General features: G+C 69.7%; 50 protein-coding genes and 4 pseudogenes. 38 read left to right on the top strand and 16 right to left on the bottom strand.

The features are described from left to right. Positions 1-97: 97 nt before the first annotated feature. From ACH4FX_RS40630 to ACH4FX_RS40600, 7 genes and pseudogenes are all read left to right on the top strand, one after another. Positions 98-382: pseudogene (locus ACH4FX_RS40630) on the top strand (toxin Doc); the annotation flags it as partial. Positions 383-597: 215 nt separating this feature from the next. Beyond that, positions 598-981 (top strand): hypothetical protein, encoded by a 384-nt coding sequence (locus ACH4FX_RS40625; RefSeq protein WP_398486648.1) that lies wholly within the window; start codon positions 598-600, stop codon positions 979-981. 867 nt (positions 982-1,848) lie between these two features. Continuing rightward, positions 1,849-2,151 (top strand): hypothetical protein, encoded by a 303-nt coding sequence (locus ACH4FX_RS40620; protein WP_398486646.1) that lies wholly within the window; start codon positions 1,849-1,851, stop codon positions 2,149-2,151. Then, entirely contained in the window at positions 2,144-3,472 is a 1,329-nt protein-coding gene (locus tag ACH4FX_RS40615; RefSeq protein WP_398486644.1) for a putative T7SS-secreted protein, read from the top strand. Before ACH4FX_RS40620 ends, ACH4FX_RS40615 begins: the two co-directional genes overlap by 8 nt. Continuing rightward, positions 3,469-4,629, top strand: a complete 1,161-nt coding sequence (locus tag ACH4FX_RS40610) for an SMI1/KNR4 family protein (protein WP_398486642.1) — start codon at positions 3,469-3,471, stop codon at positions 4,627-4,629. Before ACH4FX_RS40615 ends, ACH4FX_RS40610 begins: the two co-directional genes overlap by 4 nt. Before the next feature lie 815 nt (positions 4,630-5,444). Next, positions 5,445-6,152, top strand: a complete 708-nt coding sequence (locus ACH4FX_RS40605; RefSeq protein ID WP_398486641.1) for a DciA family protein — start codon at positions 5,445-5,447, stop codon at positions 6,150-6,152. A gap of 497 nt (positions 6,153-6,649) precedes the next feature. After that, a complete protein-coding gene (locus ACH4FX_RS40600) occupies positions 6,650-6,919 on the top strand; it encodes a hypothetical protein (RefSeq protein WP_398486640.1) in 270 nt (89 codons plus the stop codon). Positions 6,920-7,058: 139 nt separating this feature from the next. Here ACH4FX_RS40600 and ACH4FX_RS40595 read toward each other — a convergent pair. After that, positions 7,059-7,238 (bottom strand): annotated as a pseudogene (locus ACH4FX_RS40595) (IS5/IS1182 family transposase); the annotation flags it as partial. An 868-nt stretch (positions 7,239-8,106) separates the two neighbouring features. On the opposite strand from ACH4FX_RS40595, the gene ACH4FX_RS40590 reads away from it, so the two are divergent. Then, positions 8,107-8,331 carry a hypothetical protein gene (locus ACH4FX_RS40590; protein ID WP_398486639.1) on the top strand — a complete coding sequence of 75 codons (225 nt, stop codon included), beginning with the start codon at positions 8,107-8,109 and terminating at the stop codon, positions 8,329-8,331. 162 nt (positions 8,332-8,493) lie between these two features. Here the strand turns inward: ACH4FX_RS40590 and ACH4FX_RS40585 are convergent, their stop codons facing one another. Continuing rightward, positions 8,494-8,784, bottom strand: coding sequence for a putative quinol monooxygenase (locus ACH4FX_RS40585; protein ID WP_398486638.1), 291 nt, complete (start codon positions 8,782-8,784; stop codon positions 8,494-8,496). Positions 8,785-9,396: 612 nt separating this feature from the next. On the opposite strand from ACH4FX_RS40585, the gene ACH4FX_RS40580 reads away from it, so the two are divergent. The 3 genes from ACH4FX_RS40580 (at position 9,397) to ACH4FX_RS40570 (ending at position 17,021) form a co-directional block, all read left to right on the top strand. Continuing rightward, positions 9,397-9,828 carry a hypothetical protein gene (locus ACH4FX_RS40580; protein WP_398486637.1) on the top strand — a complete coding sequence of 144 codons (432 nt, stop codon included), beginning with the start codon at positions 9,397-9,399 and terminating at the stop codon, positions 9,826-9,828. Between the two features lie 162 nt (positions 9,829-9,990). Next, on the top strand, positions 9,991-16,338 hold the full coding sequence (locus ACH4FX_RS40575; protein WP_398486635.1) for an SDR family NAD(P)-dependent oxidoreductase: 6,348 nt from the start codon (positions 9,991-9,993) through the stop codon (positions 16,336-16,338). Between the two features lie 278 nt (positions 16,339-16,616). Continuing rightward, positions 16,617-17,021 carry an ATP-binding protein gene (locus tag ACH4FX_RS40570; RefSeq protein WP_398486633.1) on the top strand — a complete coding sequence of 135 codons (405 nt, stop codon included), beginning with the start codon at positions 16,617-16,619 and terminating at the stop codon, positions 17,019-17,021. A 43-nt stretch (positions 17,022-17,064) separates the two neighbouring features. Here ACH4FX_RS40570 and ACH4FX_RS40565 read toward each other — a convergent pair whose 3' ends face one another. Then, on the bottom strand, positions 17,065-17,625 hold the full coding sequence (locus tag ACH4FX_RS40565; RefSeq protein ID WP_398486631.1) for a hypothetical protein: 561 nt from the start codon (positions 17,623-17,625) through the stop codon (positions 17,065-17,067). 279 nt (positions 17,626-17,904) lie between these two features. Continuing rightward, positions 17,905-18,177 carry a hypothetical protein gene (locus ACH4FX_RS40560; RefSeq protein ID WP_398486629.1) on the bottom strand — a complete coding sequence of 91 codons (273 nt, stop codon included), beginning with the start codon at positions 18,175-18,177 and terminating at the stop codon, positions 17,905-17,907. A gap of 386 nt (positions 18,178-18,563) precedes the next feature. On the opposite strand from ACH4FX_RS40560, the gene ACH4FX_RS40555 reads away from it, so the two are divergent. Then, complete coding sequence (locus ACH4FX_RS40555) at positions 18,564-19,004, top strand: hypothetical protein (RefSeq protein ID WP_398486627.1); 441 nt, start codon at positions 18,564-18,566, stop codon at positions 19,002-19,004. 189 nt (positions 19,005-19,193) lie between these two features. Next, entirely contained in the window at positions 19,194-19,673 is a 480-nt protein-coding gene (locus ACH4FX_RS40550) for a hypothetical protein (RefSeq protein ID WP_398486625.1), read from the top strand. Between the two features lie 110 nt (positions 19,674-19,783). Here the strand turns inward: ACH4FX_RS40550 and ACH4FX_RS40545 are convergent, their stop codons facing one another. The 3 genes from ACH4FX_RS40545 to ACH4FX_RS40535 form a co-directional block, all read right to left on the bottom strand. Beyond that, positions 19,784-20,305, bottom strand: coding sequence for a 2'-5' RNA ligase family protein (locus ACH4FX_RS40545; protein WP_398486650.1), 522 nt, complete (start codon positions 20,303-20,305; stop codon positions 19,784-19,786). A gap of 5 nt (positions 20,306-20,310) precedes the next feature. After that, positions 20,311-21,012, bottom strand: coding sequence for a VOC family protein (locus tag ACH4FX_RS40540; protein ID WP_398486623.1), 702 nt, complete (start codon positions 21,010-21,012; stop codon positions 20,311-20,313). Between the two features lie 474 nt (positions 21,013-21,486). Then, on the bottom strand, positions 21,487-21,942 hold the full coding sequence (locus ACH4FX_RS40535) for a lamin tail domain-containing protein (RefSeq protein WP_398486621.1): 456 nt from the start codon (positions 21,940-21,942) through the stop codon (positions 21,487-21,489). A 740-nt stretch (positions 21,943-22,682) separates the two neighbouring features. On the opposite strand from ACH4FX_RS40535, the gene ACH4FX_RS40530 reads away from it, so the two are divergent. Beyond that, positions 22,683-22,853, top strand: coding sequence for a hypothetical protein (locus ACH4FX_RS40530; protein ID WP_398486619.1), 171 nt, complete (start codon positions 22,683-22,685; stop codon positions 22,851-22,853). A gap of 104 nt (positions 22,854-22,957) precedes the next feature. Further along, on the top strand, positions 22,958-25,630 hold the full coding sequence (gene lanL, locus ACH4FX_RS40525) for a class IV lanthionine synthetase LanL (protein ID WP_398486617.1): 2,673 nt from the start codon (positions 22,958-22,960) through the stop codon (positions 25,628-25,630). A gap of 265 nt (positions 25,631-25,895) precedes the next feature. Here the strand turns inward: lanL and ACH4FX_RS40520 are convergent, their stop codons facing one another. The 3 genes from ACH4FX_RS40520 to ACH4FX_RS40510 are packed head-to-tail and all read right to left on the bottom strand — an operon-like array spanning position 25,896 to position 27,997. Further along, the gene (locus ACH4FX_RS40520) at positions 25,896-26,825 is read right to left on the bottom strand and encodes a hypothetical protein (RefSeq protein ID WP_398486615.1); all 930 of its coding nucleotides are present in this window, start codon (positions 26,823-26,825) and stop codon (positions 25,896-25,898) included. Positions 26,826-26,870: 45 nt separating this feature from the next. Then, entirely contained in the window at positions 26,871-27,707 is an 837-nt protein-coding gene (locus tag ACH4FX_RS40515) for a DUF721 domain-containing protein (protein WP_398486614.1), read from the bottom strand. Further along, positions 27,704-27,997: a hypothetical protein gene (locus ACH4FX_RS40510; protein WP_398486612.1), complete on the bottom strand. Its 294-nt coding sequence runs from the start codon at positions 27,995-27,997 to the stop codon at positions 27,704-27,706. Before ACH4FX_RS40510 ends, ACH4FX_RS40515 begins: the two co-directional genes overlap by 4 nt. A 109-nt stretch (positions 27,998-28,106) precedes the next feature. Here ACH4FX_RS40510 and ACH4FX_RS40505 point away from each other — a divergent pair, with 109 nt between their 5' ends. Beyond that, positions 28,107-28,577, top strand: a complete 471-nt coding sequence (locus ACH4FX_RS40505) for a hypothetical protein (RefSeq protein ID WP_398486610.1) — start codon at positions 28,107-28,109, stop codon at positions 28,575-28,577. After that, positions 28,574-28,864, top strand: a complete 291-nt coding sequence (locus tag ACH4FX_RS40500; RefSeq protein WP_398486609.1) for a transcriptional regulator — start codon at positions 28,574-28,576, stop codon at positions 28,862-28,864. Before ACH4FX_RS40505 ends, ACH4FX_RS40500 begins: the two co-directional genes overlap by 4 nt. A 60-nt stretch (positions 28,865-28,924) precedes the next feature. Here ACH4FX_RS40500 and ACH4FX_RS40495 read toward each other — a convergent pair whose 3' ends face one another. After that, positions 28,925-29,269, bottom strand: coding sequence for a hypothetical protein (locus ACH4FX_RS40495; protein ID WP_398486607.1), 345 nt, complete (start codon positions 29,267-29,269; stop codon positions 28,925-28,927). Positions 29,270-29,588: 319 nt separating this feature from the next. Between ACH4FX_RS40495 and ACH4FX_RS40490 the strand changes: the two genes are divergently transcribed. Both ACH4FX_RS40490 and ACH4FX_RS40485 read left to right on the top strand, forming a co-directional pair. Then, positions 29,589-30,056 carry a hypothetical protein gene (locus ACH4FX_RS40490; protein ID WP_398486606.1) on the top strand — a complete coding sequence of 156 codons (468 nt, stop codon included), beginning with the start codon at positions 29,589-29,591 and terminating at the stop codon, positions 30,054-30,056. A 630-nt stretch (positions 30,057-30,686) separates the two neighbouring features. Next, positions 30,687-30,977 (top strand): hypothetical protein, encoded by a 291-nt coding sequence (locus ACH4FX_RS40485; RefSeq protein WP_398486605.1) that lies wholly within the window; start codon positions 30,687-30,689, stop codon positions 30,975-30,977. Between the two features lie 67 nt (positions 30,978-31,044). Here the strand turns inward: ACH4FX_RS40485 and ACH4FX_RS40480 are convergent, their stop codons facing one another. Beyond that, positions 31,045-31,254 (bottom strand): hypothetical protein, encoded by a 210-nt coding sequence (locus ACH4FX_RS40480; protein ID WP_398486652.1) that lies wholly within the window; start codon positions 31,252-31,254, stop codon positions 31,045-31,047. Between the two features lie 284 nt (positions 31,255-31,538). On the opposite strand from ACH4FX_RS40480, the gene ACH4FX_RS40475 reads away from it, so the two are divergent. Next, the gene (locus tag ACH4FX_RS40475; protein WP_398486603.1) at positions 31,539-31,967 is read left to right on the top strand and encodes a DUF4240 domain-containing protein; all 429 of its coding nucleotides are present in this window, start codon (positions 31,539-31,541) and stop codon (positions 31,965-31,967) included. 336 nt (positions 31,968-32,303) lie between these two features. Here the strand turns inward: ACH4FX_RS40475 and ACH4FX_RS40470 are convergent, their stop codons facing one another. Beyond that, positions 32,304-32,729 carry a YjdF family protein gene (locus ACH4FX_RS40470; RefSeq protein WP_398486601.1) on the bottom strand — a complete coding sequence of 142 codons (426 nt, stop codon included), beginning with the start codon at positions 32,727-32,729 and terminating at the stop codon, positions 32,304-32,306. A 354-nt stretch (positions 32,730-33,083) separates the two neighbouring features. Between ACH4FX_RS40470 and ACH4FX_RS40465 the strand changes: the two genes are divergently transcribed. Continuing rightward, a complete protein-coding gene (locus ACH4FX_RS40465; protein WP_398486599.1) occupies positions 33,084-33,485 on the top strand; it encodes a DUF4253 domain-containing protein in 402 nt (133 codons plus the stop codon). A gap of 352 nt (positions 33,486-33,837) precedes the next feature. Here ACH4FX_RS40465 and ACH4FX_RS40460 read toward each other — a convergent pair whose 3' ends face one another. After that, the gene (locus ACH4FX_RS40460; protein ID WP_398486597.1) at positions 33,838-34,704 is read right to left on the bottom strand and encodes a hypothetical protein; all 867 of its coding nucleotides are present in this window, start codon (positions 34,702-34,704) and stop codon (positions 33,838-33,840) included. 95 nt (positions 34,705-34,799) lie between these two features. Here ACH4FX_RS40460 and ACH4FX_RS40455 point away from each other — a divergent pair, with 95 nt between their 5' ends. The 4 genes from ACH4FX_RS40455 to ACH4FX_RS40440 all read left to right on the top strand — a co-directional run bounded on the left by ACH4FX_RS40455 (position 34,800) and on the right by ACH4FX_RS40440 (position 37,539). Beyond that, positions 34,800-35,360: a TetR/AcrR family transcriptional regulator gene (locus ACH4FX_RS40455; RefSeq protein WP_398486595.1), complete on the top strand. Its 561-nt coding sequence runs from the start codon at positions 34,800-34,802 to the stop codon at positions 35,358-35,360. Positions 35,361-35,749: 389 nt separating this feature from the next. Further along, positions 35,750-36,175, top strand: coding sequence for a hypothetical protein (locus tag ACH4FX_RS40450; protein ID WP_398486593.1), 426 nt, complete (start codon positions 35,750-35,752; stop codon positions 36,173-36,175). 111 nt (positions 36,176-36,286) lie between these two features. Continuing rightward, a complete protein-coding gene (locus ACH4FX_RS40445; protein WP_398486591.1) occupies positions 36,287-36,700 on the top strand; it encodes a hypothetical protein in 414 nt (137 codons plus the stop codon). 278 nt (positions 36,701-36,978) lie between these two features. Then, positions 36,979-37,539 carry a nitroreductase family protein gene (locus tag ACH4FX_RS40440; protein WP_398486589.1) on the top strand — a complete coding sequence of 187 codons (561 nt, stop codon included), beginning with the start codon at positions 36,979-36,981 and terminating at the stop codon, positions 37,537-37,539. A gap of 669 nt (positions 37,540-38,208) precedes the next feature. Here ACH4FX_RS40440 and ACH4FX_RS40435 read toward each other — a convergent pair. Next, positions 38,209-38,799: a hypothetical protein gene (locus tag ACH4FX_RS40435; protein WP_398486587.1), complete on the bottom strand. Its 591-nt coding sequence runs from the start codon at positions 38,797-38,799 to the stop codon at positions 38,209-38,211. Positions 38,800-39,521: 722 nt separating this feature from the next. On the opposite strand from ACH4FX_RS40435, the gene ACH4FX_RS40430 reads away from it, so the two are divergent. The 11 genes and pseudogenes from ACH4FX_RS40430 to ACH4FX_RS40380 all read left to right on the top strand — a co-directional run bounded on the left by ACH4FX_RS40430 (position 39,522) and on the right by ACH4FX_RS40380 (position 46,615). Then, positions 39,522-39,860 (top strand): hypothetical protein, encoded by a 339-nt coding sequence (locus ACH4FX_RS40430; protein ID WP_398486585.1) that lies wholly within the window; start codon positions 39,522-39,524, stop codon positions 39,858-39,860. 325 nt (positions 39,861-40,185) lie between these two features. Beyond that, positions 40,186-40,440, top strand: coding sequence for a hypothetical protein (locus tag ACH4FX_RS40425; RefSeq protein WP_398486583.1), 255 nt, complete (start codon positions 40,186-40,188; stop codon positions 40,438-40,440). Further along, positions 40,437-40,892, top strand: a complete 456-nt coding sequence (locus ACH4FX_RS40420) for a type II toxin-antitoxin system VapC family toxin (RefSeq protein ID WP_398486581.1) — start codon at positions 40,437-40,439, stop codon at positions 40,890-40,892. Before ACH4FX_RS40425 ends, ACH4FX_RS40420 begins: the two co-directional genes overlap by 4 nt. Before the next feature lie 186 nt (positions 40,893-41,078). Continuing rightward, positions 41,079-41,393 (top strand): type VII secretion target, encoded by a 315-nt coding sequence (locus ACH4FX_RS40415; protein ID WP_398486579.1) that lies wholly within the window; start codon positions 41,079-41,081, stop codon positions 41,391-41,393. A 5-nt stretch (positions 41,394-41,398) separates the two neighbouring features. Beyond that, positions 41,399-42,523, top strand: a complete 1,125-nt coding sequence (locus ACH4FX_RS40410) for a WXG100 family type VII secretion target (RefSeq protein ID WP_398486577.1) — start codon at positions 41,399-41,401, stop codon at positions 42,521-42,523. Positions 42,524-42,618: 95 nt separating this feature from the next. Beyond that, positions 42,619-43,164 (top strand): hypothetical protein, encoded by a 546-nt coding sequence (locus ACH4FX_RS40405; protein WP_398486575.1) that lies wholly within the window; start codon positions 42,619-42,621, stop codon positions 43,162-43,164. 309 nt (positions 43,165-43,473) lie between these two features. Next, positions 43,474-43,707, top strand: coding sequence for a hypothetical protein (locus ACH4FX_RS40400; RefSeq protein WP_398486574.1), 234 nt, complete (start codon positions 43,474-43,476; stop codon positions 43,705-43,707). 200 nt (positions 43,708-43,907) lie between these two features. Further along, entirely contained in the window at positions 43,908-44,306 is a 399-nt protein-coding gene (locus ACH4FX_RS40395; RefSeq protein ID WP_398486572.1) for a hypothetical protein, read from the top strand. Positions 44,307-44,779: 473 nt separating this feature from the next. Continuing rightward, positions 44,780-44,908 (top strand): annotated as a pseudogene (locus ACH4FX_RS40390) (IS5/IS1182 family transposase); the annotation flags it as partial. 58 nt (positions 44,909-44,966) lie between these two features. Continuing rightward, the gene (locus ACH4FX_RS40385; protein WP_398486570.1) at positions 44,967-45,527 is read left to right on the top strand and encodes a hypothetical protein; all 561 of its coding nucleotides are present in this window, start codon (positions 44,967-44,969) and stop codon (positions 45,525-45,527) included. A gap of 249 nt (positions 45,528-45,776) precedes the next feature. Next, positions 45,777-46,615, top strand: a pseudogene (locus ACH4FX_RS40380) (IS5 family transposase). A gap of 306 nt (positions 46,616-46,921) precedes the next feature. Here ACH4FX_RS40380 and ACH4FX_RS40375 read toward each other — a convergent pair. Then, positions 46,922-47,962, bottom strand: a complete 1,041-nt coding sequence (locus ACH4FX_RS40375) for a winged helix-turn-helix domain-containing protein (RefSeq protein WP_398486568.1) — start codon at positions 47,960-47,962, stop codon at positions 46,922-46,924. A 167-nt stretch (positions 47,963-48,129) separates the two neighbouring features. Here ACH4FX_RS40375 and ACH4FX_RS40370 point away from each other — a divergent pair, with 167 nt between their 5' ends. Both ACH4FX_RS40370 and ACH4FX_RS40365 read left to right on the top strand, forming a co-directional pair. Next, a complete protein-coding gene (locus tag ACH4FX_RS40370; RefSeq protein ID WP_398486566.1) occupies positions 48,130-48,552 on the top strand; it encodes a peptidase inhibitor family I36 protein in 423 nt (140 codons plus the stop codon). An 88-nt stretch (positions 48,553-48,640) separates the two neighbouring features. Next, positions 48,641-49,531, top strand: a complete 891-nt coding sequence (locus ACH4FX_RS40365) for a hypothetical protein (RefSeq protein ID WP_398486564.1) — start codon at positions 48,641-48,643, stop codon at positions 49,529-49,531. Positions 49,532-49,648 lie beyond the last annotated feature (117 nt).

The raw sequence follows: 49,648 nt of genomic DNA, 5'->3' as shown, positions 1-49,648 counted from the left end.
GCGTCTCTGATTCACTCACGGACCGTGTAACGCCCAGATCCCCGAAGCGTCACCTGACCTGCAGAAAGAACTAAACTAGTTCAGTTAACGAGACGGCCTGGTGGCCGCGGTTGCCCGCCACCGCGTCAACACCCCGCAGATCGGTGTCGCCGCCGACAGTGCCTGGCGCGCGGCCGCCTTGATGCACGCTGTCATCCGGCTGCGTCCGCTGCCGGCCCGCAACGCCCTGTACGGGGCCGCGGTCGCCGTGGCGTACATGGACGCCGCGGGGGAGGGCATCGATCCTCCGTACGGCGCGCTGATCGACCTCGCCCGGGACATCGAGGCTGGCCATGCCGACGGCTACGACGCGGCCGACCGCATCCGCACCTGGCGCGTGTGACCACCGGCCCATGTGGTCCGCAGCCTGGCGGTCACTGGGAGACGCTCAGCACACCGCCGTTGGCCGCGGCGGCCTTGTTGCCGGCCGAGGCACGTACGTATCCAGTAGGCCTCGTACGCACGCCTCCGTGTGCAGCACCAATGACGCGATCAGGCGGATCATTTCAGCTTCCGGCACGACTTCCCACTAGAGCGCGACCAGGCAAGGAGGACGGGATGGGGCTCGTGCTCTTCCCCGGCAATGACGACGTGACGAGCCCGGACATTTCCTGGTCTTACACCGGGTTCAGCGTGTTCAGGAAGTGGCTGGCCCAAGCCGAGGGTTTCACCCTTGCCGAGATGGACGGCTTCGGCGGAATCCGTCCCTGGACCAGCGTCTCCACCACGCTGACACCGCTGCTCGACCACCCGGACAACGACGGGCCCGACCTCACGCCCGCGCAGTGCGCCGCCATGCTGCCCCGGCTGGAAGCCATCATCGACGAGCACCAGCCCGGTGGCAGCGATTCCGTCCTCCAACGCCGCATCGACGACACCCGGCGACTCGTTACTGTGATGCGGTTCTGCCTGGACAAAGACGTCGAGCTCATCTTCGGCTGAGCGCTGGGCCAGCTCGCCCAGGATCTGAAAGGACCGCGCAGTACCTCGGTCGGGCAACAGCTCATCTGCGCCGGTGGCGTACGCGTGCGAGGTTGTGGGCATGGGGGGCCCGTCTGAGAACCGGGCCGGCGTCGATTACTCTGCTGGTGTCCACGGCGGGTCGTGCGTGTAGTTCAGCCCATCGCAGGACCAGCAGTGCCACTCGTCCGGAACCCGGTACAGCTCCCGCCAGAAACCAGTGGGCTCGCCGTACACGACACAGTCTTCGCCACACCACCCACACTCGAACGAGAAGTTCACAAGCTTCCCCTCCCCGACCCGTACGGGCACAGGCCTCCCCTTGGTAGCAGTAGTGACCCTGGGGAAGGCGCTGAAAACCGGTCGAGGTGGACGGCCTCCGCCCCTGCCGGTGTGCCCGGACGGGTACCTGAGCCGGCGGGGAGGGGCCGAGCGGGGAGGACTTGGTGGACGTCCGGCTCGGTCTCACCTTCGCCCGTACGGCGAGCACGCGAGCCAGCGACCGACGCCCGGCATGAGTCCGCTGCGCAGGCCAGGACAGCAGCCCGCTGGACCGCCCTACGAACTTGGCAACCGTGCCGCATCCGTGCGTACGACTCACCGCAACTGGCAGAGGCACAACCGCCCAACGCGGAACGACTGGCTGGTGAGGAAGGTGTCCATGCGGACGGCTGGTCGGTGCGTTCGCGGGCCCGTGCTGTCAACGGGCTGGAGGATTGTCGTTGGCCGGGTGATGGGCCCGGCTTCTACCGTGGTTGTTGCAACTGGGCAGTGGTGTTTCTGCGTCTTGGTGTACACAGCAGTCGAGTCGAGGGGGAGCAGGAACAGGTGGGGGCGGAGCCGTTCTCTGTGGACGTAGAGGCGCTCAAGAATGCGGGGCTGGGAGCGGCGGACCTGATGACGCTGCTGGCAGGTCACCGCGTGGAGGACATCGACTGCGACGCGGACGCCGTGGGGCATGACGGCCTGGGTGCGGCGCTGGCCGGGTTTTGCGACCGGTGGCAGGTGGGGGTGAAGAACCTGACGAAGGACGGCCAGGGGCTCTCACGCAGGCTGATCGACACCCCGGGCGCCTACCTGGAGGTCGACCAGCACGTTGCCGCCTCCCTGGCCCGGATCGCCCCGCCCGCCGGCGGGGGCGAGCGTGGCTGAACTGGGGGAGAGCCGGAACCCGAAGGACCTGGTGCCGGGTGACGCGACGGCGGTGCAGGCCACGGCCGACCTCCTGACCCAGTTCGGGCAGACACTGTCACGGGTCGGCTCCGGACTGCGCGACCTGGACCACAGCGGCTGGACGGGGAAGGCGGCGGACGCCTTCCACAGTTTCTACGACGAGGAACCCAAGCGCTGGACCACCTGCGGCGACGCCTTCCATGACGCGGCGCAGGCCCTGACCTCCTACATCCGTACCCTGTCCTGGGCGCAGGAGCAGGCGCGCCAAGCCATCTCGGTGTGGGAGCAGGGCGAGCAGCAGACGCAGCAAGCACGGGCGGCCTACGGTCGGGCCGCCCGGCAGGCCCAGCAGGAGAATGGTTTCGGCGGAGCTGCTGCTCTGGCCCCGTTCTCCGACCCAGGAGAGGCCACCCGCCAGCGGGCCCGGTCCCTGCTGGACCAGGCCCGCGGCCAGGTCCAGGCACAGGGCAGCCGCAGCGCCGCAGCCGTCATCAAGGCGCAGGAGGCAGCGCCGCCACAACCCTCACTGTGGGACAAGTTCACCGACGCGGTGGAGACCGGGCTGGACTCGGTCGCGGACAAGGCCCGCCACGGGGCAGGCGCCGCGCTGCGCGGAGCGGGAGACCTCGCACACCTGGCGCTGGACGGTGCCGGCACCCTACTCGGCGAGGAGCTCAAGGGCGCCGGGAAGGTCGCCGGAGGAGCGCTGCACGCCGGCGCATCCGTCCTGTCGCACCTGGGCTTCCGCGACGGCTCACGGGACCTGGAAGGCCTGCGCGACGACGTGGAGACCTCCACCGAAGACACCGGCGAGGACATCGAACACCGCACGGACGAGGCGGGCCAGGACGTCGAAGACGCGGCGGACCGCACGGCGGACGACGTCGAGGACGGCGGCCGCCATGGTGGCGGCGGCGGTGGCCGTGACCTCGGCGGGCACGGGCACTACGTCATCATCGACAAGGTGAAGTACCCCGAGACCGCTCAGCACGTTGAAGAGGCCCAGTCCGGGCTCTCCTGGCGCGGCGATGAGCGGCGTGAGCAGCACCAGCCGGCGGACTTGACGATCGACCGCGGCGGCGCCAGCGCCAACCGCCGGGCCTCCCTGCGCGGCATCCCTACGCGCGGCGCTGAAAACCTGGACCGGGACGAGTACCCGCCGGCGGTGTTCTCAGAGGGCGGCCTCGGCGCCTCGGTCAAGTACGTGACGGACAGCGACAACCGCGGGGCCGGCAACTCGATGAAGAACCAGATCAAGGGTCTCGGCAACGGCGAGCACGTGACGATGGTGACCGGATGACCACGCCCTCCGACCCCCGCGCACCTCACTACCTCGCCGCGCTGACCGCTCGCGCCCGCTACCCCCTGGGACCGCCGGTCACCCTGGAACTAAACCGCTGCGACGGTCCCTACGGCGAGCTGGCCGCGCTCTTGAGCCGCCACAATGGCCTCACCGCCTTCAACGCCGGCCTGCAGGTCTTCCGTGCCGGCGCCCAGGGCCTGGGCCCGGACCTTCAGACTTGGAACGATCCACAGACTTGGAAGCACACCTACGAGGGCCTGGCCGACGGTCTGCTGTGTTTCGCCCAGGACCTCTTCGGCGTCCAGTTCGCCCTCGACACCGAGGCACGCGTGGTGCGCTTCGACCCGGAAACCGCCGAGCGCACCGTCCTCGGCGACAGCCTGGAAGACTGGGCCCTGTGGCTGCTGGCCGACCCCGACGTGCGCGGCGCCCGCGCCTTCGCCACCAGCTGGCAGGACCGCCATGGCGCCCTCGCACACGACCAGCGCCTGATCCCCTGGCGCCTGTTCACCCTCGGCGGTACCTACGAGGATGACAACCTCGCCGTCAAGGATGCCGCGCAGTGCATGCGCATCCGCGGCCCCCTCGCCCAGACCCTGCACGCCCTGCCCGACGGAGCCGACTTCCACATGACGCCCACCCCGCCCCCGAGCGACCCCGACCTGCTCTCCCACCACGAACTCGAAGCCTTCGCCGACTACTCCACACTTTTGATCCAGGACGATCAGGCGCGCCTGGGCGAACCCGAACCCGTCTGGTTCGCAACACTGGCGGCGAACTGGATCAACACCGCTCCCGGCATCATCGGCATCGGCGCCGCCCGCCCCTTCGACGTCCCCGTCACCGTCGATGTGCGCCGCACGCCTCCGGCCGACGACGCGGAACGGCAGCAGGCCGACCACGTCACCGAGGCCGGCCTCACCCTTCCCTCCGGACGCCTGCTGATCTCCATGCAGGACTTCGATGATGAACTGCCCCGCATCTCCCTCGCCCCCGGGACCTACGCCGTGCGGATCTACTCCCACGGTCTGCGCACCGTCTCCGAGGACGGGCTGGAGGGCGAAGACCGCTACCACGTGGTGCTCTGGCCCACCGACGAGGAGCACCCCGCCCAGGTCCTCAAACGCTACCCCGAGCCCCTGCCCGGCGGCTGAGCCGCAGACTGTCGCACATAGGCGGGCGTTCCCGCACATGGCGCCCTTCATCGCCAGCAGGCCCTTCGGGCTGCCGTGCCGAAGATGAGGTAGAACGGCTCCCTGATGCGGTGGCCGCGATTGATGGGCCCGGGCACCATCGCGGATAGACACAGGAACGCGAGCGTCAGGCCGCGGCCGCCGCCGATGCGTCCGGCAGGCGTCGGCGCGAGAGGACTGCGGACAGCAGCGGGCGGCCGGGCTGCTACCGACGCCAGACCGAGTCAGCGATCGCGGAGGCCGGGCTGGTCGCGGCCGCCTGGGCCGCCGACCTGACCGACCCGGACGACGTCGCCGCCATCACCGGTCAGGTCCGCGCGACACTGGGCACGACATCGAGGCCGCTCGCCAGCAGCTCCTGGAACTCGTGGAGCAGGCCCTGCCGGAGTACCGCAGCACTGCCCTCGCGTGGCTGGGCCGCACTGAGGAAGCCAAGGCGGAGGCTCGGCAGGCGTACAAGAGCGAGCAGGGGCGCCGCTGGTACCGGCACAACCCGAACGGCGCGGACGCCGTCGCGTCGGCGACAAAGGCCGCCGACGCGGCCAGGGAGCGCACGGCCGAGTACCTGCTGGCGACGTGGCTGGAGCAACTGCGAGAGGCCGCTGAGCTCTGCTGCGAGAAGTCCGCCGCCCCCACTCCCGCATGCTCCACTGCCTCGGATCAAATGGGTGGTTGCTCGGGACGGGACGGAGACGTACCGTGCGGCCGGCAAGCCCTGCTGTCCCGCGAGGTCTCGCCCGCCACCGTGCTCAGGAGCTGGCCGGAGAGGTGGCGTGATGAACCAGATTCCCCAGGAACCGTCCGAGCTGGACGTCTGGTGGCGTGAGGTTGTCGGCGAAGACGTGGCCTACTGGGTGCAGCCCGTCCGGCTCGATGCCGGCAGGCGGCTGCACGTGCGGTGCCTGACACGGGCTTGGTCGATCCAGATGCAGCTGCTCGGCCGGCCGGTGACGGCGCGCCTGAACGCGGCGTATCCCGAGCTGGCTGTAGCGGGGATCGTCTCGGCGGCCGCTCCCCTTCGTCTCCTGGTCCTCGGGCCGGCACACTGGCCGCACCACGGACTGCTGACCGCGTCGTTGGAGGCCGTCTGGCACGATGTCACTCAGCTATACGGCACCATGACCTCCTCCGTGTTCGTGCATGCATTGGACTGCGCCTTCGGTGCTCAGGTGGCTGTCTGGGCACGGTTCGCCGGGCTCAACGCCGAAGGACATGCTCCCGACTGGGATACCTGCGGACCCGACTGCCCCGCTGACGACCCGGAACACCGCGTGCAGCGGGCAGACCGGACGACGTTCTGCCGGACCGCCGGGCGACGCCTGAACCGACAGATGATCAACCTGGGCGCCGACATGATCCTCGCCCTCGTCCCAGCCGACCCGGCCTCGGCCCGCCGCCTCGCTGCCGACCTGCGGTACGCACATGCCGCACAGATTCCGGCGTGGGAAGTCCACGCGCCTGGTGCGCCACCGCGCAGCTCGTGAGCCGTCGCTCCACCGCTGCCCCACCACTTCCCGGCTGTCGCGTTCCATCCGGGGGCCGGACAGCTGGACCTGCGCCCGGACTCGCCCGCGTACGCGACGCCGCTACGCCTGATCGGCTCCCGAGCCGGCCCCGGACGGCGGCCTGACTCCCTTCGAGGACGCGCGTGCCGAGCGGCGGCGGGTGGCCGACGCCTCCCATGCCGCTGCCCTGCGCCGGGCGCGAGCCGAGCGGGCGGGTGCAACGTCCGGCACCCACAGCCGCATACAGAGGTACCGACGGATCGAGGTGGAGCCCGCGCTCCCTCACGACGGTGCAAGCACCAAGGCGAGGTTGATGGCTCCACCGAAAGCCCTCGCTGGCTCCACCGCTTGAAGGCCCACCCGCGCCCGGCTTCTCCGGGGGCAGGTCTCTTTGTTTGCCCGCCCAGCAGCCCTGCTTGTCCTGTGTCCGAGAGCCCCGGCAGCCGCCGGGGCTTTCCCTATTTCCGGAGGTCCCCGTGACAGATCTTGTTTCTGTCGTCCCCGCCTACGTTCTGCTTGCCGCGCTCGCGGTCATCGTCGTGCTGCTCACCGTCGTCGCCATCGTCGCGCGGGCGGTGGTGGCGAAGGCGCGGCCCGAGGACTTACAGCACATCCTTCCCGGCCTGGGGCAGGTCCTGGCCGCGCTGGCCCTGTTCCTCCCGTGGGGGCGGGGGACGCGGGGGCCGACTGCCGCGCCGCCGGTGCTCGTACGGTCCGAGCGCAGAGGAGGCCGACGGCAAGGGTGAGGTCGGGGTCAGGCCATCGGCTGCTGGCCGCCGACAGCAGTCCGCCGCCCACCGCCTGGACCGAGATGACCACGGCCGCGCCCTGGATGAACCGGCTGGCCGAGCGCCGCGCACCCGCTGGGCGACGACGTCACCGGGCGGCTGCGAGCTGGGCGTACCGGTGGCCGTTGCGAAGGTGGGCGAGGGTGAGCAGAGCCTGCCGGCCCGGGCTCAGACGCCGCCACCGGGTGCCGAGCTCCCGGCGGTGCTGGCGGAGCTTGGCGGACAGGAAGCGAAGGGCAGAGCTGGACACGTCGACGCCGGACGGGTGGACAAGCACACGAAGCCTTTGGTGGAGATGGTCTATCAGGGGCTTCATCTGTCTGTCAGCCCAACTGTCTGTGCCGTGCCCAGCCGCCAGGTTGGAAAGGGCTCGCCCACTCCACGTCATCCCATGTCGTCCACGCCGCCGCTGACTTTGTAAAGTACACGGGAGGAAGATCCCTTCACGGACTGGAGTCCGAGGTTCCCGCACTGGTTGGCGGGAGCGCTGGCAGGGAGTGCCGCGGTGAGCGCTGTGCCGATTCCTTGCGCCTGAGTGGTCGCGCCGTGGGTTCGGCTTGCCGTGCCGCTGTTGGCGCAGGCATTGTTGCTCGCGCCGTTTCCGAAGCCAATGACCGTGGTTGCGCTGGCGGGCGTTGAGACGAGGGACGCCCCTGCGGCTGCGAGTGCGAGTGCAGAGATCTTCCTGATCGGAGGCATGTACCTCTAACGAGAATTGGCCGCTCCCGTTTCGCCCGGACGGTGGCCCGTGGTGTAGTCGAGCCGAGCTGCATCCGCTGTCGCTGTCCAGGCAGGTGTTGACATTGATCCGTTCATCCTGATTGCAGATCGGCGGTGATGGTTCTGGCTCCGTGCTTGCCATCGGAGTCCAGATGGACCTTGCGCATCTGGGCTGCGGGTAGCCCGGCCTCGACGGTCTAGCGGGCCGCCGCCGTCCGGCGCCAGTAGAGCCGGGGCGCCTACGAAACCATCCTGCAAGGCCTGGCCGCGAAAGCCGGCAGCAAGGACGCGGCGCTGGTCGCTCTGCGCATCGACAACGGCGAGATCCTGGCCGTGGCGATGCGGTCGAGTTCCCGGAGGGCACCGAGCCGTCGCGGGGGACGGACCAGACGGCCGAGCGGCAGCGTACGGAGGTGCGCCGGCGGATGGGCGTGGGTTTGGCGGAGGCCCAGCGGATCGCTGAGGCGGTCATCCGTAAGGAGGCGGCGAAGCACCGCCCGGCGGCCCTGATCAACATTGCGCTGGAGAAGGTGGTGGAGGCCGGGCTGGAGCTGCCCGGGTTCCCCACCCCGAACTCCGGCGGCATTTCCCACCACTGGGCACCCGAGCGGAACTTCCAGACCATTCCCTCGAACTGCTCCCGCAGATGACCCGGATACGGGCCAGACCTGCCTGCCGGCAGGAACGGATCGATCAACCCCCGCTCGGCGTTCGTGAGGTGTCTACGCGTCATGCCATGCGTCTACCAGTCATCGAACGATCAACCGAAGGGTCGTCCAACATCTTCATCGCTACGCAAGGAGAACCTGGCTTCAGAGCCGTACCGGAGCGCTCGGGTGCACCTCACGCTCGATGCGCGGCATGATCTCGGGCAAATAGATCTTCTGGATGGCTTCGCCGGCATCGTGGGTCTCCCAGTGGTCCCGAGTCGCCCAGCGCTCGACTAGGACGAACCGGGCCGGATCCTCGTGCGAGTGGTACGCCTCCCAACTGACACAGCCGTCCTCGGCAAGGCACAGCGGGCGCATGCGGGCCAGGGCGTCAGCGACCGGAGTGATGTCTTCGGCCTTGGGAACGCGCGCGATGACGATGAGGTCGAACATCACTACTCCTTAATGCGTACATGTGTGCCAGCTAGCGGCAGACAGGCTACAGCCGAGGGCTCCGCCTAGGTCTTGCCTTGATCACCACTCAAGACGACCTAGGCGGAGCCCTCGGCTGGTCTCCCGGCCAGTGTTCCGTTCGGAGGTGTCTCGTCCAGGTGGTGGCCGCTGCGGGGACCGCACGGGAGCGACGCGGCCCGGGGCGGTTACGGCACTCGGTCCGTTTCTGTCATCCCCTTTTGAGCCGAGCCCTATGGCGGATCAGCTATTTACTGGAAAACCTGCTGTCTCTCGATGAGCACAGGTACCGTTTCCGTTCGTGTGACGTATCTCCGTGATTCTCCGGGACGGCCCGGAGCTTTCTGGTTGCCCGGTTCTGTGCGGATTGCTGTTGCGTTGCGCGGCGCGCATCTTTCACGTTTTCCTCAAAATGCCACGCGGGGCGGTCGCTGTGGCGCTTTGTGGGTGGTCTGGTCGCGATGTGCCAGGTAGGGGCGGTGGAGGGTTCAACTGTTTGTCCCGCTGGAGTGTGAAGGCTTGTTTTCCCGCTGCACCGGGTGTGGTTGCGGTGGACAGTGGCGGGGACACCCGGACAGCAAAAGGAGGTTCTCCGTGACTGAAGGTCCCGCCGCCACCTTCGAGCTCCAGGTGAAGGCTCAGCGGATCAGCGTGCCCGGTAAGGCCGAGTACGAGCTCTTGGCATCGGGTGAAGGGCAGATAGCAGGCGAGTCGGCGATCATCGAATTGACCCATCAGGCAGAGATTCTCCCCGACGGGTCCGAGATCGGCACTGCGCAGGGCTATCTGCGCTCCACGAGCAGCACGGAAGATCACGCCCTGTTCCGTGGCCTTGGCTCCTTCCGGCACGGCAGCCCCGGTGCGCAGATCTGGTATGGCACCTTCATCGTGCAAAGCCAGTCCCCGAAGTTCGCCGCGCTCAATGCTCACGCATTCGGCGCCAGGGTGGAACTCGTACCCGAGGGGCCGATCAAGCACCGGTGGTGGAGCCTGGAAGGCAGTGCAGAAGGGCGTGGCGAAGCCTGAGGCTCGCTGAGTTGCGGAACCTTGGCCGATGTGTGCTCGCCGGATGACGGAGAGCCCGGGCTAAGCGATAGGGCGTGCTGCGGCGCCGGATGCGGGCTTCAGGCGACGGCGTCGCAGTGCCGCCCGGAAAACGTACGGGATTGTTCGAAGCAGTAAGGGTCGATGGGCAGGATGTTCTCTCGCGCTCGCTGTGCAGAAGGTGTTGTGGAGCCGGTCGCCGTTGTCGGGGCAGCGTGCCGCGTACCGGGCGGGGTTGATTCGCTGGACGGTTTGTGGCGGTTGCTGGACGAGCGGCGTGATGCGATCAAAAGCATTCCCGCTGACCGGTGGGACGCGGACGCGGTGAACGCGGACTTGCCCGGGGCCGTTGCCGAACGGGCCCGCTGCGGAGGTTTTCTTGAAGAAGACGTCGTCGGGTTCGACGCCGCCTTCTTCGCCTTGGGGCCCCAGGAAGCGTCGTGGGTCGACCCACAGCACCGGATGCTGGTCGAGGTGGCGTGGGAGGCATGTGAACACGCGGGCATCCCGGTGGATACTCTGCGGGGCACCCCGACCGGTGTGTTCACCGGCATCTACACCGTGGACCACCTCGTGCGAGGACACCGCGCCCCGGCGCAGACGCCCGCCTACTGGAGCATGGGCTCCATGCACGGCATGGGCGTGGGACGGCTGGCGTTCCTGATGGACCTGCACGGTCCGTGCATGGCGGTGGACACCGCCTGCTCCTCCTCACTGGTGGCCGTCCACCTGGCCTGCCAGAGCCTGCGCTCGGGCGAGTGCGATACCGCCTTGGCCTCGGGGATCTCCCTACTGCTCAGCCCGGAGGCGTGGGTCGCTCCCGCCCAATGGGACACGTTCTCGCCCACCGGGCGCAGCCGCTCGTTCTCCGCGAGCGCGGACGGTTATGTGCGGGCCGAGGGGTGCGCCGCCCTGGTACTCAAGCGCCTGGCACAGGCCGTCACCGACGGGGACCGGATCCGGGCTGTGCTGCGGGGCTCAGCGGTCAACCAGGACGGCCGCTCCACGCGGCTGACCGCCCCGTCGGGCGCCGCACAGCAGCAGGTGTTCGAGCAGGCGCTGGCGCAGGCGGGGGTGAAGGCCGCAGAGGTGGGCATGGTCGAAGCCCACGGCACCGGCACGCCAGTGGGGGACCCGATCGAGTTCTCCGCCATGAAAGCCGTCTACGGCCAGGGGCGGGGACGGTGCGCGGTGGGATCCTTGAAGAGCAACATCGGCCACAGCGAACCGGCCTCCGGCATCCTGGGGCTGCTGAAGACGATCGTGAGTCTGCAACGGGGCAGGGTGCCCGCCACTCTGCACTTTTGCGGGTGGAGCCCGCAGATCGACGCAAGCGGCTGCCGGCTGTTCGCCCCGACGTCGACCACTCCCTGGCCGGTGGAGGGGGTGCCGCGGCGCGCTGCCGTCTCGTCCTACGGGATCGGGGGCACCAACGCACACATGATCGTGGAGCAGGCCCCCGAACCGCGGCCGGCGCGCCCTGCGCCGGCCGGCACCGGGCAGCGGCCGGACACCGGCGCGGAGTACCTGCCGACGTACCTGCTCAGCGGCAGCTCGGAGCGGTCTTTGCGTCTGGGCGCGCAGCGGCTGGCGCACTGGCTGGAGGCCGACGGGGCCAGGGTGGCGCTACCTGATGTGGCCCACACCTTGTCCCTGCGGCGCTCACACGCGCGTTCGCGGCTGGCGGTCGTCGCCCGCGGGCGCGGCGAACTGGTGGAGCGGCTGCGGGCCTATGCCGCCGGCGCCGCGCCGGATGAGCCGGGCCTGGTGGCCGGATCGGCCCGTGGCGGCACCGGTGATGCCGTGTTCGTCTACTCGGGGCAGGGCTCGCAGTGGGCCGGGATGACCCGGCAACTCCTGGGCCATGATCCGCATTTCACGGCGGCGATGCAGGAACTGGAGCCCTTGATCCAGCGGGAGGGCGGCTTTTCGGTTCATGATGCACTGCGCGCGTCGCAGGTGGTGAGCGGGGTCGAGCGGGTGCAGCCGGTGCTGTTCGCCTGCCAGATCGCGCTGACCGCCGTGTGGCGTGCCCGGGGGGTCGAGCCCGCCGCCGTGATCGGACACTCGATGGGGGAGGCCGCGGCTGCTGTCGTTGCCGGCGGGCTGAGCCTGGAAGAGGGCGTGCAGGTGATCTGCCGACGGGCCCGGCTGCTGGCGCGCACCCGCGGCCACGGCGCGATGGTCTCCGTTCAGCTCGACCGGGAGCGCGTCCAGGAAGAACTCGACCGTGCCGGAGCCGACAAGGTCGCTGTGGCGGTCTGGACCTCCCCGCACAGCACCGTGGTCTCCGGCGACGCCGAGCAGGTCGAGACCTTGCTGCACACCTGGGACGCACAGGGCGTCACCGCCGCCCCGATCGCGGTGGACGTCGCCTCCCACTCCCCGCAGATGGACCCGGTCCTCGACGACCTGCGCCGTACGCTGGAGGGGCTGCACCCGAAGACCCCGGTCGTGGGGCACTACTCCTCGGTGCTCGCCGACCCCCGCGCGCAAGCGGGCTTCGACGCCGACTACTGGGTGGCCAACCAACGCCAGGCAGTGCGGTTCGCGCCGGCCGTCAGCGCGGCTGCCGCCGACGGACACCGGCTGTTCATCGAAATCAGCCCGCACCCCCTGGTGGCCCGCGCCATCACCAGCACGCTGACAGCCGAGGGCATCACCGACGCCACCGCACTGCCGACACTGCGCCGCGACAAGGACGAACCGCTGACGATCGCGACCTACCTGGCCGCCGCGCATTGTGCCGGTTATCCGGTGGACTGGGCCCGATGGCATTCCGGCGGACACCTGGCCGACGTACCGCCCACGAGCTGGGACCGGCAGCACTACGGCGTGGAGCTGTCCGCGCTCGCCCAGCCCCCGAGCGCCTCGCTCCTCCTGGGCGAGCACACCGAGGACCCCGCCGACGAGGGACGGCACCTGTGGCACAGCCGTCTGAGCACCCAACACTGCCCCTGGCTCGCCGACCACCGGCTCAGCGGCCAGGCTGTGCTGCCTGCCGCCGCCTTCGGCGAGATGGCCCTCGCGGCGGCAGCCGACGTCTTTCCCGACAGCCCGCTGCCGCCGCATGTTAAAGACCTCACCTTCCACCTGCCGCTGCCCGTGAGTGCAGAGGACACCCGAACCGCCGCAACCGCCGACCGGCTTGACGGCCGGCGCGCCCAGTGGACGATGGCCGCGCGCACCGCACGCGACGCCTGGGACTGCTACGCCACCGCCCGCCTGCACACCACCGACCGCCCCCGCCCCGAGCCCGTCGACCTGCGGCAGCTGCGCGACCACTTCGACACCCAGCTCTCCGTCCCCCAGCTGTACGACCGCTGGCGCGGCGCGCACACCATCGACTACGGCCCCGGCTTCAGCGGTCTGAGCGCCGTCCATACCGCCGACGGCGACACCACAGCGGCCCTGGCCGAGGTGCACCTGCCCGATGCGGCGCGCCTGGGGACCAGCTCCTTCCATTTCCCCCCGGCCCTCCTGGACGCCTGCATGCAGTCACTGCTCGCACTGTGGACGCACACCGGGCAGATGGACACCGGGCGGCTGCTCCTGCTGGGCGTCGGCGCGCTGCACCGCTACGGCGACACCACCGCCGGCCGCTGGTGCCACGTGCGCCTGCGCACCGCCGACGCCCGCTCGTGCACCGGCCGGTTCCGGCTCCTGGATCACACCGGAACCGTGCTGGCCGAAGCAGATCACGTACGCTTCGGCTTCATCGGCAATCCCACCGCCACCGCAGCCGACGACCGCCTGTACCAGCACCAATGGGCCCCCGCCCCGCTCACCCAGCCCATCCCCACACGCCACAGCCGGTGGCTGCTGCTGACCGAGGGCGGCCGGGACCCGCTGGCCGATGCGCTCGACCAAGCTTTGCGGGCCGCTCCGGGCACCGACACCGAGGTGCGCGCCCTGCCGCTCGACCGCCCCGCCGATGCGGTGGCGGACGTCTTGCGGCCTGCCGGCGAACCGCTCACCGGCCTGGTCGTCCTGCTTCCCGCTCCCGCCCCGGTGCGCGGCGCTGCCGTCACCGCACTCGCACGCGACCGCCTGTGGCGGCTGATCAGCACCGTCCAGCACCTGCCTGCGCCCGCGGCAGGACACCCGTGGCCGCGGCTGTGGGTCGTCACCCGCCAGGCACAGGCCGTCGACCCCGCAGACCAGCCGTCGCTGGACCAGGCCGGGCTGCGCGGCCTGGTACGCGTCCTGTCCTATGAGCACCCCGAGCTCGCGCCCACCGTCGTGGACATCGACACCACGACCACCGGGCAGGACATCGCCGCTGAACTCCTGTCCGCCACCCCCGGCAGCCCCGACGAAATCGCCTGGCGCCACCGCACCCGCCACACCGCCCGCCTCACCCGTGCCCCCTTCACGCCGGAAGAACGCAAACAGATACCGTGCCGCTTCGGCACCGACCCGCTAACCCTGCATGTGCCGGCCACCGGCCCCGCGCCCACCGCCGAGCTGGTCCACGACAGGCCCCGCACGCCGCACGCCGGCGAAGTCCTCCTCCGCGCCCAGGCCACCAGCCTCAGCCCGCAGGACCTGCCCGCCTTCAACGGCCGGCCCGGCCCGGCACAGCTCCCGCTGCGTGCCTGCGTGGGCACCGTTGTGACCGCGGAAGATGTCCACAACGTCCGCGTCGGCGACACCGTGGCAGCCATCCTGCCCCCCGGACCGGCGGCCAGCCATGCGGTCACCCGCGCCACCTGGTGCATGCCGCCCCCCGCCGCACTGACGTGCGCCCAGACCGCGAGCCTGCTGCTGCCCTACCTCACCGCCTGGTACGCCGTGCACCACCTGGCCCGCCTGAAGCGGGGCGAACCCATCCTCGTCCACGATGCCGCCCAAGGCACCGGCCTGGCCGCGCTGCACATCGCCGCCGCCCACCGCGCCACCGTCCTGGCCACAGCGGCAAGCCCGGAACAACGCACCTACCTGCGCACACTCAACATCGCCCACGTACTCGACCCCACCTCACCGGCGTTCCCCGCCGACGTACGCCAGGCCACACACGGCCGCCCACTGGCAGTGGTCACCGGAAACCTCTCCCGTACCGCATGGCGAAACAGCGCAGACCTTCTGGCCCCGCAGGGCCGACTGGTCGACTTCGCCGAACACGCGTCCCCAAACGGCCGCCACCCGGCCACCGCGCCCTTCCGGCCGGGCATCACCATCAGCAGCGTCGACCTGCCCTCCCTGGCCGCACACTCGCCCGAAACCCTCGCCGCCCTGCTGGCCGAGGCCGGCCAGAGCCTGTCCAGCAGCCCGCCGCCGAAGTGGCCGTGCACCCCATGGCCCCTGCCCGCCGCCTCGCCGGCCTCCAAGGACCGGCACGGCCCGATGAGCGTCAGCGTCCAATGGCCGCAGACCGGTTCCGCTCCCGCCTTCCTGCCCTCCGACCGAACACGCCATGTACGCACGGACGGCAGCTACGTGATCACCGGCGGTCTCGGCGGCCTCGGCATGGTGCTGTGCCACTGGCTCGCCGACCACCAAGCAGGCGCCATCCTCCTCAACGCACGCACCGCACCAGGACCGGACACCACCGCCGCCATCGATGCCCTGCGCGCCGCAGGAACACACATCGACATCATTCTGGGAGACCTCGCAGACCCGGACACCGCCCCTCGCCTCGTCCGGGCCGCCGAGGCCACCGGACACCCACTGCGAGGAATCCTGCACGCAGCCGGCGTCGTCGAGGACGCCACCGTTGCCCGCCTCGACCACAACCTCCTGGACCGCGTCTGGCGTCCCAAATCCCTCGGCACCTGGTACCTGCACCAAGCCACCACCGCCCCCACCGTGGACTGGTGGGTCGCCTTCTCCTCCTTCACCTCCATGATCGGCTCGCCCGGGCAGGCCGCCTACGCCGCCAGCAATGCCTGGATGGACGAATTCACCACCTGGCGCCGGGCTCAGGGCCTGCCCGCCACCACCATCAACTGGGGACCATGGGGGCAAGTCGGGCGCGGCGCGGCCATGGGGGCCCGGGGCTACACCATGCTCCCCCCACGTGAGGGACTGGCCGCCTTGGAATACATCCTCAACCACGACCGCCCCCGCGTCGGCTACATCGACTTCGACCTCGCACGCTGGCTGGAGGCGTACCCCGAAACCGCCGCCGTCCCCTTCTTCACCCAACTCCTGCCCACCCAGCAGCAATCCTCCGGAGCCGGCGACTGGCTGGAAGACCTGCGCAACGCCAAAACCCCTCAGCACCACGAACGTCTGCTCCAGGCCAAAATCCTGGAAGAGCTCGCCGCCCTCCTCCAACTCGACACCGCACGCATCGACGCCGACACATCCCTGGTCTCCCTCGGCGTGGACTCCCTGCTCGCCATCGAAACCCGCAACCGCCTCCAACACCACCTGAACATCGAACTCCCCCGCACCATCCTGTGGAGCCGCCCCACCATCTCCGCACTCAAGACCCACATCCTCGAAGTCCTCGACCAACCGGGAAAAACCTCCTCCACAGCGCCATGACCCAGCGGCGACCGAACACCCACAGCGGCCGACGCCGACACGTCAGCTACCTAGTAGGGCTCCGTTAGGTCTGTCTAGGTCTTGGTGTCGTGTGTGTCCTGTTGGGTAGGGGTTGATGGCAGGTGGTGCAGATGCCGGTCCAGCACCTCAGTGCCTGTTCCGGGTCCTGACATGACAAGTGGTGTCGGTCTTCGTGCAGGCCAGGGTGGTGTGAGGAGTCCTGGTAACGCTGCTGGGTACGTGGAAGGGGGCACAGTGGTGAGCTGGGAGGGGCGGCGATGTATGCAGCCGATGGGGAATACGGGCGGCTGGCGGGGGCCGGGCCGCATCTGGTGAAGCGTGCTCGGGCGGTGGCCCGGGGGTTTTTGAGGGTGCTGGTTCCGGGCGGGGGCGTGGAGGCGGAGTCGGTGCTGCTGGTGGTTTCCGAGCTGGTCACCAACGCGGTGCGGCATGCCGGCGGGATGACCGGGTTCGGACTGAGGGCCGGGCCGGGGACGGTGGCGGTCACAGTGGAGGACGCCAGCTGCGAGGTGCCGCGTGCGGGGGTGTCCAAGCCGGACGGTACGGGCGGCTTCGGCTGGTCAGTGGTACAGGACCTGGCGCAGGAGGTGCAGGTCCGCACGCACCCGCAGGGCAAAGCGGTGACTGCGGTGCTGGCGTTGCCGCACGTTCTTCCGCTGTGAGCACCTGCTGTTGAGCGGTGCCGGAGGGCGGCTCTACGCTGGGTCAGCGGCGGGTGACGGCGTATCCCGCGTCGTTGACGGCGCGGGTCCATACGTCGCGGTCGAACCACTTGCTGATGTCGGGCTGCGTCTCGGTGATGGTGCGCATCCGGGCCTGCCAGTCGTGGCCGGCCGGACCGCGGCTGCCGTCGCACCCGTCGCAGCCGTCCTCGCCGTGGATGTGGCCGGCCATCCAGGCGTTGACCGCCACATTGACGATGACCGCATACAGGTCACCGCCGGTCTGCGCCAAGGCGTCCGGGACACCGGCGAGGACCACCGCGAGTTCAGGGTTGTCGATCGGCGGCATCGGGGCCTGGCCCACGCCTTTGTCGCTGCTGCTCTCCTCGAAGGCGTGGGCGCTGCGGGCGAGGTTGTCGGCAAGGGCGGCGGCGTCGAAGTACCGCCAGGCGGAGCGCACCTGGATTCCCAGCTGCTGTGCCACGGTGTTGATGTTCTTCTCGATCGTGTTCTCAACCGTCGACGGTGCGAGCGTCACCCCCCGGTGAGCCAGCTCCGCGAGCGTCTGGGCAACAGCTTCCTTGAACGCCTTCGAATTCCGCACCACCGCATCGTAGGTGCGCTGGCATGGCCGCCGAACGGCTTCTCCAGCATTGACGACCACCCGGCCGTGCCGCGGCCGGCGAGCACATCGGGCGGCCGGAAACCAGCGCCTGACCCACCGTCGCAAACGCCGTCTGCTCAAGACCTGCGGCACGAACCGGCAGCCGGCCTTCTCCGCGCGGCCCTGCTCGATCGGGGCCGGCGTATCGTCCGGGACGGCTCCGGGCCCGGGGACGGTGCAGGACCGAGGTGTCGGCGACGGCGAACGCCGGCGGAGCGGTCACCGGCGCAGGTACGCGTGAGTGTGTTCGGACAGGTCCGGCGGGCCGTCGAACAGGGGCGGCCAGTCGGGTACGGCCGGGCCGTCGCCGAGTGCCGTGTCGGGGACGACGACCTGGCCGGCGGCCCGCTGGGTGGTGACCGTCTCCGGGGACTGGCCGGTGACCGCTGTCAGCTGGCGCAGGTAGTCCGCGGTGGCGCCCGTGGTTGTGACGTGCGCGGTGATGCTGGGTCCATCCTCGGGCGGCAGCTCCGGCGGCGGCTGGTCGCTCATTCGGCACCTCCTGTCGTCGTCGCTCGCCCAGCGTGCCGGGACAGCGGGCCACCAACCCAGCAGATCACGAAACGTGTCATGCGGTGCATCCCAGCCGCGGCACCGAATCCGTAGCCCGGCCCTTCCGGACGGCGCGTTCAGCTCGGGCCTGCCTGGAGATCGAGCAGATCTTCTACGGCGCCACGACGACGTCCTGCGACACACGATCACCGTCGACTTCAGCGGCCAGCCATACGTCACCCGGCACGTGCCCACTCCCGAGGAACTCGTGCGCCGCGAGTAGCCGGCCGCTTCCGGCCGCACGGCAGCTGCTGGTCAGCGGATCCGGCTGGGCGCGGCCGGTACCGTGCCCACGACGACGACGTCGACAGCAGCAGGGGGAGAGTGTGACGAAGGTCCGAGACCGCGGCGAAGTGCTGGGCTACGGGGTGCCGGCCGTGCTCTTTCTGCCCGGGGTCGCCTACCTCGGGATCACCAACGGCCACCAGTTCATCGCCAACGACTTCTTCGCCTTCATGTACTGCCTGGCCAGTGTCGGCTTCGCCTCCGTCCCGCTGATGGCGTGGCGCCGGGGCGGAGGCCGCTACGCCGACCCGGGTTTCGTCCGCTGCGCCTGGTTCCCGTGGCTGTTCACCACCGGGCAGGGCGTCGCCTACAGCGCCCCGCGCGGCGACGCGAACGTCTTCCTGCTGATTTTCGGCTGGGGTGCCTTCATCTACGCCGGGACGGTCGCCCTGTACTTCATCGCCCGCGCGCTCTGGGGTGACGACGACCGGGCCGTGCCGCCAGCCGGCGAGGACACTGCGAAAGCGGATCCCAGCGCCTGACGCTCCGGACGACGTGCGGCGCCTCAGGACCAGCTCACAGGCGGAATATGCCACACCTCAACCCTGAGGGTAGATGGCGGGATCAATACCACGTGGGGTTGAGCATGGACTGCCTCCCTCGTTTGACGACAGCCGATAGCCGGTGCTCTTACCTTTTCCCGTGCCGAAACTCCAGCGATTGGAGAACTCATGAAACGCGGAAAGACCTTAGCGGCGACGCTTACTGCCGTACCGCTCATCCTCGGCACACTGGCCGCAGCGCCGTCAGCCTCGGCCACAGCGCAGAACACGCCGAAACAGCGAACCACACCGCTCTCGGTCGACAAGTTCGAGGGCTCCAAGCCGGCCGACGGCGCCTCGGCGAAGGCCGCGTGCGCCATCGACGCCTACGGGCACCGCGGCTACCGGGTCTGCGGCTTCGCCTACTTCAGGTACAACTGGGGCGGCGGAAACTACGAGTACTTCGTCGTCGGCACCAACTACCAAATCTACCACATATGGAAAGGAGCCAGCGGCTGGAAGAGCCTTGGCGGTAGGGCTCGCACGGCCACACCGAACGGCGCGTACGCCACCGACCCGGTCGGCGTGGCGACCGTCGGCACGGACAACAATTGCTGGTGGCGGCCGCGCGGGAACGGGAGCTGGCCCGGCGGCTGGCGGCGCTGCTGAGCCTGGCCCACAGGCGCCCGGCTGTGATCCGGCCCGACTACAGCGGACACCACTTCCAAAGGAGCTGGGGAGCTGTTCCGACCGGACCGGCTCCCCACTCCGGCTGATCTTCATCCAGGTGGCGTCTGCTGGCCGAGCGGGAGACGGGTGTGGGTGTCCCATTCGTACATCCGCCGGTCCCGGTTGAGGACGATCAGCTCGACGTGGTCGATGTGTGCGGTGGCGGGCGCGGCCGCGACGGTGTCGAGGGCGGCCTGGACGGGGGCGGCGGGTCCGGTGGCGTTGCTGTAGGCGATGGAGATGTGCGGGGCGAAGCCGTCGTCGCTCTCATCGACGGTGCCGCGGGCGGTGCGGATGGCGTCGCGCAGCGCCGTCCGTACGGCCGTCGGCGGGCCGGCGGGGGCGGCTTCCCACCGGATGGCCTCGGGGGTGATCTCGGGGCGGTGCAGCGTCAGGTCGAACGGTGCAAGGGCGGCGAGCCGGTCGGCGGGCGCGGCGAGGACGGCCTGGACCTCGGCGGCGGGGACGGTGTCGGCGAAACCGATCCCCTGGGTGGTCAGGTGCAGCCAGCGGTCGGGCACGAGATCGAGCCCGCCGACGCCGGCGAGCGCCGTACGGTACGCGGCGGCCAGACGGCCTAGGTCAAGAGCTGCGTCAGGCGTTCCAGGTCGCTGCGGACCGCCTCCCGTTCCTGGTCCGTGAGCTGGATCGAAGTGGCCTTGCGGAGCATCTGCTGTGCCGTGGTGTCGTCGCCCAGACGGTAGGCCACGTCGCCGCGCAGAAGCGCAAGCCGCGCTTCCTGCAGGGGCGTGGGCCGCTGGTCTCCCAGGCGCAGTACCCGATCGATGATTCTCGCGGCACTGGCTGGGTCTTCGCGCGAGTCGGCGAAGGAGGCGGCGGTGTGCAGGGCCCGCGCGAAGGTCTCCTTGGGTGCGGGCCGGTGATGCTGATTCTCGCTGGTCTGCTGACCGACCCGGATGCAGTTGCCGCCCGGGTCGCTCATCAGGAACTGCCGCACGCCGTACGACATGTCCTTCAGAGGCCCGATCCGCGGCAGGCCCCGGCTCGGTATCTTTCCGTATGCGGCCTTCAGTCCGGCGCGGAAGGCGGCATGGAGGGTGTCCACGTCGTCGGTCAGGACGTAACAGGTGCTGTATGACTCGGTGGGGTCGTACTGCTTCATGCCGAAAAAGTGCAGCTCAATGACGCCATACTCGACGACCGCGTACGGATTGGGGCTCTTCTGCTCAAAGGTCACCTCGAAACCGAGCGCCGTGTAGAAGTCGAGGACCGGTTGCAGGCTGGGGCAGGGAAGGAGAGGGATCGTCTTCTCGACCATACCGAACAGACTAGTCAACATTGACTAGCCCGGGAACCGTGTCTGCGCATCCCGGTATGCAGCTATCTGCCGCCGCGCTCCGGCCGCACGCCCGGGGCACACGTCCGGGCGGGTCCGGCCCCGCCCGGAAGACAGGCGGGCATCTGGAGCAGCGGAAGCGCCGCTGCCCCCACCGTGCAGCTCTATGGGCCTGGCCCGCTGCTTTCTACCGCGCCCCGGCAGCGCCTGGTCGGCGTTTCCACCGCCCGGGCCACACCGAGTGCCCGGCCGGGGCGGCCACGTCCCAGTCTCCCTGGCAGGTGCGGTGGTGCCCGGAGCGCACCCCTGCACGGCCATGGCCGGACGCCACAGTTCCCTCCTCCCTGTGCACTGCAGGAGGCTGAACGGCAGGCCAGACAGGGCGGTGCGCCGCAGCCCTCCCTTGGCTGCGGCGCCACCGCGTCCGGGGCCTCGGTGGCGGGCCCGGAGGGATGGTCAGCGGCGGCCCCAGTGCTTGGTGTCGATGATGCGGCGGTGGTCGTTGCGCAGGGTGGCGGTGTCGCGCTGGTTGTGCCACACGTAGCGGTGGCGGTCCTGGTAGACGTCGTGGATGGTGTCGCGGCCGTGGCCGGTGTGGACGCGCACGCTCTGGTGGCCGGCCAGCCGCAGGTTCTTGAAGTGGTACGTCTGGTGCGTGCTGCGGCTGGTCAGGGTCCAGCCCTTGAGGTTGACCGGGCGGAGCCCGGTGTTCTTCACGGTGACCCATTCGGCGTTCAGGGACCGGTTGGAGCCGTCGTCGCGGCCGGGGGAGTCGGCCTGCACCGCGCCGATGACGACGGGGGAGCGGTGGTGGGCCGGGAGGGTGTGCGCGTCGGTGGCCGGCAGGGCGGCGGTGCCGACGAGGGCGTCCGAACCGAGCGCAATGGCCGTGAGGCGGGCGGAACGGGACACGGGCAACTTCCTGCGGGCAGCCCCGCACACGGCGGGGCCGGTGGGGTGTCCGGGCTGTCGCCGGGCGAAGATCACTGTGAAGCCGCAGCCGGGCCGTTTGTCGAAGATCCGGCCTCTGTCACAGGACACCCATCTTTCGCGCGAGCGCACCGCGCTGAGCACCCGCGCCCCAGTGCATCCGCGCAGCAGTGCACCGTTGCACTGTCGAAGACGCCTCCTGTCTGAACAGGGCGAACGGCCACCAACGTGTGCTTCAGCCCCGGAGGGTGGTGTGCCGGATGCGCGTGCGGCCTCTACCGTCCTCTGCCGGTCCGCATGTCACGAAAGGGCCCGAGGCTCCTGGGACAGAGCGATGCGCAGGGTGGAAGTCGGGGTGTGGCCACTGCGGGGCCTGTGTGTCTCAGATCCGGCACCGCGGAGTTGGCTTCGCAGGCCCGGGCCAGGCGGGCGTGGTGTTCCGGGAGGGATAGCGCTCGCCGCTCATGCGGGGACGACAGGCCGCGGTGGCTTCGCCAGGCTGAGCATGTTCAGAAAGGCGCGCTGGAACGTCGCCTGGCCTGCCGGTCGGGGCCGGGCAGGGCATCGGAGCTGGAGGTGGCCTCGAAGCCCGGTCCGGACTGTACCGCCAGCGCTGGCGTAGCGCCCTGAGTTTGGCCGGATTGCTTCATGGGTTCGTTGGCCGATCCGGGTATCGTACTGCCGTTCTGTTTGAGGTATCCCTCACGTGCCCGGAGGACACCATGGACGTTCGTGAGCTGCCCGCGCCCCGGCAAGCCGCAGACCGTACTGTGGAACCCGCCCTCGACTTCGAGACTGTCGCGCAGTCCGCCCATGCGGTGGACCGCTGCCCGATCAGCTGCGTCGTCATCGGCGACCACTGCGTCGGCACGGCCTCGAACTTCGTCGAGTAACGCCACGGGGCGGCCGGGACCGGGCGCGCGGGCCGGGACCGTCGAACCACGGGCGCCCCGGCCGCGCACCGGGCTGGCCGCGACGACCTGGAAGGCGGCAGCGTGTGAGTGGTTCGGCCGCGTGGACGGCGGTGGACTTCGTCCGCGGTGTCCTCGGCGAGGAGACCGGGCACGGGTACGCACTGAGCGCCGGGCGGACCTGGGTGGGCGTCGGCCCCCGGGACAAGCCGCCTGCGGAGCACGGCTGGAAGCTGCATGTGTCTTCGCGCGCCGCCGACCTGCCCGCCTTGGCCGAGCTCGTCGTGCCCGTGCTGCTGCGCGAACGCTGCCACTTCAAGCTGGCGGCCTCGCAGCACAGGCTGGCCAGGATCAACGAGGGCTGGGAGTCGCCGGCCGCGGTCGGCAAAGCCGTCACCGTCTACCCCGACGGGCACCGCGTGCGCGCCCTCGGTCTTCATCTTGCGGACCTGCTGCGCGGGCGTCCCGGGCCGCGGATCCTCAGCGACCGCAGGGTCGCACCCGACGCGCCGGTCTACTACCGCTACGGTCCGTTCACGGCGCGCTGGATACCCGATCGCCGGGGAGTGTTGTCCGTCGGGATACCCGGCCCCGACGGGACGGTGTTCAAGGGCGCTGCGACACTTGAGTACCGGAGTCCCGGCTGGGCGAGTGACCCGTTCGCACCCGACGGAGGATCCGATGGCCATCCGTCCGGGGAAGCGGCGAAGATGGTGGGAGACCGCTACCGTCCGGTCGCCGGCATCTACCGGTCGGCCAAGGGCAACGTGTTCCGCGCGGTCGACCTCGGCACAGGGCGTACAGTCGTCATCAAGCAGGCACGGGCACTGGTCGCCGAGGACGCCGACGGTTTCGACACCCGGACCCGGCTGCGCAACGAGCGGCGCGTGCTGGAGCACTGCCGCGGTATCCCCGGCGTGCCCGTCTGTCTCGACCACTTCGCGCACGGCGAGGACGAGTTCCTCGTCACCTCGGAGGTCGGTGAGCACAATCTGCTCTTCTGGGTGATCCAGTCGGGTGGCCGTCTGCCCCGCCTCCGACGCATTGTGGCGGAACTGGCCGCTACGGTGCGGGCGTTGCACGACGCGGGAGTGGTGATGCGGGACATCAGTGCCCGCAACGTCGTCCTCGGGGCCGACCGCGCCCACCTCGTTGACTTCGGGATCTCCGCGCTGGACGGGCTGCATCTGCCGGGCGCGACACGCGGTTACGCTCCGCTCCGGCAACTGGCGGGTGAGCCACCCCGCCGCGAGGACGACTGCTACGCGCTCGGCATGGTCGTCGTACACGCGGCTACCGGAATGACCCCCCTGACGGCGGTCCGCAACAGCGACCTGGCGCGACACCGCGCCCTGCAGGCGCTCGCCGGTGCCGACCCCGATGAGGCACCGCCTGCGCGGCTCATCATGGACCTGCTGTCCGAGGATCCTGTACGGACCCGGCACGCACTCGACGAGCTCGCCTCGCCCACCGCCACGTCCGCAGGCGCGCACCGTGCGCCGGCCCCGCACCCGACAACACCCCGCGACCGGGCCGACAGTGCCAACGCCTCAGCGCCTTGCGCACTGCCTCCGCTGCCGGAGGTCAACGGTGAAACCGTGCGCGCATTACGCGAGCGCACACTCGACCAGCTGCTCAACAGACTCTCAGAGCCGGACGAGGCCGAAGAAGCCGATTCGTTCGCCGCTGTCGACGCCAGCGTCTACACCGGCAGCGCCGGCATCGGCCTGGAACTGCTCCATCACGGGGAACGGCCGGGGGCCGGCGCCGCACTCGACAGGCTCGTCGCCCTCACCCGGGCGGCCCTCACCCGGGTGACGCCCATCCCCGGCCTCTACTCCGGCGTCACGGGGGTCGCTGTCTTCTTCGCTGCCGCCGAGCGTGCGGGAATCACCGTTCCGCACCTCGAAGCAGCACCGGATCCCGACGAGCCGGACGGCGACGACGTCATGGTCGGCTGGGCCGGCGTCGGCCTCGCCAACCTCACACTGGCCCGGACAGCACCGCCCGGCTCGGCACGCCGTGCCCGCCATCTTCGAGCCGTCCTGCGGTGCGCCGGGGCCCTGTACGGCCGCACCGGCGTGGAAGGCTCGGCTGCCAAGTTCCCCGGCCCGGTTGCGCCGCCCGGCGGCCGTGCCGCCGCGTCCTCCGACCCGTCCTTCGGGTACGCCCACGGTCAGGCCGGTGTGGTGGGCTTCCTCGTCGAGGCCGCCGACGCAACGGGCGACCCGTGGGTGCGGCGCGATGCCGAGCGGCGTGCGGCGGACCTGGCGGCCCGCACCACACGCCTGACCGCTGCTGTCCTCGACGGCCCGGCCATGCCGCTGACCGCTTCCTGGTGCCAAGGGCTGGCCGGGGCCGCCGCACCCCTGATCCGCGCCGGCCAGGTGCTGGACGACCCGGAACTCAGCGCGGCCGGAACCGCGGCCGGCGAGGCGATGACGGGGCTGCTCCCGCGGATGGACAATCTCGGCCAGTGCTGCGGAGTGAGCGGCGTCGGCACCGCACTGATCGACATGGCAGTCGCCACCGGCCAAAAACGCTACCTGAAGATGGCTCGGACCGCCGCCCGCCAGCTGCTGGCCCGAAGCCACGGTCCGGACGGCAACCCCAGCTTCATTGACCCGACACAGCACGAGGCACCGTTGTCCTGGGCCATGGGCCTCGCAGGGATCCTGACGTTCCTGCGCCGCCTCGCCGACCCCGATTCCCCTGCGCTGCTCGGCTGGCCACTCGGAGCGGCCGAGCAGGCGCGGTGAGTCCCAGGCTGCGCCTGTCCACGGCACCCAGGTCTTGGCCGGGCCATTGTCTGTTCACAGAAGTGGGATGACCTGCCGCCGAGGCCGCCCTGCCGCAGTCGGTGGCCATGCTGGTCTCCCGGGACCATAATCCCCGGCCCCTGACACGCTTGCGCAGGTGAGCGGGGGCCACGCTTGTCTCGTCCGCCAGCACCATGTCCGACTCGGCACGGAGGTCTTCGCAACGGCCGTCCAGCCTGTCGTCAACTGACCGGAAGGTAGCCAGTCAACCACTGAAGCTTAGAACGCGCCGGGCGGCGGCGAGCCAGTGCTCGTTCCGGGCCTTTGCCTGGCGCAGAGCTGCGCTGTGTGCCTGGATCAGATGGCGTTGGATGCGGCTCTCGGCTGCGGTCCACAGCTGTACCAGCCGTGTCTCCTCCTTGCAGGCGACGTCACGCTCTGCGGTGGCGCGTTCGTCCGACGTAGCGCGCCCCCCGTGCGCCCAGCGTCGGTCGCCCGCGGCTGCCAGGGCATCGAAGTAGTCGAAGCCCGCCTTTCGCATGCACGCGCTCCACTGCCGCATGGCGCGTCGGACCGTGGGATTGCGCCGGGATGCTTCCAGGGCGGTGCCCGTGAGCTGGTTGAAGACGTGGGCGTCGGGTGGCGGGAGGCCACCGCCGAATCGGCGCACGGCCTCCTTGAGGCACCCACCGCTGCCGTCGCCGGAAGGCCCGTACGCGGCGCGCTGGACGTCGGCGGGCAGCTCTTCACGTGCCTCCCAGGCACGATCGCGTCGCACCAGCGACGCCGGGTCGGACTGCTTGGTCAGTCCGACTGGAAGAGGTCGTGCTCCGCCGATGTGGTCTTCCCTCGGCCGTTGGGGGAGGGAAGGCGTGTGGCGGGCCGGACGTACGTGTCGTAGACGAGGAACGCGATGACCGGGGAGCCGTGCGGCTGTGGGTGGCGACGGTCCCTCCTTCGCCCGTAGCCTCCAGTTCCCGCCCGGCAGCACGCCGCGGACCTGCGGCTCGCTGTACCGCTCCACCCGCCGGAAGCCCGGCAAGTCCTTGGCAACCACGAGACGGCCTTCCTCCTGGTCCAGGATGGGGGCCCTGCCGTCGTCGTCCCACGACTCGACCAGCACCTCCAGTTCGTCATCCTCGCCCTCAGCGGTGCCGGTGAAGTAGGCGTAGTAGCGCGCCGGTTGAGTGTCCATTTGATGATGGTGGCCCCTGGTGAACCGGGCATGGAGGAGATCCAGTCAACCCGCTTCAGCGGGCCTTTGGAGCGGAGCCGCCTTCGGGACCACGGCCGCTGTTCCGGCTTCACGCGCTGCACGCTCCGCTCGGACACGGCGCAGGGCCGCGGCGTGGGAGATGTCGGCCTGGCGGCGGCGCTCGGTGCGCGCCTGCTCGATCGAGGCCGGCGCATCGCCGGGGATGACGTCGGGCTCGGGGAATGCTCGGCGCGACAGCTCGCGCATCGCCTTGGTCTGCCGCTCCATCGCCTCCGCGATGGCCGGGTTCACCCGGGGCGGCGGCGCAGCCTGGCGGTGCGCCCCGATCGCGCGCCGGTACTCGTCCGGCGGCGGCCGGCGCTCCGCCGGGACCGCGGGCGCGGCGGGCGCGGCTGCGGTAGTGGCGGGGCCGGTCTTCCCGGGCGCGGGCGCCAGGACGTGCAGGGCGCGGACGTTCGCGTCAGGTACCCGCTCGTTGGCCGCCGCGATCAGCTTCGGGGCGCTCCAGCGCAGCTTCGTGCCGACGGCCGGGGCGGCGGGGACGACGTCCAGGCGGCCGGTGTCCGCATCGAACGCCACGGCCTGCACGCGCCCGGCGAGCTCGGGCACGGACGCGGCGAGGATGGCATCGAAGGCGGCTAGGACGGATCCGCCGGCGGCCGGGGCGACCATGCCGCGTTCGGTCATCATCACGCCGATCGCCGCACCGAGCCCGAGCGGCTCGCGGCCGTCACGGCGTACGGCGGTGCCAGTGCGCCGCTTCGGCTTCTTCGTCCGGGGGGCGCTGTTCTTCTTTGCCGCTTCCCGGGCGGCGACCAGGGCCTGGCGGGCGAGGTCGACGCCGCTCAGCTCGCCGGTCATGCGATCACCGTCCCGCTGGCGTCGCCGTTCAGCGGGCGCGCGGCGAGGCCGGGCAGCCGCTTCGTCCACGACGCGGGCCTCTCGGGCCGGGCGGCGGACCGCTCGTGCAGCTGCTCCAGCCGCGCCGCCAGCAGGTACTCGGCTACGCGCTCCCTCGCCGTGCCGGCGGCCTTCGTCGCGGCGGCGACGGCGTTCGCGCCGGTCGGGTTGTGCCGGAACCAGGGGCGCCCCTGCTCGGACCGGAACGCACGCCGGGCCTCGGCTTCGGCCTCCTGCGTACGGCCCAGCACCGCCAGGGCGTCGGGTGTCCCGGTCGGAGCAGTGGCCGCGACAGGTCAGGGCGAGGCTTGCGACCAGGATACTTGCCATGACGGCAAGTGTTCTGCGATTCTTTCCACCATGGAAACCAACTCGGACAATCCCGGTCGGGTGACGCCGGATTCGGCCCGCTCCGCCCTGGACTCCGTCGCCGCCTCCCGGGCCCATGCGGCCACCCACATCGCGGCCCCGTGGTGGTACCACGTGGGCCTGGGTGCCGCGGTGGCGCTCGTCTTCTCTTCCATGAGCCTGCGGGAGGCCTCCTGGGCAGTCTCCGTGTTCGTCGTCGTGGTGCTCGGCCTCGACTACGCGGTCCGGCGTGTGACCGGCGTCTCCTATCAGCGGTTCACTTCCACGCTCGGCACCATGAGGATCTTCGGCGGGTGGATGCTCGCCTTCGTCCTGCTGGCCGCCGCCGGCATGTACCTGGAGTGGGGTGCCGGTGTGCAGTGGGCCATCGCCGTGACCGGCGGTGTCATCGGCGTGCTTACCGCTGCCGTGGGGTTCCGCGTTGACGCGGTCGCTGGACGCGACATCCGGGCCGGACGATGACCGTCGCGGCCTTCGACGAGGTGATCCACGCACCGAACCGGTTGCAGATCTGCAGCATGCTCGCCGCTGTCGACGCCATGGAGTTCTCCGTCGTCCGCGAGGCGCTGGGGGTCAGCGACTCGGTGCTGAGCAAGCACGTCAAGGTCCTCCAGGCAGCGCAGTACGCCTCGGTCACGAAGGTCCGCCGGCGCGCCTGGCTCGCGCTCACCCCGACCGGCCGGAAGGCCCTCGCCGGACACATCGCCGAACTCCGCCGCATCGTCAAGCAGGCGGAAGCCGACCGCTGATCCGCGCCGGCCCGTCAACTCGACGCAGATCTAGGTGGTGGTGCCGACGGGCCTGAGTATCTAGTGCAAACCCCCACCACGGCCACCGTCCTCCAGCAGGACGGCACGATCCTCGCCGACTCCGATCAGGGTGGGTGAGGAGACGTCGCTGTCCGGTTGTCGGTCCAAGTGGCGGACCAGCCGTTCGGCACGGATGAGCGCGGCAATGAAGACGACCGTGCCAGCCAGCATGACCAGCCAGGCGACGGCCTGCCATGTCGATGCGGTGCGCAACACGTACGGTATGAACACAGCCATCATGACCGCGAGCACACCGAGCGCGGCCAGCCAGACGAGTCTCCTTATGGTCTCCTCGGGCGTCCTCAGGACAGGATCGCCGGCGCCTTCGTCGGACGCAGGGTGCACAGGTGTGGGAACAAGGCCAGCGGCAGCAGCTACAGGACCGCGATGCCAGGGCGCGAGGCCGCCCGGCCCGGTGATGGCCGGGGCTCGTCCGGCTCCGGCTGTCAGGAGCGCCGAACCGCACTCTTCTGGTTTTCCGGTGTTGAAAAACCTCCTTCGAGAGTCGATTTTCCATACTGGAAAATGTCGTCGTGGGAGGGTGCCGCTATGCCGGACGTACGAGTGGAGCAGGTGGAGGGGGGCCGCCGGATCGCGGTGCACGCCCCGTACAACACGGTGTTCAACTCCCGCGCCAGCAAGGACCGGCTGGTGGAACAGGCCGGTGCGCGACGCCTGGAACTTCGACGCCCGCGACGAGGGGCGCGTCCGGGCGCTGCTGCGGGAAATCTTCGGCACGGACGGCACGGAGACGGACGGCGACATGGTGACCGTGCGGGTGCGGCTGGCCGACCACATGGTCGGGCGCAACCGGGCGGAGTTCGCCGGACGGGAGATCGCCGTGCGTCCAGGCCGTAGGCGACCGGTGCGGTTCGCCCGAGGCGTCGTCCTCATCGAGGGACGGCTGCCCGGCGCCGGCGGCAGTGCGCGCTACCCCGAGATCAACGCGGGGGACGATGGGGTGGTGGAGATCCGCGACCTGCCGCGCGGGGCGCTTGAGGTCGAGGACGTGGACTCCTACGAGATCGTGGCGGACGACCGTCCGGCGGACCCGGCGGCCCTGCGGGCGGAGCGCGCGCGTCTGCTGGCCCGCGTCGCCGAGATCGACGCCCTGCTGGAGGGCCAGGCATGAAGACGCTGCCCAACACCCTGTTCATCGAGGGCATCAACGACCACATGCCGGTCCGGCCGCTGCGCGCGGCGCTCGCCCGCATCGCCACCTGACCCACCGAGGGCGATCGCACCCACGCGGACCTGACCCTCTACCCCGTGCACCAGGACCGGGCCACCTCCGCGCGCTGGTACGAGGTGTGGTGGACCTACCGCACCGTCACCGCGGTCCCCGACAGCCCCTGGGACGAGAGCGCAACCCATTGCGAGGTCACCGCTGTACGCATCGAGCGCCTGGCCGTCCTGCCCGCCCCGCCCGTCATCCCCGTCGAGCAGCGCCCGGCCGCCGCTGGACCTGTGGACATCAGCCACCTGACCGAGGCGGAGCTGAGGATGCTGGGCGGGGTGGACAAGGCGCGCGAGTACGCCGAGCGCCACCAGCAGGCCGCCATCACCCAGGACCGGACGGTCGACATCTACGACTGGCACGCCTACGCCGCCACCGTCATCGACCAGCTGGCCGTCCCGGTGCGCTCCCTGACCCCCGGGCAGCGCGCCGCCACCGCCCTGGCGCGCTACTTCGACGCGCAGTGGGCCGAGCTCGCCGCCCGCCGGTCGCTGCTCGGCATGACCGACAACGCCCTTCAGGCCGGTGACCTGGGGCCGGGAGCATCTGGGCCAGATGGCGCCGCTGCTCGATCCGGCCCTGGTCACCGAGCATGCGGTGGCCGAGGTCATCGCCCGCACCCCGCAGCCCTCGCAGGCCCCCGGCCGCCGCGGACGCCCCGCCATCGGCCCGCAGGTCAACGTCTCCTTCCAGAAGGATCTGCTGGCCCGCGTCGACGCTGCGGCGGACCGCGCCGGGCTGACCCGTGCCGCCTGGCTGCGGCAGGCGGCCGCGGCCGAGGCCGCCCGCGCTGAACAGCGCGCCGCCGTGGACTGAAGCGCGTCATGCCGCGGGCCCGTACGGACTTCCGTACGGGCCCGCGGCATGACGGGATGCCTGCGCTTCAGCTGCCGACGTCACCGGCGTCGTCGGCTTCCTCCCAGCGCCAGCCGGGTGCAGTCATGACCTCTACCCGCTGTGGTGAAAGGGCCTCGCGCTCGGGCAGGGCGCTTTCGGCCAGGCGCCAGCAGCCTGAGCAGAGCGGGCCCCGGTCGTCGGTGCGCACCATCGCGCTGCGCCCTTTACGCCGGGTGGTCGGCGTTTCGCACAGCATGCGGACTCGCAGTCCCCTCACGATACCCGCGGCCGCTGCGCTGGGGAGCGGGGAGGCCGCGGGCGGGGGTGGCGTACGGCTGCTCCCGGGGGAGCGCGGCGGTCAGGGCGGCCGCTGGAACTCCGGCCCCGTCGAGGGCCGCGTTAACCACATCAAAATGATCAAACGGCAGATGTTCGGCCGCGCCAAGCTCCCCCTGCTCCGTAAGCGGGTCCTGCTCACAGCAGCAGCGAACAGGTGACTCCGGAGGCTGAGTGTCAGACCCCTGCGTCATGCTCGATGGTGTGAACGAAGATACTTTCTGGAAGCTCATCGAGGATTGCAGGCCCACAGGACCGGACCCCGACTCCGAGCAGCTGGCAGCCGCACTGACCGAGCACCTCGCCCAGTCCCCGGTGTCCGTGGTCATCGGTTTCGCCGAGCAGCTGTCCTGGGCCCTTTACCGCCTGGACCGCAGGGAACTCGGACAGGGCCTTTCCGGTGACGCCTTCCTCTACGCACGCTGCGCAGTCGTCGCCGCCGGCCGGGAGGTATTCGAAGGTGTACTCCAGGACCCGGGTGCCTTCGCCCCGTTCGCCACCGACTTCATCTGGGCCGAGAGCTTGCTCTACACACCAGACCACGCCTACGAACGCATCACCGGCGAAGAATGGGACCGCAACACCCGCTACTCCTACGCGTCGTACTCGAACACCGGCGGCTGGGCTGCCTGAACACCACTGCCTCCCATGAGGCAGGTCCCGCCCCCAATGATCGTCCTCACGGAATATGTGCCTGATCCCGATACCCACCCGTCCCGCGGGCGGTGCGGCCGACGGACATGGGCGCCAGCCGCAGCCGACGGACTCCATGGCCTTGAGGCTGCCGTGGCGCAGCTCATCGCCGTGCGCGGCACCGTGCGCTACGCCCGCAGGCCGCACGAGCGGGAACCGGACAGGCCCGCGATGCGCGGCCGGAAGGGTTCCGTCATGCGGCGAACCTCTTGTTCTCGATGGTCCTCGCCGGACGGGGCCGGGCTGGGTATCGAAAGCGTGGCATGTGCGAGGAGGTTAGTGGCCCCGGTGGCGGGCCTTGGCCTTGGCGCGGGCGTGAGCGCGGCGCTGTTCGTCCTCGGCCATACGGCGACGCTTGGCCGCAGCCTTGCTCTCAGCCTTCGACTCCTCGAAGCTGCGGGCCAAGGCCTCCTGCGCCGCGGTGCTGACTGGGCGGGCGGACTGCTCGCGGGCGGCGGCTCGGGCCAGCCGCTTGGGGTTCACCACGCGGGGCCGACTGGCCATGTCGGTCTCTACGACCGGGGCGGCGAACGCCTGCTCCAGCAGCCGGTCGTAGCCGTGGAGGGAGAACTCCAGCAATTCCGCCCCGGTGGGCTCGGCGCCGAAGACATGCCGGGCAGCACGGACGCCTTCCGGGTCGCTGATCTCCAGTACACCGACCCAGAACGGATCCTCGAAGAACACAGTGAACGTGCTCGGCACAGACGCCTCCCATGGTTGTCGTTCCTTGACGTGCCGTCTGGTGCGGCGGCACGGGGAGCAGGGGCGGACCGGACACCCTGGGAGGGAGGTTACTGACCGCTCTGCCGGGCAAAGCGGCGTCCGGACTACCTACCGGACCGTGTTTTCGTACGCTCCTGCTCCGTTGCCAGGGTATCGGCCGGGCGTGGGGTCACCAAGGGCCATCGCGCGGTTTCCGATAGGGAACGCAGAGGTCAGCTGACCTGTTCCAGCATGGAGAGACGGTCGAACACGGCGCTCACGCCGGACGACGACCCGGCGGCCACCGTTCCCTTCAGGCGGACCTGGCCGGGACCGGCACCCAGCCCCGGCTCCGTGACGGACCCCGAGAAGAAGGCCGCCGAGTACGCGCACGCCTTCGCCGCCCGCCGGCCCAGGTCCCGCCTGGGTCTCGTCGCTGCCGCCCGGGGCGCCGATGCCCTCGCAGCCGTCGGCGGGGAAGGGCCCGTCCACTACGACAACGACACCGCGAAGTTCTCCGCCGTCGTGCGTGACTGGGAACGGCGCTTCGGCGCACGCGTCGTCGCCCTCGGCTCCGCCATCCTCCACCTGAGCGTGGCCGCACCCCCGGCACGGAAAGAGGATGCCCTGCTCCTCGCCGCGGAGCACTTCGCCTTCTGCCCCGATACCATCTGGCAGGGACCCCACCCCCACACCCTGGCCGCATACGCCGAACGCATCACCGGCGCACACCACTGGGAATTCCGGTGGGACTGACCGCCCGCGGAACTGCGGGGAAAGATCACCGGGGCCGCGCACGTTCCCCGTCTGCTTGGCTTCGTTCTGGCTCAGGTTCCGTGCAGCAGTGACTGAGTGTTGCTCCTCGGGAGGTAGCTGCCTCACTGGTTAGGGCTGGACTTGATCCGTCCCTACGACGTTAGGGTGCTGATTCACGAACCGGAGTAATTGTCAATTCCTGTGGATGGCGTGACTGATCGCTTCAACCGTGGCAGATGAGTGTTTCAGTTGGTAGCAGGCATGCTCGGTTCGGACTTCTTCGTCTACCGCCTCGTTCTGCCGGTCGGGATTCCTGTGCGTCAAAGGCCGCGCTGTCCGTCCGCTGTGGGTGTCACACCTTGCCGATGCCCAGCGTCGTCTCTGACGGCAGCAGGCCAGAGCCGAGCACGGCGACCCAGAACTCGCCCAGGAGATCAGCGAGCCGGGCCGTGCCCTCCTCACCGAGGGCGGTCCAGGGCCCGGCAGCCAGTTCGTCCGTGCGCCGTTCGATCTCCGCTCGCAGCTGGCGGCCGGCGGGGGTTGCGGTGCCGTCGGAGTCCAGCAGGCCGCGGGCCGCAAGCCGTTCGCGGGCCGCGGCCCATTCCTCGGCGCTCCAGCCCCGGCTCTGGAACGTCCTGTCGGACGCGGCGCCTACGGCGGCGAAGGACACCAGCGCCTCGGCCGGATCGAGGCCGGCGGTGAGCAGGGCGGCCAGATGCCCGTCGCCGCGGTGCTCGCGCAACACGGTCGCGGCGTGCCACAGCCGTAGATGCGGCGAGTCGGGCCATTCCAGTGCGGCGTTGGCAGCGGCGAGCGGCCGTCCGGCGGTCACCGCGGCCTCGGCGGCCTGGTGGGCGAGCGTGGCGGCCTCGGCGAGCTCGGGGCTGCCAATGTGCTTGCCGAGCAGCCTGCGGTAGGTCCGGTCGACCGCCCGGGACCGGGCAGCCAGCACATCGACCGGTGCGGCGGTCTCCCAGACGCGAGCGGCATACCGCTCGACCGTCCGCGGGCTGAAGCTGTAGAAGACCGACGCGATCTGTCCGGGTCGTACCGGCCCGAGGGGCGCGGCCCGGTACGGGAAGTAGCTCGGCCACCGCGTATCGGTCGCGAAGCCGAGCGCGGCGGCCTCCTCGAAAGCCTCGGGCGCGTAGTAGAGCACGGCATGCAGAGGTTCCAGCAGATGCCACATATGCCGTACCCGGGCCGGGTCTTGCAGCATTGTTCCTCCTCGTAGCCACCCATAACTTGACGCTGACTAGATTGGTCACCGACCTACAACTTGTCAATGTCTAGATTCTGCGTAGCCTGGTGACCATGACCAGCCAGCGCCCGTACCACCACGGCAATCTGCGGCGCGCCGTCCTCGCCGCGGCCCTCGACGTCATCGCCGCCGATGGACCGTCTGCTCTGAGCCTGCGCGATCTCGCCCGCCGGGCCGGCGTCTCGCACGCCGCCCCGGCCCACCACTTCACCGACCGGACAGGACTGCTGACCGCCATCGCCACCGAGGGGCACATCCTGCTCACGCAGACGCTGGCGGACGCACGGGACCTAGGCGACCTGGGAGCTCGCTATGTCCGCTTCGCGACCCAGCATCCGGCGCACTTCCAGGTGATGTTCCGTCCGGAACTGCTGCGCACCGACGACCCGGCACTTGTCGCGGCGACAGACGGCACAGCTCAGCGGCTACGCAAGGGCGTCGCGGCCCGTGGCGGCACCGACCTGGAACTGGCCTTCATGTCCGCCTGGTCACTGGCCCACGGCTTCGCAACGCTGCTCCTCGCCGGAAACCTGGACCGCCCGCTGGGCGGCCGGGACCCTGAAGAGGTGTTTCGCGCCGTGGCCGGACTACAGTTCGCACCACCCCCGTCATGACGGCCGGACCCAACCTCTTGAGAAGCGCCTGAGAAGGCACGCGCCCAGCACAGCGCGCAGCTGTGATGACCGCCCAGACGTCGCTGGAAACCGGACACAGGCCATGAAAGCGGCGCTCCCCGCCGGCTGCGCCGCTCAGAGCCGCCGGCTCACACGCTCAGTCGCAGACGGGTTGAGGCCGTTCATGCCACGGCGGGCTCGGAGCGTTCGACGAGGTGGTGAGGTGGTCGTATGGCAGGTCGTAGCCGGTGTCGGGGGCGGTGGTGAGCACCGTCTCGGGCAGCAGGCCCCGCGCATCTGAGGCTTGTGGGGTGGCTGACGCCACTTGGTACGGTTGTCCGCATTTGGGCGGCCCGGAGCAGGGCCTCAGATCTCATGGAGGCCGGGCAGTGCGATTCACCTGCCGAAACTTCGGACTGTCGGATCTGCCGCGGCGCGGCCTCACCCCGCAGGAGGCTCCCCTGGATGTGCTCCTCCTCGACATCGAGGCAGATCTGTCCATCTGGGAAGACGGGCGGGTGGTGTGGTCCGAGGAGACATTCCCTGTGGCCGAGCTGGCGTACCGCGTGGCGCTCTGGCTCCAGGGCCCGGACGCCGGCTGGGAGGACTTTGAGCTCGACTCGATGCAGGCGGACCCGGGGCTGATCCGCATCACGGGTTCCGACGAGGGCTGGCGAATCGGCTCCACCTACACGCCGGACTTCTGGACCTCACCCATCGCCTGGGACGATCTCGTGGCGGAGCTCGAGCAGTTCGACCGTTGTGTGCGCGACGGCGTCGCCGCGATGGGCATCGATCCCGCCTTCATCCCCTGAGGCCCACCATCACGGTTCCGCCGCTCACCACGACCAATGAAACACCGAAGCGAGTGATCTTCTGTGACGACAAGACGCCCCCTATGACGACTGCCCCGGACGGAGACTGAGGTGCCCACCACACGAGCGCGTACCCGTATCAGGGCCTGTACGGCGGTGTGGGCCGCGGCCGGGGTCGCCGCGATGCTGATCGGCGTCCCCGCCACCGCCTGGCTGTCAGGTTCGTACTGGACAGGGCTCGTGCTGGGCGAGGCGTACTTCCTGGCCCAGGTACTGCTCGCCGCCCAGGCGTTTCGCACGGCTGGGCGCAGCACCGCCCAGGCACTGCGCTGGGTGGCGGGGTCGCTGGCCTGGGCCGGTCTGCCGCTGTGGCTCCTGGCCGCGCTGGCATGGCTCAACGCCGACACCAGTGACACGTGGGCGGATCTCGTGCCGAGGACGACCGCGGCAGGCGTGACCTTCCTGCTCCTCACCGGCGCCGCATGGGCCACCGCACACAGGCTCCGCACACAGCACCGCAGCTGAGCGCCGGCATACGGACGCGTCGGCGGGAAGGTCATGGGCTCTCCCGCCGACGCTTTGCTTGGTACTCCAGTTGCAGTTCCTCGTTTCTGCTGGTCAGAGCCGTTTTTTCGAGGCACCCCCTCCGGCAGGTCCTCATGCACATCTGAGGCTTCCCCGTTACGGGTGGGGTGGCTGACGTCACTTGGTACGGTTGCCCGCCGGTAGATCGTCTGACGTGGGCGGTGCCCGCGCTCGCACCGGCCGGAATAGGCACCCGCGGGCGCCGGTTGTAGCGGAACGTGCACCATCCTCAGGAGCCGCCCAGCGGCATACACCCGTTGCTTGCCGGGCGTTTCAGCCCTTACCGGTTCGATCCGTCTGCAGTTGTCGACGACCACGCCCTGGGGCTGCTGCTGGAAGCCGCGCGGTGGGCGCCGTCGGCAGGGAACTCCCAGCCGTGGAGCTTCTTCACCAGCAGGCCCGGTGAGCCGGAGCACGACCGGGTGCTCCCTCACCTTGCGCCGAGCTCAGCCCGCTGGGCGACGGACGCGAGCCTGCTCGTCGTCACGCTGACCCGCCGGCACGTCGATGACACGCAGCTGCTGTACTCCGAGTTTGCGGACTACGACCTCGGCCAGGCCATCGCTCACCTGACCGTTCAGGCCCAGGCCATGGGGCTGGCCACACACCAATTCCGGGCCTTCGACCTGGAAGGGCTCACCAAGGAACTGGACCCGAACCCGGGCTGGGCGATCGTCTCCATGGTCGCGGTGGGCAAGGCGGCCGGCGGACCGCCGGAGGGCCGCGCCCGGCACAGCGTCGCGCGCTTGCGCTCCGCTCCCTGGTCACCGGCGGAGTAACCGCCGAGTCGCTGTCACCCTGTGACCACCCCCATCGCCGGGGTGGCTGACCTGATAGCCGACGAGAGGACCGATGCATGGCGGCCGACTGGGACGCACTGGACTGGACATGCCCCACGTGCACGGCATCGCGCAGGAAGACGTGCACCACGAAGGCCGGCCGCCCCCGGCCCGCGCACCTCGCCCGCCGCCTCACCTCGCTCCTGCTGCAGTTCGCTGTACGCTGCGGCCGCGGCCAGCCGCCCGCCGAACGCGCCCATCTCGTACGGTCCCTGAGCGCAGCCCGGGAAGCGGACAAGTCGGGGTCCTATTCGCCCCCTAGCCGTCGCTGAAGTATCGATTCACCACAGGTTCCGGCCGCCCCGTGTTGTCCAATGTCTTCGGGGATGAACGGAAGTGCCCCGGAGCTACGCCAACACGCTGCACCTCATGCAGAGGGCGCCAATACCCATAACGGGGTATCAACATGCCGGTGTAGCTACCAGGGTGTACTTGCTATCGGCGGGCTCGCCAGGCTGCGACTGCGCCACTCGCCGTGGTGCATGTCAGCAGAGCACCAATGGCGATACCCCACATATCACCACGCCAAAAACCGCTAGCCGTCACGATGAGCGCAAGGACAAGCGAGATGGCGAGGAGTATCCGTCCGATAAGCATTATCAGCAATCCTTAAAAGCAGCCTTGGACGCCGTGGGCTGCCGCTGCCGCTCCGCCCATAAGGGCTCCGGTAGCGGCCAGCGTCGTCCCGCCGCTGACTGGAGCCGCTACAACGCTACCAATAACGCCAAGGCCAGCACCCATGGTTGCCACACCATCCCAGAAGCAGTTCGAGTTGGAGCGCTTGGTGCGTGTTGTCACCTTACCTTGGGTCGTCGGCGGGACCACGACGCCTTCAATTGTGGAGCCCTTCACGTCAGCGATCTTCTGCGTGAGCTGGTCACCCTTGAGGGTCCAGGTGGCCTTGTGAATCTTCCCGGCCTTGTCCTTGACGTCGACCCGCTTCATGCCGCCGTCCAGCGTCCCGTCGGCCTTGAGGAACCGGACGCCGTGGTCGGTAAGGACCGCATGGTCCCCCTTGGGCAGGTTGAGCTTGAACGTGGAGGTGGCCGCGAACTTCGCCACCTCACCGTCCTTGGCAAAGACATTTGCAGCCTTGCCCTGCGGAGCCGGGGCGGCAGCCATGGCGGTGCCAGCCGTGGAGGACACGATCGCGGCGGCAATCACAGTGGTGGCCAGGGCCGAACGCAGGCCGATACGCATAGACATTTAAACCTTTCAATCACTTCCGCCCCCATGGCTGGGGACGCATCCACCCTTGCCGCCAAAAAGGGCAACTTGTATGACACCCGTCACAAAGCGAGTAAACACGCAGACAAGATCATTTAGGTGCTGAGCAAAACATTCAACCAACCACCCACCTCGCGCCCAAAAAGCCTGTCTTAAACGGAGATTGGGATACTGCTCAATGCATCTCTGGCTCTTTCGTCATGGATCCGGATGGCGCCTTCTTGTCCCTGCGGCGATGCGTCAGCTGAGCCGCTGCGCCTTCCCGGATCCCGAGCCGGCCCCGGACGGCGGCCCGGCTCACCTCGAGGACGTGCGTGCCAAGCAGCGGCGAGTGGCCGACGCCTCCCATGCCGCTGCCCTGCGCCGGGCGCGAGCCGAGCGGGCGGGTGCAACGTCCGGCTCGACGGTGCCCCAGACCTTCGTGAAGACCGCGTAGGTTGCGCCCGGTCGGAGCATCACTGTGGCCCGGGCGAAGACGTTGAACTGGCGTCACATCCGGTTGTCGAAGGGGTTCGTGGTGGCGGGCAAGACAGCGCAGAAGGGCGCACCTGTGTGGGGAGGACGGATGATCCACTTCACTCCGACCCAGCCCGGGTCCCGGGCCATCGCCGCGGCGGAACGGGCGACGGTGGACGATCAGCGCTGGTACAAGCGCAATCCCGGTTCGCGTCTGCGTATCCGGGTGGCCGGCCGTGGTGAGTTCGACCAGTGGCTCAAGGATCAGCAGAGCATGGCCGCTGGAGCCGGGCAGCCGCCTGATCGTGGTGGTGGACCTCGTCCAGCCGGGACGGCGCATGCGCGGGCCGTACTGCGTGGTGTCTCAGGGAACTCCTCACCAGGGGGACCTTTACCAGGCTGAGGTCGAATGGCTGCGCGAGCAATGGCTGAAGGACAGCGCGGCCCTGGAGGCGGAAGTGCCGTACGACGACACAGCCGCTGCCGCCTTCGCCCAGTGCCACGGCCAAGGGCGTCGTCTGTCGTTCTTCCCCGGCAGAGGGAGCGTGGTCTCGCTGGACATCGATCCGGGCGCGTGAGCCCGGTTGCTGCGGATGACGGACGGCAGGGCCCGGCGGGAGGTCCGCCGGGCCCTCCTCTTGTCGTACGCCCTCCGGCCGCGAGAGTCCGTCATCGTCGGAAGCGGAGGAAGACCAGTGGCTGACCTGTTGGCCGTGCCATCTTGCGGAGGTGCCCCGCTGCAACGGGGCCTCCTGCGTTCTGCTGTGCGTGTCCGGACCGTTCACGTCCTCGCGCCCGTGCCCGTGAAGGCCGTCCCCGCCACGGCGGCCGCCGCCCCGGCCTCGCAGACGGCCGCGCCCGCCGTGCTGGTGGAGCGCCGGACGTCGCCGGAGGGCTACCGCCGTGCATCGAGGGCCCGAGGACGGGCCCAGCATCACCGCACACGTCACGGCCACGGGTGCCACCGCGGACTACCTGCGCCAGCTGGCAGCGGTCACCGGCCAGTCCCCGGAAGCTCTCACCATCCAGTGGGCCGCCGGGCAGATCGTCGTCCCCGACACGGCGCTCGGAGACGATCCGGCCGTACCCGACTGGCCCGCGCTGTTCGACGGACCGCCGGATCTGTCCGAACACACCCACGCGTACCTGCGCCGGTGACCACTGCGCCGGCGTTCGCCGTCGCCGACACCTCGGTCCTGCTCGCGGTGTTCAACGCCCGGGACCGTAACCACCGCGCCGCCCGTGAGGTGCTAGGGCTGCCCCGGACGCTGGTCATCTCCCCGCTGTGCCTGGCCGAACTGGACTACCTGCTGACCCGGCAGGCCGGCGAGCGGGCCGCGCTCGGCGCGGTACGCCATCTGACCGCCCTGGCCCGCCTCGGCCGCAGACAGATCGCCGACGTGGACGGCGACCTGCTCTCCGAAGCCGAAGCCCTGATGACCACCTACGAGGGCCACGCCCTCGGCCTGGCCGACACTGTCAACGCCGCCCTGGCCTGGCGCCTGCGCCGCCCCCTGATCCTCACCTTCGACCGGCACTACTCGGATGTGATCGCACCACGCCGCAAAGGCGAACAGCCCCTCGATGTCGCACCACCGCGCCATCTATAAGGCCAACGTTCCGGAGCCTCCGGCTGCGCCACCTCTCAGTAAGGTGGCGCAGTTTGCCGCCCCATTGCTACCTGCTTTCCGAGAATTGAACCGCCTTGTCGCGATCTTGATGGGTACGCCGGCACGCAGGCGACCTGCCGCCCTTAGCATGCTTGAAGTAATCAGGTCCGTCGCGGGGAGCCGACCATGACAAAAGAACACTTCGCCGTACACCCGGAAAAACTCCGGTCCCTGTCCGAGGCATTCACGCGGACAGGTGCCCGACTGGAAGAGCAGCTCACGCTTTTCGCCGGCAAGGCGGAGAACGTGGATGATGCGTTCGGTGTGCTCAGTGAATCCACCGAAGCGCTGCAGAAGTACGTCGAAATGACGCAGGCCACGGTCGTCAGCCTGCAGCAGCTGCGTCGGCAACTTGCCGGATACGCAGGCGGCCTCAACCGCTCCGCGGCTGCTTACGAGCAAGCCGAAGCGCGGCACGCGTCCGCCTTCCAGGGGGCGTGACGGCCGTGGCCGAAGAACAGCACGTTGAAAAGAGTTTCAACATTCTCAAGCCCGGCGGCAATCCCGAGGTACTGCGTAAATGTGCCGCTGTGTGGCGGGAAATGGCCCAGGATCTGTGGACTGTCGGTGCCGACTTGAACCGCCAGGTGGAAGACCTGGACAAAACCGACTGGGATGGCCAGGCGGCGGAAGGATTCCGCGCCCACTGGACACACACGAAAGAGCAGATCGATCATGCACTGCCCGACTTCCACCAGGTGGCGAAGGAATTGGAGCAGGCGGCCAACCACATCGAGGACACCAACAAGCAGATCGAGCACGTCCTTGAGGAACTGGCCGTCACCGCGGCCGTGGGCATCGGTCTGACCGTCGTCACGGCAGGGTTCTCCGACCTGGTGGCCGCCGGGAGCGCGGCAGCGGAAGTCGCTGAGGCAGGTGTTGTCGTCGCACGGCTCGGCAGGGTCCTCAAGCAGGTCGAGTCGGCTCTGGAGGCTCTTCGAAGGGTGATGCAGTCCAGCAAGCTCCTGAAATTCGGCGTGGAGTTCGCGACGAACACCGCGGGAAACTTCACGGGCAACGTGCTGGGCCAGGCTTTCACCGGCCAGGAGATCACCTGGGGCCAGGACTTCCAGGACGCGGCGGTGGCCGGCGGGGTGGGCACCGTGGTGGGAGCGGGCGGCCGGGCACTGGGCGCCAAGCTGCCCGGTGCGCTGGGCGATGTCGTCGGAGGCAGAGGGCTCGCGGGCAGGGCGGTTACCGGCGCTGTCACCAGCGGGGCGGGCCAGACGGCCGCCGACGCGGTCGACATCGCCGACGGGAACGCGGGCGGCAAGACGAGCGACAGCATCATCCCCGACCTGATCACCAGCGCCCTTGGCGGTGCGGCGGGCGGCGCGGCGGTGCACGGTGGCGATACCTGGTACGACCGTGGCGGACCTGGCGGCGGGGGGCGGCACCGGGACCTCGAGACCGGGCCCAGCTTCGGCCCTGGCCGGGAAGCCGCCGCCAACGGTGTGGTGTACGGAGATGCCAATGCCAACGAGACCGACCGTACCGCCGACCACCCGGACAGCCCGTTCGACAAGCCTCGTTCCAAGCTGACCGACCCGGACGGCGCATACAAGGAGTGAGGAGACAGCCAAGAATGTGGCGGTTCCGAAAAAGCCTCCGCAGATACCGCGAGGATCCCGACTGGCATTACCGCAAGCGAGAATCCCGCGACTGGGTGAAACATTTCGGCGCCCCCGGCCACCCCTTCGGCCCGCGCGGCAACCACGTCAAGCACATCCTCGAAGGACACATAAGGAGCTACGCGGCAACGCTCTTCCACCTGGCCGCCGTACACAAAGGCGGCCGGCACGCCACCGACGTCAGCATGTACTCCGTGGCAGTACTGGCCCTGCCCACCGCGCTGCCCGCCACCGTCCTCTCCCCAACCAGCCTCGTCCGCCGCTTGGCCGCACCGCCCCTCCCACCCCGAGCCGGCACCCCCGTAGACCTCTCACCCACCCGCCACCCCCGAATGACCGCATGCTCAACCGACCCCGCCTTCGCCAGTCTGATCCTCACCGAGCACGTCATCCGGACAGCGGCGGACACCAAGATGGGCTGGCGCCTGCACGAAGCCCACATCATCGGCTGGATCCAGGAACGCAAACCGTACGAGCGCATCATCGGGCTCGCGGAAGCCTTGGCGGATGTCGTCGAGGAGTTTCCGGAAGCAGTGTGGGGCTGGGGCCGCCCTACACCCGGATGCCCATCGGCACACTGACATCTCCGGGTTGTCGGCCGAGCGTGTAGCCGCCCTGCGGCCCGAGGCGAACCGGGCCGAGAACGCGGCCCGCGACGCGTCGGCCGACTTTGCGAGAGTTTGAGGCACAGAGCGTTGGCTTGCCATCGGGACCGGCTGCACCGACCGGTGCAGCCGGGCGCTCACCCGCGAGCAAAGTCAGCTTCTCCACGTCCACGACACGCTGCCAGTGCGCGCCGGAGCGCCCGGACCGTACCGGTCCGGTTTTGGAGACATGAAACTCGGTCGGCCCCATAGTCCGCCGGTCGGGCCTCGGGGTGCCATGTGGTCATGGCTTTCTACACCGAGACGGAGAAGCGGCTGCGGCTGCTGGACCGGCAGCGCCGCGCCCTGGACATGCGGCGCGACGCGGTAACGGCGACCGCGGTGGACCTGGTGCTCCACCATGGACAGGAGCTGGGGCCCACAGCCCGGCGGGCAGGACTGACAGCGCACGCGCTGCGGCAGGCCGTGCACGCTCACCCAGAGATCGCGTCAATCCTGCTGGGCGTCCCGGAGGGATAGCGCACCGGCGTGCTGTCCGTCGGCGGTCCGATAGCGGCCGCCACTCGCGCAACGCGGCCCCCGGACGGCAGACCAACGTCCCCCATCACGAAGCCGAAGCTGTCTGCCGGCCTCGCTGCTGTCCCGGCCAAACACACGCAAGCAGACCTTCACGGCGGGGGAGTACGCCCCGCGAGCCGGCGTTGGCAGGGAGTACCGCCATGACCTATCGCCCTCACGAATCTCCGTACGGGCCGGATAGCCCGGATTACGGCCTGTCCTACGAGCCCGACCCCTGGGCTGATCCCGAGCCGGTCGATGATCCGGACGCATGGGAGAGCACCCTCCAGGAACAGGACCCGCACGAGGATCACGCCGAAGCCGGGTGGGAACAAGCTCTACGCGAGGGCTTGATCACCCGGGAACAGTTCGCGCAGCGTCGCCACGCCGATGCCCCTGTTTCTCCGCGGCCTGAAGCACCGGGTCAAGGACCGGTGATCAGGTCGGCGGTGGAGAAGCTGCGTGTCAAGCTGGCCGACCCCGGCCTCAGTGCCGAGGAACGGGCCGACGACGAGCGGACCCTGGCCACGCTGGAAAGCTGGCTCCAGGAGGAGCAGTAACCCTTTGGGCAGTCCGGGCTGCGGATTTCAACGCCGGTGTGCGCGCCGTGTGGTGACCAAACGCGCCAGCGGTCGCGAGTGGGTGTTTCGCCATCGAGCCTCCGTGAAAGGCCGGGCGAGCGGGGTACTGAGGAAGGGACAGAGCAGACGCCGCCGCAGCCGCCCGTCCGGGACACGGCTCCTCTCCGGTCCCGGACGGGCGGCTCGCTGGCCGTTGCGGGGACCGCGGGAGTGCCCCGGGCAACGGGCGGCGGACAAGCCGGATCCGTGCGTCCGCTGCTCGAATGCGGATCCGGCGGTCTGCTCTGTCGTTCGTGACCGCTCTGACGAAGGGGGCACCGACCGGGGGCTGGGGCAGGTGCTCACCAGCATAGAACCGCCGGTCGCATCCCCTCAACGGGCCTCATCGCCAGGCCACCGGCCTCCAGCTCGGCACCCTTCGACGTGGCATGACCGGCTCACAATCAGCTTCTGAACGCACCCTGTCCTGGCTGGGCGGCTGCCGCTGCCTGCACCGCCGATATGAACGCAAGGCCGAGCACTTCCTGGCCTTCGTCGGCCTTGCCAGCTCCCTGATCTGCTACCGGCGCATCGTCCGCTGAGGAGAAACGTCCAGCAGCGGGTACAGTCCCGGCGAGCCCATCGGAGCCGGGGGGCAGCTTGAACAGCTCAATCAGCCAGATCGTGATCGCGGTTCTGGGCATTGGCGGCACGCTCGCAGCCGCCGTGATCACACAGCGCGGTGCCGACCGTGCCAGGGCCCGCGAGCTGGAACACAACAGGCAACTCCAACAAGATGAACGCGAGTACGCCACGCGCCAGGCCCAGCTCGAGGCGCGGCGCACGTGCTATGCCACGCTCAGTGCGGGTACTCGCGACCTGGCCAACGTGATGACGAAGGTCCTTCACGCCTTGGAACGAGGCGAGGTGCCCGAGGAGCTGCGATCAGACCTGGACCGGGCACGCCGTGAGCACCGCCTGCGTCACGCCGAGGCCCAGATGGTGCTGCCCGACACCGTGGCGGAGGCGGCCAGCACGGCAAACCGTCATCTTGGCGATCTCTATGGCCTGCTGATGCGACTCGATGGAGGCACTACCCAGCAGGGAGAGAACCTGGAAGCCGCCTGGGCGAGCATGGACCAGCTATGGGGCCCCTTGTGGAGATTGCGCCACGTCATGCGTGTCGACCTCGGGATCACGGCACCCGATCAGGACCTGTAGGGGCCCATAGACATCTTCCAGTTCACCAACCAAGATATCGTCTTACTGAGCGTTTGGTCCTGTCTCATTGCAGTCTGCGGGGGGGCGGGTGTGCTGGCTCGGGACGGAAGGGTCCGGTGAGCCGATCGGTGTGGGATCCAGCGGCTGAGGGCCGTCTCGTCCCGGAATCTCCCGTCTCCTTCTGCGACGGGGCAGTCCGCAGCCCTTCGCCCCCTCGCCAAGCCGACCGCCGCGCGGTACATCCAAGACATGACCCCGCGCGACGGGTACCCCAGCGATTTGTCCGACGACCGCTGGGCACTGATCGCCCCCGTGCTCACCGCCTGGCGGGCCCGGCGCCGCCGCGACGCCCTGGACATCGGCCGCCCGCCCGAGCACGACCTGCGGCGCATCATGGACGCGATCCTGTACGTGGACCGCACCGGCATCCCCTGGCGCTACCTGCCCCACGACTTCCCGCCCCACCAGACCGTCTACGGCTACTTCGCCACGTGGCAGCGGGACGGCGTCTTCACTCAGCTGACCGGCCTGCTGCGGCGCCGGGTCCGCGAGACCGAGGGCCGCGACGGCGAGCCGTCCGCGTGCGTGCTGGCCTCCCAGACCATCAAGACCTCCGCCAATGTGCCGCTGGCCGGCCAGGGCACCGACGCCGGGAAACGGATCGTCGGCCGCAAGCGCCACCTCGGCTGCGACACCCTCGGCCTGCTGCTGACCGTCCTGGTCACCGCCGCCAGCGTCTCCGACACCCGGCCGGCGTGCAGCTGCTCTCCCGCATCGCCGCCGCCCACCCCCGCATCCGCAAGGCGTGGGTGGACGCCGGCTACCGCACCACCGCCATCGACCACGGCGCGGCGCTGGGCATCGACGTCGAGCCCGTCGCCCGCCCGCCGGGCCGCCGCGGCTTCGTGATCATTCCGCGGCGCTGGACCATCGAGCGCAGCATCGGCTGGCTCATGCACCACCGCAGGCTCGCCCGCGACTACGAAACCCACCCCCACCGCAGCGAAGCCCTGATCCAGCTCGCGATGATCGACCTCATGACCCGCCGCCTCACCGGCGAAACCACCCCCACCTGGCGCGGAACCTGACCCCGCGGAACCAGACACCCGCTACAGGACCAAACGCTCAGTTAGAGGTCGTTTTCACCGGCAGAGTCTGTTTGCTCGCAATATCTCCTTGTGGCGAGATGGCGCACAGTGACCGTCGGCGGCTCAGGCATCGTCTGTGTTCATGGTGTGCCCGTATTGCCTGCCTCATCCCGCAGGATCTGTCTCATTCCAGGAGACGCGGTTCACCCTGTTACGTACTCCTCCGTCACACGCTGATCCGGGAAACAAGCGGCACCTGGGAAGCACTGAGACACATGGTGGAGCACAACCAGCAGAAGTGACCTCTCAACCTGCCGCCATCCGGGCCTTCGCCTGGGAGATGAAGGAGCGGCCCGCGTTGGTCACGGTGTGCAGCATCATGTTGCGGTGCCGTGCTGCCGCGGTCAGGCCGGCGGAGCGGAGGAGAGTGGCGTGTTCGCTGGCGCTGGCCGGGGCGATGCCCGTGTGGCGGGCGAGTTCGGTGGTGTTGCAGCCGGGATGGTCGGCGATGGCGCACAGTACGGCGGCGCGGGTGCGTCCCAGGAGTGCGGAAAGTGCCTGCGGAGCACCGTTCGTCTCGTCCGTGTGTGCTGTGGAGGGCCTGTGGGTGTGGGCGGGCTGTCCGGCGCTGTGGATCGAGAAGGACAGCCAGCGCTGGGGCTCGGCGTCGGCCACGTTGAACGGGTCCAGCGAGAAGAAGGGGTCTCCGCCGAGCAGGGTGGGAACGAGGAGGAGTCCCCGGCCGCCGAGATGGACGTCGAGCCGGCCGGGGAATTGCACCTCCAGTACGGGTGGATCCCAGCGGATGCGGCGTGGATCGAGGCCGGCGAGCATGCTCTCCACACCGCCCTCGGTCAGGCGTTGGACGCGCAGGGCCCGGTCCGCGGCGGCCAGCGCGTCGATCTGCGGCCAGTGCGGGAGGACCACGTGCTCGTGGATCTGCTGCAGCATGCCGAGGTACTGACGCAGCGCGCCGCGGTCGTCGCCGAGGCGCCGTAGCCAGCCGGGGACCGGATATCCGCGCTGGTTGAGACCGGACATCTGTTCCTGGACCTGTGCCACGGGGGTGGCGGACACGATGTCGATCGCTTCCTGGGACGTCGCGGCCTCCACGGGGGTCAACACGAAGTCAGGGGACCGCCCCATCCAGGGATGCCGGCCGACCAGTGTGCGTACCGGGGGAGCCAGCCGTGTGAAGGCCTCGCGCTGCCAGGTGTCCAGGCGCGCGGTGCAGTCCGGCTGCCGGACCATCCATATGGCCATGCTCACGTCCAGCAACGGCCGGGGCGCCGGTGCCAGTCGGGTACGTGCCAGGTCTTCGAGGGTGAAGTGGATCCGTAACGCCATGCACCGATGATGCCGGGCTTGTGGTTGTTCGGTCCATGCCGAATCACCTCGTCGCCTCACCCGTCGCCGCAAGAACCTGGATGTGGCGCGGACGGGACCACCAGGTCCGAAAGACCGTAGGGGTCGGCTGCGCCGCCCATCACAGGAACCAGCGAGAAGGACACCGCATGCGTATCCGCCGAATCACCACACTGGGCGTCACGGCCGCCGCGCTCGTGCTCGGGCCGGCGCTGCCCGCCCTGGCCAACGGCCCCCAGCCGGCCCCCACGGTCCACCACATCCGGACCGCAACCGGCGATACCGCCGACACCGCCGCGGGCAAGGCCAGGCCCCGGCAGAAGGTCGAGGTCTGGGAGCACGCCAAGTACAAGGGCAAGAGCAAGGTCTTCAAGAACAACCAGAAGAACCTGAAGTCGAGTTCCTGGAACGACACCATCAGCTCCGCCAAGAACCGGGGCAGGCGGGCGGTCACCTTCTACTCCGAGAGCCACTACCACGGCGCCAAGTTCTCCCTGCTCAGCGGGCAGAAAGAAGCCCACTTCGGCAACCGCGGCATGGCGGACACCACCAGCTCGATCAAGTTCCGCTGACCCGGGGGTGAAGCGGGTGGGGTGCGTCGCAGGGGAGCGCACCCCACCCGGCCCTGTCGTTTCCTCCGTCCATACCAAAGGCCCCGCCATGCACGCATCGCGCACCCCGGCCGCCACCGTTACCGTGCTCGCGCTGCTCCTTGCCACCACCGCCTGCACGGCAGCGCCACCAACTTCCGGAACCGGGGCAGCCCCCGCGGCCGGTCCACCTCCGGCTCCCAGCCGGCAGGCCCGGGACCTACGGCTTCCTCTGGACGTCTACGCCCTGACCGACGCCGACACCAACACCCTCGACGACGCCCAGGACGTCCTTCTGCGCCGGTGCATGAAGGACCAGGGGATGGACTGGAAGACGCTGCCCCGCATCAGTCCTCGCGACCTCGAACCACAGAACCGCCGACGCTACGGGGCCATCGAGGCGGCCGTCGCCCGCCGTTACGGATACCATCCGCCTCCCGCCCCGCCGGCGCTGACCCGACGCGACCGCGCATGGGACGAACGCGAAGAGCTGCCCGCCGGCGTGCAGCGCGCCGCGTACGGGCCCTCCGGCGACGGGGGGTGCCTCAAGGAGGCCATGCGCCGACTCGGCGGCGGTCTCCCACAGCCCGACGCACACACCTTCAACCAGCTCACCGGCACCGCACTGGATGCCTCTCAGCGCGACCCCGCAGTACGGGCCGCCATGCGGAAGTGGAGCGCGTGCATGCGAAGGGCGGGTTTCGACTATCCCGATGCCCTGGCAGCCGCGGGCGACCGACGCTGGACGAGGACCGCACACGCCACTCCCGACGAACGCGCCGTCGCCGGACGCGACGTTGCCTGCAAGGACGAGACCCAGCTGGTCCAGGTCTGGGTCGCAGCCGAGACCCGCATTCAACAGCACCAGATCCGGGCCCATACCCCTGCCCTGCGCCAGGCGAAGGCCCGGAAAGATCGCTGGCTCGCCGCCGCCCACCGCGTCCTGGAGACCTCCGGCTGACGGTTACTGACTTTGTCTGCGCGGTGTCGTCAGGGCTGACAGGTGGTGATCGCTGCGGTACGCCCGAGACATGAGGTATCCGCAAGGCGGTGGCCTGACTGCCGAAAGGCAGGCGTT

Origin of the sequence: Streptomyces sp. NPDC018019, from assembly GCF_044327805.1 — a bacterium.
Taxonomy (GTDB): domain Bacteria; phylum Actinomycetota; class Actinomycetes; order Streptomycetales; family Streptomycetaceae; genus Streptomyces.
This window is presented reverse-complemented; position numbering and strand designations above follow the sequence as displayed.

What these genes read in the sequence shown, in the direction of transcription:
- ACH4FX_RS40625 (WP_398486648.1), top strand. Translation starts at nt 598, where the DNA reads ATGGGGCTCGTGCTCTTCCCCGGCAATGACGACGTGACGAGCCCGGAC.
- ACH4FX_RS40610 (WP_398486642.1), top strand. Translation starts at nt 3,469, where the DNA reads ATGACCACGCCCTCCGACCCCCGCGCACCTCACTACCTCGCCGCGCTG.
- ACH4FX_RS40605 (WP_398486641.1), top strand. Translation starts at nt 5,445, where the DNA reads ATGAACCAGATTCCCCAGGAACCGTCCGAGCTGGACGTCTGGTGGCGT.
- ACH4FX_RS40590 (WP_398486639.1), top strand. Translation starts at nt 8,107, where the DNA reads ATGGGCGTGGGTTTGGCGGAGGCCCAGCGGATCGCTGAGGCGGTCATC.
- ACH4FX_RS40585 (WP_398486638.1), bottom strand. Translation starts at nt 8,784, where the DNA reads ATGTTCGACCTCATCGTCATCGCGCGCGTTCCCAAGGCCGAAGACATC.
- ACH4FX_RS40575 (WP_398486635.1), top strand. Translation starts at nt 9,991, where the DNA reads ATGGGCAGGATGTTCTCTCGCGCTCGCTGTGCAGAAGGTGTTGTGGAG.
- ACH4FX_RS40570 (WP_398486633.1), top strand. Translation starts at nt 16,617, where the DNA reads ATGTATGCAGCCGATGGGGAATACGGGCGGCTGGCGGGGGCCGGGCCG.
- ACH4FX_RS40560 (WP_398486629.1), bottom strand. Translation starts at nt 18,177, where the DNA reads ATGAGCGACCAGCCGCCGCCGGAGCTGCCGCCCGAGGATGGACCCAGC.
- ACH4FX_RS40550 (WP_398486625.1), top strand. Translation starts at nt 19,194, where the DNA reads ATGAAACGCGGAAAGACCTTAGCGGCGACGCTTACTGCCGTACCGCTC.
- ACH4FX_RS40540 (WP_398486623.1), bottom strand. Translation starts at nt 21,012, where the DNA reads ATGGTCGAGAAGACGATCCCTCTCCTTCCCTGCCCCAGCCTGCAACCG.
- ACH4FX_RS40530 (WP_398486619.1), top strand. Translation starts at nt 22,683, where the DNA reads ATGGACGTTCGTGAGCTGCCCGCGCCCCGGCAAGCCGCAGACCGTACT.
- ACH4FX_RS40520 (WP_398486615.1), bottom strand. Translation starts at nt 26,825, where the DNA reads ATGGACACTCAACCGGCGCGCTACTACGCCTACTTCACCGGCACCGCT.
- ACH4FX_RS40515 (WP_398486614.1), bottom strand. Translation starts at nt 27,707, where the DNA reads ATGACCGGCGAGCTGAGCGGCGTCGACCTCGCCCGCCAGGCCCTGGTC.
- ACH4FX_RS40505 (WP_398486610.1), top strand. Translation starts at nt 28,107, where the DNA reads ATGGAAACCAACTCGGACAATCCCGGTCGGGTGACGCCGGATTCGGCC.
- ACH4FX_RS40500 (WP_398486609.1), top strand. Translation starts at nt 28,574, where the DNA reads ATGACCGTCGCGGCCTTCGACGAGGTGATCCACGCACCGAACCGGTTG.
- ACH4FX_RS40480 (WP_398486652.1), bottom strand. Translation starts at nt 31,254, where the DNA reads ATGCTGTGCGAAACGCCGACCACCCGGCGTAAAGGGCGCAGCGCGATG.
- ACH4FX_RS40460 (WP_398486597.1), bottom strand. Translation starts at nt 34,704, where the DNA reads ATGCTGCAAGACCCGGCCCGGGTACGGCATATGTGGCATCTGCTGGAA.
- ACH4FX_RS40455 (WP_398486595.1), top strand. Translation starts at nt 34,800, where the DNA reads ATGACCAGCCAGCGCCCGTACCACCACGGCAATCTGCGGCGCGCCGTC.
- ACH4FX_RS40435 (WP_398486587.1), bottom strand. Translation starts at nt 38,799, where the DNA reads ATGCGTATCGGCCTGCGTTCGGCCCTGGCCACCACTGTGATTGCCGCC.
- ACH4FX_RS40415 (WP_398486579.1), top strand. Translation starts at nt 41,079, where the DNA reads ATGACAAAAGAACACTTCGCCGTACACCCGGAAAAACTCCGGTCCCTG.
- ACH4FX_RS40400 (WP_398486574.1), top strand. Translation starts at nt 43,474, where the DNA reads ATGGCTTTCTACACCGAGACGGAGAAGCGGCTGCGGCTGCTGGACCGG.
- ACH4FX_RS40395 (WP_398486572.1), top strand. Translation starts at nt 43,908, where the DNA reads ATGACCTATCGCCCTCACGAATCTCCGTACGGGCCGGATAGCCCGGAT.
- ACH4FX_RS40375 (WP_398486568.1), bottom strand. Translation starts at nt 47,962, where the DNA reads ATGGCGTTACGGATCCACTTCACCCTCGAAGACCTGGCACGTACCCGA.
- ACH4FX_RS40370 (WP_398486566.1), top strand. Translation starts at nt 48,130, where the DNA reads ATGCGTATCCGCCGAATCACCACACTGGGCGTCACGGCCGCCGCGCTC.
- ACH4FX_RS40365 (WP_398486564.1), top strand. Translation starts at nt 48,641, where the DNA reads ATGCACGCATCGCGCACCCCGGCCGCCACCGTTACCGTGCTCGCGCTG.